Origin of the sequence: Lutibacter litoralis, assembly GCF_014646675.1 — a bacterium.
GTDB lineage: Bacteria > Bacteroidota > Bacteroidia > Flavobacteriales > Flavobacteriaceae > Lutibacter > Lutibacter litoralis.
Genome location: NZ_BMNS01000001.1, coordinates 87437 through 145107, shown reverse-complemented (window position 1 = coordinate 145107; position 57671 = coordinate 87437). Strand labels below are relative to the sequence as shown.

At 29.9% G+C, this 57671-nt stretch carries 53 protein-coding genes (2 of these 53 running past the window's edge); 31 read left to right on the top strand and 22 right to left on the bottom strand.

The window, feature by feature from the left end:
- Positions 1-434: the 5' end (the start) of a 2Fe-2S iron-sulfur cluster-binding protein gene (locus IEW75_RS00660; RefSeq protein ID WP_134248115.1), read on the bottom strand. 622 nt of this gene lie to the left of the window's left edge; the window shows 434 of its 1056 coding nt (coding positions 1-434); it begins with the start codon at positions 432-434; the stop codon falls past the left edge of the window.
- Between the two features lie 124 nt (positions 435-558).
- On the opposite strand from IEW75_RS00660, the gene IEW75_RS00655 reads away from it, so the two are divergent.
- From IEW75_RS00655 to IEW75_RS00570, 18 genes are all read left to right on the top strand, one after another.
- The gene (locus tag IEW75_RS00655; protein ID WP_134248114.1) at positions 559-897 is read left to right on the top strand and encodes a PadR family transcriptional regulator; all 339 of its coding nucleotides are present in this window, start codon (positions 559-561) and stop codon (positions 895-897) included.
- A gap of 11 nt (positions 898-908) precedes the next feature.
- A complete protein-coding gene (locus IEW75_RS00650; protein WP_134248113.1) occupies positions 909-1616 on the top strand; it encodes a hypothetical protein in 708 nt (235 codons plus the stop codon).
- A gap of 94 nt (positions 1617-1710) precedes the next feature.
- Entirely contained in the window at positions 1711-3189 is a 1479-nt protein-coding gene (locus tag IEW75_RS00645) for a DUF5687 family protein (protein WP_134248112.1), read from the top strand.
- Positions 3190-3242: 53 nt separating this feature from the next.
- Positions 3243-3938, top strand: coding sequence for an ABC transporter ATP-binding protein (locus tag IEW75_RS00640; protein ID WP_134248111.1), 696 nt, complete (start codon positions 3243-3245; stop codon positions 3936-3938).
- Positions 3939-4030: 92 nt separating this feature from the next.
- Positions 4031-6283 (top strand): type IX secretion system periplasmic lipoprotein PorW/SprE, encoded by a 2253-nt coding sequence (gene porW, locus IEW75_RS00635; protein WP_134248110.1) that lies wholly within the window; start codon positions 4031-4033, stop codon positions 6281-6283.
- 22 nt (positions 6284-6305) lie between these two features.
- On the top strand, positions 6306-6704 hold the full coding sequence (locus tag IEW75_RS00630; RefSeq protein ID WP_134248109.1) for a bactofilin family protein: 399 nt from the start codon (positions 6306-6308) through the stop codon (positions 6702-6704).
- On the top strand, positions 6673-6903 hold the full coding sequence (locus IEW75_RS00625; RefSeq protein WP_134248108.1) for an AtpZ/AtpI family protein: 231 nt from the start codon (positions 6673-6675) through the stop codon (positions 6901-6903). The genes IEW75_RS00630 and IEW75_RS00625 overlap by 32 nt, the downstream gene beginning before the upstream one ends.
- Positions 6887-7282: a DUF6168 family protein gene (locus IEW75_RS00620; protein WP_134248107.1), complete on the top strand. Its 396-nt coding sequence runs from the start codon at positions 6887-6889 to the stop codon at positions 7280-7282. Before IEW75_RS00625 ends, IEW75_RS00620 begins: the two co-directional genes overlap by 17 nt.
- 117 nt (positions 7283-7399) lie before the next feature.
- Positions 7400-8497: a F0F1 ATP synthase subunit A gene (atpB, locus tag IEW75_RS00615; RefSeq protein WP_134248106.1), complete on the top strand. Its 1098-nt coding sequence runs from the start codon at positions 7400-7402 to the stop codon at positions 8495-8497.
- Between the two features lie 32 nt (positions 8498-8529).
- Positions 8530-8721 carry an ATP synthase F0 subunit C gene (gene atpE / locus IEW75_RS00610; RefSeq protein WP_090223467.1) on the top strand — a complete coding sequence of 64 codons (192 nt, stop codon included), beginning with the start codon at positions 8530-8532 and terminating at the stop codon, positions 8719-8721.
- A gap of 77 nt (positions 8722-8798) precedes the next feature.
- Complete coding sequence (locus IEW75_RS00605; protein ID WP_134248105.1) at positions 8799-9299, top strand: F0F1 ATP synthase subunit B; 501 nt, start codon at positions 8799-8801, stop codon at positions 9297-9299.
- A 9-nt stretch (positions 9300-9308) separates the two neighbouring features.
- The gene (gene atpH / locus IEW75_RS00600) at positions 9309-9845 is read left to right on the top strand and encodes an ATP synthase F1 subunit delta (RefSeq protein WP_134248104.1); all 537 of its coding nucleotides are present in this window, start codon (positions 9309-9311) and stop codon (positions 9843-9845) included.
- Between the two features lie 49 nt (positions 9846-9894).
- Entirely contained in the window at positions 9895-11472 is a 1578-nt protein-coding gene (atpA, locus tag IEW75_RS00595) for a F0F1 ATP synthase subunit alpha (RefSeq protein ID WP_134248103.1), read from the top strand.
- Between the two features lie 145 nt (positions 11473-11617).
- The gene (gene atpG, locus IEW75_RS00590; RefSeq protein WP_134248102.1) at positions 11618-12478 is read left to right on the top strand and encodes an ATP synthase F1 subunit gamma; all 861 of its coding nucleotides are present in this window, start codon (positions 11618-11620) and stop codon (positions 12476-12478) included.
- 336 nt (positions 12479-12814) lie between these two features.
- The gene (locus IEW75_RS00585; protein ID WP_134248101.1) at positions 12815-13300 is read left to right on the top strand and encodes a hypothetical protein; all 486 of its coding nucleotides are present in this window, start codon (positions 12815-12817) and stop codon (positions 13298-13300) included.
- Positions 13301-13414: 114 nt separating this feature from the next.
- Positions 13415-14341 carry a hypothetical protein gene (locus tag IEW75_RS00580; protein WP_134248100.1) on the top strand — a complete coding sequence of 309 codons (927 nt, stop codon included), beginning with the start codon at positions 13415-13417 and terminating at the stop codon, positions 14339-14341.
- 110 nt (positions 14342-14451) lie between these two features.
- Positions 14452-15207: an SDR family NAD(P)-dependent oxidoreductase gene (locus IEW75_RS00575; protein ID WP_134248099.1), complete on the top strand. Its 756-nt coding sequence runs from the start codon at positions 14452-14454 to the stop codon at positions 15205-15207.
- 10 nt (positions 15208-15217) lie between these two features.
- The gene (locus tag IEW75_RS00570; RefSeq protein ID WP_134248098.1) at positions 15218-16363 is read left to right on the top strand and encodes an ATP-binding protein; all 1146 of its coding nucleotides are present in this window, start codon (positions 15218-15220) and stop codon (positions 16361-16363) included.
- Between the two features lie 45 nt (positions 16364-16408).
- Here IEW75_RS00570 and phoU read toward each other — a convergent pair whose 3' ends face one another.
- From phoU to IEW75_RS00540, 6 genes are all read right to left on the bottom strand, one after another.
- Positions 16409-17074 carry a phosphate signaling complex protein PhoU gene (gene phoU, locus IEW75_RS00565; RefSeq protein ID WP_134248097.1) on the bottom strand — a complete coding sequence of 222 codons (666 nt, stop codon included), beginning with the start codon at positions 17072-17074 and terminating at the stop codon, positions 16409-16411.
- Positions 17075-17086: 12 nt separating this feature from the next.
- Positions 17087-17791, bottom strand: a complete 705-nt coding sequence (pstB, locus tag IEW75_RS00560) for a phosphate ABC transporter ATP-binding protein PstB (RefSeq protein ID WP_229714378.1) — start codon at positions 17789-17791, stop codon at positions 17087-17089.
- 113 nt (positions 17792-17904) lie between these two features.
- Positions 17905-18759: a phosphate ABC transporter permease PstA gene (gene pstA / locus IEW75_RS00555; RefSeq protein ID WP_134248096.1), complete on the bottom strand. Its 855-nt coding sequence runs from the start codon at positions 18757-18759 to the stop codon at positions 17905-17907.
- Positions 18752-19627, bottom strand: a complete 876-nt coding sequence (gene pstC, locus IEW75_RS00550; RefSeq protein ID WP_134248095.1) for a phosphate ABC transporter permease subunit PstC — start codon at positions 19625-19627, stop codon at positions 18752-18754. Before pstC ends, pstA begins: the two co-directional genes overlap by 8 nt.
- A 141-nt stretch (positions 19628-19768) precedes the next feature.
- Positions 19769-20695 carry a PstS family phosphate ABC transporter substrate-binding protein gene (locus tag IEW75_RS00545; RefSeq protein WP_134248094.1) on the bottom strand — a complete coding sequence of 309 codons (927 nt, stop codon included), beginning with the start codon at positions 20693-20695 and terminating at the stop codon, positions 19769-19771.
- Between the two features lie 82 nt (positions 20696-20777).
- On the bottom strand, positions 20778-21785 hold the full coding sequence (locus IEW75_RS00540) for a hypothetical protein (RefSeq protein WP_134248093.1): 1008 nt from the start codon (positions 21783-21785) through the stop codon (positions 20778-20780).
- A gap of 485 nt (positions 21786-22270) precedes the next feature.
- Between IEW75_RS00540 and IEW75_RS00535 the strand changes: the two genes are divergently transcribed.
- The gene (locus IEW75_RS00535) at positions 22271-22618 is read left to right on the top strand and encodes a toxin-antitoxin system YwqK family antitoxin (RefSeq protein WP_134248092.1); all 348 of its coding nucleotides are present in this window, start codon (positions 22271-22273) and stop codon (positions 22616-22618) included.
- A gap of 74 nt (positions 22619-22692) precedes the next feature.
- Here the strand turns inward: IEW75_RS00535 and IEW75_RS00530 are convergent, their stop codons facing one another.
- From IEW75_RS00530 to IEW75_RS00520, 3 genes are all read right to left on the bottom strand, one after another.
- Entirely contained in the window at positions 22693-24648 is a 1956-nt protein-coding gene (locus IEW75_RS00530) for a beta-helix domain-containing protein (protein WP_134248091.1), read from the bottom strand.
- A 209-nt stretch (positions 24649-24857) separates the two neighbouring features.
- Positions 24858-27593 (bottom strand): TonB-dependent receptor, encoded by a 2736-nt coding sequence (locus tag IEW75_RS00525; RefSeq protein ID WP_134248090.1) that lies wholly within the window; start codon positions 27591-27593, stop codon positions 24858-24860.
- Between the two features lie 100 nt (positions 27594-27693).
- Positions 27694-28023, bottom strand: coding sequence for a carboxypeptidase-like regulatory domain-containing protein (locus IEW75_RS00520; RefSeq protein ID WP_158283785.1), 330 nt, complete (start codon positions 28021-28023; stop codon positions 27694-27696).
- Between the two features lie 226 nt (positions 28024-28249).
- Here IEW75_RS00520 and IEW75_RS00515 point away from each other — a divergent pair, with 226 nt between their 5' ends.
- Both IEW75_RS00515 and IEW75_RS15975 read left to right on the top strand, forming a co-directional pair.
- A complete protein-coding gene (locus IEW75_RS00515) occupies positions 28250-29581 on the top strand; it encodes a deoxyguanosinetriphosphate triphosphohydrolase (protein ID WP_134248088.1) in 1332 nt (443 codons plus the stop codon).
- Between the two features lie 161 nt (positions 29582-29742).
- Positions 29743-29856, top strand: a complete 114-nt coding sequence (locus IEW75_RS15975) for a T9SS type A sorting domain-containing protein (protein ID WP_158283784.1) — start codon at positions 29743-29745, stop codon at positions 29854-29856.
- A 27-nt stretch (positions 29857-29883) separates the two neighbouring features.
- Here IEW75_RS15975 and IEW75_RS00505 read toward each other — a convergent pair whose 3' ends face one another.
- The 6 genes from IEW75_RS00505 to IEW75_RS00480 all read right to left on the bottom strand — a co-directional run bounded on the left by IEW75_RS00505 (position 29884) and on the right by IEW75_RS00480 (position 39782).
- Entirely contained in the window at positions 29884-31659 is a 1776-nt protein-coding gene (locus IEW75_RS00505) for a Na/Pi cotransporter family protein (RefSeq protein ID WP_134248087.1), read from the bottom strand.
- A gap of 127 nt (positions 31660-31786) precedes the next feature.
- Complete coding sequence (locus IEW75_RS00500; protein ID WP_134248086.1) at positions 31787-34051, bottom strand: inorganic phosphate transporter; 2265 nt, start codon at positions 34049-34051, stop codon at positions 31787-31789.
- A 255-nt stretch (positions 34052-34306) separates the two neighbouring features.
- Positions 34307-34954, bottom strand: a complete 648-nt coding sequence (locus IEW75_RS00495) for a hypothetical protein (RefSeq protein ID WP_134248085.1) — start codon at positions 34952-34954, stop codon at positions 34307-34309.
- Between the two features lie 378 nt (positions 34955-35332).
- Positions 35333-37714, bottom strand: a complete 2382-nt coding sequence (locus IEW75_RS00490) for a ribonucleoside-diphosphate reductase subunit alpha (RefSeq protein ID WP_134248084.1) — start codon at positions 37712-37714, stop codon at positions 35333-35335.
- A 239-nt stretch (positions 37715-37953) separates the two neighbouring features.
- The gene (locus IEW75_RS00485; RefSeq protein WP_134248083.1) at positions 37954-38925 is read right to left on the bottom strand and encodes a ribonucleotide-diphosphate reductase subunit beta; all 972 of its coding nucleotides are present in this window, start codon (positions 38923-38925) and stop codon (positions 37954-37956) included.
- Between the two features lie 290 nt (positions 38926-39215).
- Complete coding sequence (locus IEW75_RS00480; protein WP_134248082.1) at positions 39216-39782, bottom strand: DUF3109 family protein; 567 nt, start codon at positions 39780-39782, stop codon at positions 39216-39218.
- Between the two features lie 88 nt (positions 39783-39870).
- Between IEW75_RS00480 and IEW75_RS00475 the strand changes: the two genes are divergently transcribed.
- On the top strand, positions 39871-40452 hold the full coding sequence (locus IEW75_RS00475; RefSeq protein WP_134248081.1) for a MarC family protein: 582 nt from the start codon (positions 39871-39873) through the stop codon (positions 40450-40452).
- 10 nt (positions 40453-40462) lie between these two features.
- Positions 40463-41074, top strand: a complete 612-nt coding sequence (locus IEW75_RS00470; protein ID WP_134248080.1) for an FAD-dependent oxidoreductase — start codon at positions 40463-40465, stop codon at positions 41072-41074.
- A gap of 97 nt (positions 41075-41171) precedes the next feature.
- Here the strand turns inward: IEW75_RS00470 and sufD are convergent, their stop codons facing one another.
- The 5 genes from sufD to IEW75_RS00445 all read right to left on the bottom strand — a co-directional run bounded on the left by sufD (position 41172) and on the right by IEW75_RS00445 (position 45740).
- Entirely contained in the window at positions 41172-42494 is a 1323-nt protein-coding gene (gene sufD, locus IEW75_RS00465; protein WP_134248079.1) for a Fe-S cluster assembly protein SufD, read from the bottom strand.
- Between the two features lie 83 nt (positions 42495-42577).
- Positions 42578-43315: a Fe-S cluster assembly ATPase SufC gene (sufC, locus tag IEW75_RS00460; protein WP_134248078.1), complete on the bottom strand. Its 738-nt coding sequence runs from the start codon at positions 43313-43315 to the stop codon at positions 42578-42580.
- 1 nt (position 43316) lies between these two features.
- Positions 43317-43805: a flavodoxin family protein gene (locus IEW75_RS00455; protein WP_134248077.1), complete on the bottom strand. Its 489-nt coding sequence runs from the start codon at positions 43803-43805 to the stop codon at positions 43317-43319.
- A 1-nt stretch (position 43806) separates the two neighbouring features.
- Positions 43807-45255, bottom strand: a complete 1449-nt coding sequence (gene sufB, locus IEW75_RS00450) for a Fe-S cluster assembly protein SufB (protein ID WP_134248076.1) — start codon at positions 45253-45255, stop codon at positions 43807-43809.
- 155 nt (positions 45256-45410) lie between these two features.
- Positions 45411-45740, bottom strand: a complete 330-nt coding sequence (locus IEW75_RS00445; RefSeq protein WP_134248075.1) for a HesB/IscA family protein — start codon at positions 45738-45740, stop codon at positions 45411-45413.
- 127 nt (positions 45741-45867) lie between these two features.
- On the opposite strand from IEW75_RS00445, the gene thiL reads away from it, so the two are divergent.
- Entirely contained in the window at positions 45868-46911 is a 1044-nt protein-coding gene (thiL, locus tag IEW75_RS00440; RefSeq protein ID WP_134248074.1) for a thiamine-phosphate kinase, read from the top strand.
- Between the two features lie 117 nt (positions 46912-47028).
- On the opposite strand, the gene IEW75_RS00435 is transcribed toward thiL, so the two are convergent.
- On the bottom strand, positions 47029-50259 hold the full coding sequence (locus IEW75_RS00435) for a WD40/YVTN/BNR-like repeat-containing protein (protein ID WP_134248073.1): 3231 nt from the start codon (positions 50257-50259) through the stop codon (positions 47029-47031).
- Positions 50260-50422: 163 nt separating this feature from the next.
- Between IEW75_RS00435 and IEW75_RS00430 the strand changes: the two genes are divergently transcribed.
- The 7 genes from IEW75_RS00430 to IEW75_RS00400 all read left to right on the top strand — a co-directional run.
- A complete protein-coding gene (locus IEW75_RS00430; protein WP_134248072.1) occupies positions 50423-51292 on the top strand; it encodes an AraC family transcriptional regulator in 870 nt (289 codons plus the stop codon).
- A 209-nt stretch (positions 51293-51501) separates the two neighbouring features.
- Positions 51502-52803 carry an L-fuconate dehydratase gene (locus IEW75_RS00425; protein ID WP_134248071.1) on the top strand — a complete coding sequence of 434 codons (1302 nt, stop codon included), beginning with the start codon at positions 51502-51504 and terminating at the stop codon, positions 52801-52803.
- Positions 52804-52833: 30 nt separating this feature from the next.
- A complete protein-coding gene (locus IEW75_RS00420) occupies positions 52834-54165 on the top strand; it encodes an alpha-L-fucosidase (protein WP_134248070.1) in 1332 nt (443 codons plus the stop codon).
- 6 nt (positions 54166-54171) lie between these two features.
- On the top strand, positions 54172-54954 hold the full coding sequence (locus tag IEW75_RS00415) for an SDR family NAD(P)-dependent oxidoreductase (RefSeq protein WP_134248069.1): 783 nt from the start codon (positions 54172-54174) through the stop codon (positions 54952-54954).
- 2 nt (positions 54955-54956) lie between these two features.
- Positions 54957-56756, top strand: a complete 1800-nt coding sequence (locus IEW75_RS00410) for an alpha-L-fucosidase (protein WP_134248068.1) — start codon at positions 54957-54959, stop codon at positions 56754-56756.
- 13 nt (positions 56757-56769) lie between these two features.
- Entirely contained in the window at positions 56770-57627 is an 858-nt protein-coding gene (locus IEW75_RS00405) for a fumarylacetoacetate hydrolase family protein (RefSeq protein WP_134248067.1), read from the top strand.
- A 17-nt stretch (positions 57628-57644) separates the two neighbouring features.
- On the top strand, positions 57645-57671 hold the start of the coding sequence (locus tag IEW75_RS00400) for a glycoside hydrolase family 16 protein (protein WP_134248066.1). 759 nt of this gene lie beyond the right edge of the window; the window shows 27 of its 786 coding nt (coding positions 1-27); its start codon is at positions 57645-57647; its stop codon lies off the right edge, out of view.

Genomic DNA, 57671 nt, shown 5'->3' with positions numbered 1-57671 from the left:
AGTGTAAAAGTACTGTTTGGCTCTTCGTTTAAAGTTGCTTTTAGCATTGCCATGATTGGCGTAATTCCACTTCCAGCAGCAATTGCTAAATAGTTTTTAGTATTATTTCCGGCTGTTTCTAATACAAATTTTCCTTCGGGTTTTTGAACTTCCAAAGTATCGCCAACTTTTAAAATAGTGTTTGCAAAAACTGAAAATGTACCGTTGTCAACTGCTTTTACAGCAACTCTTAATTGGTTACTATTTGGTGCAGAACAAATGGAATATGCTCTTCTTAATTCTTTTCCTGCTATAGTTTTTTTAATATTTATATATTGTCCGGCTTTAAATTGAAATTCGTTTTGTAATCCTGTAGGAATATCAAATAAAATTGAAACTGCATTTTGTGTTTCTCTTTTGATTTCTTTTATAGTGAGTATGTGAAATTTTGACATAGTTAAGTTTTTTTAAGAATACAAAAGTAGGTAAACTAAATATAAACGTTTTGTTAAAAAACATACCTAAGAAAGTTATACATAAGAAAATTATGTATATATTTGAATAGTTATTTATAAAATTATGGGAAATCAAAAATTATATAAAGGTTCTTTACAAACTATTATTTTGAAGTTGTTGGCAGCAACAGATAAAATGTACGGTTACGAAATTACACAGAAAGTAAAGGAATTAACCAAAGGAGAATTAACAATTACCGAAGGTGCTTTGTACCCAGCGTTGCATAAATTAGAAGCTGAAGGTTTGTTAGATGTTGAGGTAGCCAAAGTAGACAATCGTTTGCGAAAATATTATAAGTTAACAGAAAATGGCACTAAAGAAACCGTAAGTAGGTTAGCTGAAATGGAAGATTTTTTAAGGACTATGCAAACTATTGTGAATCCTAATTTTAGTTTAGAATAAGATTGTATTTTATGAAAAAAGATATAAAACTAACTCCAGAACAAATACAAGAACTTTACAAATTTACACGCCAACATTTCGTAGAGCATTATGATATGCAAACCGAGTTGGTAGATCATTTAGCCAACGACATTGAGCAAATTTGGCAAGAAAAACCAACCCTTTCTTTTGAAGATGCCAAAAAGATAAGTTTTAAAAAATTTGGAGTTTTTGGTTTTATGGATGTTTATGGAGCGAGACAAGGTGCATTGCAAAAAAAATATATGAAAATATTATGGCAACACGCAAAAGCTTGGTTTAGATTACCAAAAATTATAGCAACTTTTGCATTTTATTATTTTTTCTTCAGGGGTTTGATTGAATATGGAGATACGTTTGCGCTATCAATTATTGGAGTTGTAGTTGTATTTGGTTTGGTAAAACATATTCTATTGCTTAGAAAAGTTAAAAAGAGACAAAAATTAAGTGGTAAAAAATGGTTATTAGAAGATATTATTTTTAAGGGCTTATTTTTAGGAGGAGGAATGATAGGAATAAACCTGTTTAATATTATAAACATATCAAGTCCTGATGTCTATAATATATTTTGGGCAGTTTTTTATGCTGCTATTTTTACAATAATGGTTGTTTATGTTTATATAAGTGTTGAAGTTTTACCCAAAAAAGCCGAAGAATTATTAATAGAATACTACCCAGAATACAGTTTAATAAGCACTTAATCTCAGAGCTTTTTTACATAAGAAATAGTTACAATTTTGTAACATTTCAACTTTAAAACCTACTTATTAATCATACATCATAAAATCAAACTAAATGATTACAAATTTTTTAAATTTTGAATGGAAACAATTTTTCCGTTCATCATATTGGCAAAAAAATATTGCGCTAAATATTTTATTGGCTTTTTTGGCTATTTATTTTATACTTATGTTTTTAGCATTAGGTGTAAGTATTTATCCTTTATTAAAAAAGCAGTTTCCAGAATCGGACCCATTATTATTGGTTAATGGTGCCTTGTTTTATTGGTTCTTAGGAGATTTAATAATGCGTTTCTTTTTGCAAAAATTACCAGTAATGAATATAAAACCATTGCTTGTTTTACCAATAAAACGAAGTAAGATATTAAATTATGTGTTAGGAAAATCAGCGACTTCATTCTTTAATTTTTTGCCACTTTTTGCAATCATTCCGTTTGGAGTTATATTAATTATTGAGGGTTATCCTGAAACAACTGCAATAGTTTGGATATTGTTAATGTATATATTCACATTAACAATTAACTTTTTAAACTTTATAATTGAAGCAAAATCGGCTGAAACAGAATTGTCTTTCTTACCGCTTATTGTTTTAGCATCTGTATTATTTGGTTTAAATTATTTTGAACTAATTGAATTTACAAGTTTACTTGCCAAAGGAATAAATGCCATTACCGAAAATGCAATTTTATTGTTAATTCCTATAGCTGTTTTAACAGTTTTATATTATATAAATTATATGCTGTTAAAAACAAAACTATATGTTGACGGATCTTTAAAGGCTAAAGCCGATGTTGCTGTAACAACGGATATGGCTTGGACACGTAGATTTGGAGATATTGCACCTTTTTTACAATTAGATTTAAAATTATTATGGAGAAACAAGCGCCCTCGTTCTTCTATTTTTATTTTGGTAATTGGTTTGTTATATGGCTTGTTTTTTTACCCAAATCCAATTTATAAAGAATGGGTTCCAATGTTTGTGTTTGTTGGAGTATTTGTAACAGGAATTTTTATGATCAACTTCGGACAGTTTATTCCAGCTTGGGACAGTGGCTATTATAAACTGTTAATGAGCCAAAACATAAAATATAAACAGTATTTAAATTCTAAATTTTCGTTAATGTTAATTAGTGCCATAATTATGTTTGTACTAAGTATTCCGTACGTGTATTTTGGATGGAAAATATTAGTTATTCATTTTGCAGCAATGGTTTATAATATTGGCATTAATTCACATATATTGCTGTTGGGAGGTTCCTTTAATCGAAAAAAAATAGATTTAACACAACGTGCAGCATTTAATTATCAAGGTACCGGAGCAGTACAATGGTTAATAGGTTTTCCTTTGTTGTTAATACCAATTCTATTATTTTATGTTCCTTATAAATTTGTAAATTTTGAAGCAGGCATCGCAACGCTAATTATTTTAGGAATTATAGGAATTGTATTTCATCAAAAAATAATGGATTTTATTACAAAAAAATACATCAATTCAAAATATAAAATGATAAGTGCTTTTGATCAAGATAATTAAATCACTTAAAAATTACTCAAATAAACAATTCAACAGTTAAACATAAAGTTACAATGATAAAAGCAACTCAACTTTCAAAAAAATATAGCGGAAATATAGTATTAGATATTGAAGAACTTGAAATTTTAAAAGGACAAACCTTTGGTTTGGTAGGAAATAATGGAGCTGGAAAAACAACTTTTTTTAATTTATTATTAGATTTAATAAAGCCAACAACAGGGCACGTTTTAAATAATGAAATACAGGTAAATGTTAGTGAAGATTGGAAACCCTATACAGCAGCTTTTATAGATGAAAGTTTTTTAATTGGGTATTTAACTCCTGAAGAATATTTTTATTTTATTGGAGAGCTTCGAGGTTTAAACAAAGCCGATGTTGACACCTTTTTAGCTCAGTTTAATGAAATTTTTAATGAAGAAATTTTAGGTGGAAAAAAGTATTTAAGAGATTTATCTAAAGGAAATCAGAAAAAAGCAGGAATTGTAGCTGCTTTAATTGGAAATCCAGAAGTAATAATTTTAGACGAACCTTTTGCAAATTTAGACCCAACCACACAAATTAGACTTAAAAAATTATTAAAAGATTTAACAGTAAATAGCAATGCAACCGTGTTAATTTCGAGTCACGATTTAGGCCATGTTACAGAAGTTTGTGAGCGTATTGTTGTGCTGAATAAAGGTATTGTTGTAAAAGACATTAAAACTTCAGCAGCAACTTTAAAAGAGTTAGAAGCTTATTTTTCGGTGTAATTAAATAAAATACATTGTTTTTTGTATTTTTACACTCCTTTAACAATAATAAACAAGGTATTAAGTTAAAGGAAATGTAAAACAGAACTCTTTTGAATAACACTCATAAAATATTTGTTAGCATAATTGTAATGCTTATTATTGTTGGTTGCTCAACAAAAAAAGATGCGTTTCTAAATAGAAATTTTCATGCTGTTAACACAAAATATAACATTCTGTTTAATGGGCATGAAGCGCTAAGAATTGGTTTAGAGCAATTAAATGCCAACTACGAAGATAATTTTTGGGAACGTTTACCAATTGAGCCTCTTAAGGTTGATAAATTGGCAATGCCAGGATTAGCATCAGACATTGATAGTTCACCAAAAGAATTTGAAAGAGCTGAAGAAAAAGCGGTAAAAGCTATTCAAAAACACTCTATGCTTATTGCCCGTCAAGAACGAAATAAACAAATAGATGATGCATATCTATTATTGGGTAAATCGAGGTATTATTCTAAAAGATTTGTGCCAGCTTTAGAGGCGTTTACCTATGTAATTAATAATTATCCAAGAGCTAATTTAATAAACGAAACAAAAATTTGGCACGCAAAAACCCAAATTAGATTAAGAAACGAAGAACAAGCAATTATAAACTTAAAAAGGCTGCTAAAGGACGACTCTTTAAAACAGAAAATTTTTGAAGATGCACATACGGCTCTGGCAATGGCTTATATGAGTTTAGATAGTTTAGATAATGCGTTATACCATTTAAATAAAGGGGTGTTAATAACCAACAAAAATAAAGTTATTGCAAAAGCAATGATTACTAAAAATAAAAAAAATGTAATCAAGCCGGTCTTATCAACTAAAAATGAAGAACAAATAGCTAGAAACTTATATATTATTGGTCAAATTTATAAAGAAAAAGGTTTGATAGATTCCTCAAACATTGCTTTTACCAATATTATAAAATTTAATAAAGCACCTAGAAAATATAGTGTTAGAGCACAAATTGAAAAAGCAAAAAACTTCATTTCAAAAGAAGATGCATCTTCTGCAATAGCCGCACTTCAAAAAATTACAAAAAATAGTTATAATAAACCTTATTTAGATGAGATTTATTATCAATTGGGAGTTATTGAAAATGCGAACAATTCTGAAGAGGCAATTTGGTATTTTAAAAAATCTTTAGAGGCTAGTGCAATGCCAAATTTCCAAAAAGAATTGTCTTATGAAGCAGCTGGAAATTATTATTTTGATAAAGCCAAGTTCGCAGTTGCAGGAGCTTATTATGATAGTATTTTAGGTATAACTTTATCGGAAAGTTCTAAAAGAATTAGAAGCTTAGCAAGAAAACGTAGTAACTTAAACGATGTTATTTTATATGAAAACATCGCAAAAGTTAACGACAGTATTTTAACTATTTCTGCTATGACTTTAGATGAACAAACTGCTTTTTTTACTTCATATATTGAAAAATTAAAAGCTGAAGATGAAAAACAACAAAAGGTATCTTCTACCGGAAGCGGATTTTTTAATAGTTTGGGTTTGGGCAATAAAGAAGACGAGAGCACTGGGAAATGGTATTTTTACAATACGCAAACGTTAAGTTTTGGAGAGCAAGAATTTAGACGAATTTGGGGAAACCGTCCACTCGAAGAAAACTGGAGATTGAGTGATAAAACTCAACTAAATTTTCAAGGAAATAATTCAAATCAGTTACACGATATTACAAAAATTGATGCTTCCAAAAAGTACGAACTTAATTATTATTTAGAAAGAATTCCTTCAGAAGTATCTAAAATAGACAGTTTAAAGCAAGAGAGAAATAATGCCTATTATAAATTAGGTGTTATATACAAAGAACAATTTAACGAATTTGATTTGGCAATTGATAAACTAGAAAGTGTATTGTTGTTTAATCCAGATCAAAAGATTGAAATTCCAGCAAAATATCATCTATATAAAATGTATGAAGTTCAAAATAATTCTAGAGCAACTATTTTAAAAGAAGATATCACTTCTAATTATCCAGAAACGATTTATGCTAAAATTATTTTAGATCCGAATTCTGTGTTGCAAGACAAAGGTAGTTCGCCAGAAAGTGAATATGCATTGGTTTTTTACGACTATAAAGACAATAAGTTCGATGCAGTTTTAGAACAAGCAAACTTAGCAATAACAAAATACGAAGGCCATGAAATTGTCCCAAAATTTGAATTGTTAAAGGCTTATACAATCGGTAAAACAGCAGGAATTAAGGCTTTCGAAATTGCTTTAAACGTTGTAGCTACAAATTACCCAAATACAGAAGAAGGAAAAAAAGCATTAGAAGTCTTAAAAACTATAAAATCAAAAATATAATAAACCCCAAAATTCATTCATCATGTTTTCAGAAAAAAAAGAAAAGCAACCACAAGTTTTAGAACGTAATATAATTGGAAAAAATACTGTAATAGTTGGAGATGTAATTTCAGAAGGAGACTTTAGAATAGATGGTAAAGTTGAAGGAACTATTAAAACCCAAGGAAGAGTTGTTATTGGAGTTTCTGGAACTGTAAGCGGTAAGGTAGAGTGCAGTAACGCTGATATTGAAGGTAAATTTGCAGGAGAATTAATAGTGCATAGTGTTTTATCTTTAAAAGCAACAGCAAAAATTTCTGGAGATGTAATTATTGGAAAATTATCTGTAGAACCTGGAGCAGAATTTAATGCAACTTGCGCTATGAAAGGTGCTGTTAAGGAACTAAAAAATGGACAATCAAAAAAAGAAAAAACAGCTTAATAAATATCTGCAATTAACGGGTGTAGCAATTCAAATGGGAATTACCATTTATTTAGGTGTCTATTTTGGAAAGTGGCTAGATTCTTATTTTGAAACCAATAGTAAAATTTATACTATTATATTAACATTACTTTCTTTAGTTGCAGCAATTTGGAGCGTTTTGGCACAGTTAAAAAACATAAATGACAAATACGACTAACCCAATACTTATTTTTTTCTTAAAATTACTTGTTTTATTAACTGTTGTTTTTGGAATTCATATAGTTGTTTTAAACTATTTAAATACACCTCTTTTTAATAATTTAATTATAGCTTCTTACAGTATAAACTTTATACTTGCAATTATTATTTTTGTTGCTTTGTATAAGCTCAGAAAAAAATATTTAGACTTACTCGGTTTTATTTTTATGGGAGGAAGTATGTTAAAGTTTGCTGTTTTTTTTCTTTTTTTCTTTCCAGCTTTTAAGCAAAATGGAAGCATAAATGGGTTCGAATCGGCATCGTTCTTAGTGCCTTATGTAACGTGTCTATTACTAGAAACAATTTATGTATCCAAACTATTGAATAACAAACTGTAAATAGGTTTAAATAGTCCTATTTATATATAGAAAAACATCCAAAAAATATTTTTTGGTTTCTAATATAAAACCGTACATTTGCAAAATATTTTTAGAGAACACTATTAATAAAGTGATATGCACAGAATTAACTTGATAAAAATACTTACGTTACTACTCTTGGCGGTAACAATTTCAGCAAATGCACAACATGATGCTTCTAAAGAAGCTCATGGGGAATCATCTCATAAGGAGAAAGATATTAAAACTGAGATTAAAGAATATATAGCACATCACTTGTTAGATTCTTACGATTTTTCATTGTTTTCTTATACTACAGATGCTGGAAAAAAGAAGTATTTTGGAGCCCCATTACCAGTAATTTTATGGGATAATGGTTTAAAAGTTTTTTCTTCTTCAAAATTTAATCACGGAAAAACATTAGCCGAAGTTGATGGTAACTATTATAAGTTGTATCACAACAAAATATATAAAACAGATACTGAAGGAACTATAAATTACGATGAGGAACACCACGCAACAAACGTGAAACCGTTAGACTTCTCTATCACTAAAAATGTAGTTTTTATTCTTTTTGTAGCAATTTTAATGTTCTTTGTGTTTACCAGAATGGCAAAATCTTATAAAGGTAACTTAATGCCAAAAGGTGTAGGGCGTTTATTAGAACCAGTTGTATTGTACATTAGAGATGATATTGCAATTCCAAATATTGGTAAAAAACATTACAGAAAATATATGAGTTACTTGTTAACTGTATTTTTCTTTGTATGGATTATTAACTTACTAGGCTTAACCCCTCTGGGAGTTAACGTAACAAATAATATTGCGGTTACTTTTGCTTTGGCATTAATAACGTATTTACTAACAACATTTACAGGTAACAAAAATTACTGGAAGCATATTTTTTGGATGCCAGGTGTGCCTTGGCCAATGAAAATAATTTTAGCTCCAATTGAGTTGTTAGGAACTTTTATTAAACCATTTTCATTAATGATTCGTTTGTATGCAAACATTACAGCTGGTCATATTGTATTAATGAGTATTATTGGTTTAATGTTTATTTTTAAAAGCTGGATTGGTAGTCCGTTATCATTTGGATTGGCATTTATTTTAGCTTTATTAGAATTATTAGTAGCAACGCTACAAGCATATATTTTCACTATGTTATCTGCATTGTACTTTGGTATGGCAGTAGAAGAGCATGATGATCATTAAAATTGAATGTTTAATTAATTAATATATATAATATGGAAGGTCTAAATTACATTGGAGCTGGTTTAATTGTTATCGGTGCTGGAATTGGTATTGGTAGAATTGGAGGACAAGCAATGGAAGCTATTGCACGTCAACCAGAAGCTTCAGGAAAAATTCAAACTGCTATGCTAATTGCAGCAGCTTTGATTGAAGGTATTGGATTTGCTGCTTTATTTGCAGCTTAAAAAAACAAACAAATAGCTACAACGGTTGGTTGTAGCTATTGTTTAACTATTAATTAAAAAATAACAACCTATATAATATGGACAAACTTATAGAACAGTTTTCACTGGGATTATTTTTCTGGATGTTAATTTTGTTTGTTATCCTAGTATTTTTCTTAAATAAATTTGCTTGGAAACCTATTTTAAATTCAGTTAATGAAAGAGAAGATGGCATAAAAAATGCTCTAGAAGAAGCTGAAAATGCACGTAAAGAAATGCAAAACCTAAATGCAGATAATGAGCGAATTTTAAAAGAAGCACGTGCACAACGTGACACACTTTTAAAAGAAGCACGTGAAATGAAAGAAGGTATTATTTCTGAAGCTAAAAATGAAGCGCAAGCACAAGCTAGTAAAATAGTGGAACAAGCTCAAGAAACTATTCAAGCGGAAAAGCAGGCAGCAATTACAGATTTAAAAAATCAAGTTGCGGAATTATCAGTGGGTATTGCAGAAAAAGTTGTTAGAGGTGAGTTGGCAGACAAAAACAAGCAAATTAAACTTGTTGAAGAGCTATTAAAAGAAGTAACTATTAGCTAAATTATTAAAATGAGCGGATCTAGAGCAGCAGTGCGGTATGCAAAAGCAATATTAAGTTTTGCACTTGAACAATCTAAGGAGGTTGAAGTGAACAACGATATGTTGGTGGTTGTTACTACAATTGAAGAAAGTAAAGAATTACAGTTAGTTTTAAATAGTCCAGTTTTAAAATCTGATTTAAAAAAGGCAGCTTTAAAAGAAGTCTTTTCTTCAAAAGTATCTGGTTTAACTATAGGATTAATCGATCTCTTAGTTGAAAATAAAAGATTAGCAATTTTAACGGATGTAGCAAAAAAATACACAATTATTTTTGATGAGTTAAAAGGAATTGAAGTTGCAAAAGTAACTACAGCTGTTCCATTAACTGATGCATTAAATACACAAGTGCTTGCCAAAGTAAAAGAAATTACGGGCAAAGAAGCAACTATAGAAAATATTGTAAATCCTGATATTATTGGTGGATTTATACTGCGTATTGGCGATGTTCAATACGATGCAAGTATTTCAAATAAATTACAAGTATTAAAAAGACAATTTGAAAACTAGTTTTTTCAAATTTATAAATAAAAGATTTTAGTTTTAAAAAATATATAAAATGGCATCAATAAAACCAGCTGAAGTATCAGCGATTTTAAAACAACAATTAGCAGGATTTGAAGCATCGGCTTCATTAGACGAAGTAGGAACAGTATTACAAGTAGGTGATGGTATTGCACGTGTGTACGGTTTAGCAAATGTTCAATATGGTGAGCTAGTTGAGTTTCAAGATGGATTAGAAGGAATTGTACTAAACTTGGAAGAAGACAATGTAGGTGTTGTTTTATTAGGTCATTCTAAAGCAGTTAAGGAAGGTTCTACCGTAAAACGTACTGAAAGAATTGCTTCGTTAAAAGTAGGTGAAGGAATTGTTGGACGTGTTGTGAATACATTAGGTTTTCCAATTGATGGTAAAGGTGCTATTCAAGGTGAAACTTTTGAAATGCCACTAGAGCGTAAAGCTCCAGGTGTTATTTTTCGTGAGCCAGTAACCGAACCATTGCAAACAGGTATTAAAGCAGTTGATGCTATGATTCCAATTGGTAGAGGTCAACGTGAACTTATTATTGGTGACCGTCAGACTGGTAAATCTACAGTTGCTATTGATACTATTATCAATCAAAAAGAATTTTACGATGCTGGTGTACCAGTATATTGTATATATGTTGCAATTGGTCAAAAGGCATCTACAGTTGCTAATATTGCAAATTTATTAGAAGAAAAAGGCGCAATGGCATATACAACAATAGTTGCTGCTAACGCATCGGATCCTGCTGCAATGCAAGTATATGCTCCAATGGGAGGTGCTGCAATTGGAGAATATTTTAGAGATACAGGTCGTCCAGCTTTAATTGTTTATGATGATTTATCTAAACAAGCAGTTGCATACCGTGAGATTTCTTTGTTATTGCGTCGTCCACCAGGACGTGAGGCGTATCCAGGTGACGTTTTCTACTTACACTCAAGATTATTAGAACGTGCTGCAAAAGTTATTAACGATGATACTATTGCTGCACAAATGAATGATGTTCCAGATGCTTTACAAGGAAAAGTGAAGGGTGGAGGTTCACTTACAGCTTTACCAATTATTGAAACACAAGCAGGTGACGTTTCGGCATATATTCCAACAAATGTAATTTCAATTACTGATGGACAAATTTTCTTAGATGGAGATTTATTTAATTCAGGTGTTCGTCCAGCAATTAACGTAGGTATTTCTGTATCTCGTGTTGGTGGTAATGCACAAATTAAATCTATGAAAAAAGTTGCGGGTACTTTAAAATTAGATCAAGCACAATTCCGTGAATTAGAAGCGTTCGCTAAGTTTGGTTCAGATTTAGATGCAGCTACAATGAATGTAATTTCAAAAGGACAACGTAACGTTGAGATTTTAAAACAAAATCAAGCAGATCCTTTTAAAGTTGAAGATCAAATTGCAATTATTTATGCAGGATCTAAAAACTTGTTAAGAGCCGTTCCTATTGATAAAATTAAAGAATTTGAAAGCGATTATATTCAATATTTAAACGCTAAGCATAGAGATGCGTTAGATACTTTAAAAGCTGGTAAATTAACTGATGAGGTTATCGATACTTTAACAAGTGCGGCAAAAGAAGTTTCAGCAAAATACGCATAAAACATAAATTGTCATTCCCGTGAAATCGAAGATTCACGAATTCATTAATTTAAAATGTGATTAAATGAGTAAAGCGGGAATCTCATAATTTGAAGTTCATTTAAAAAGATTTCGCATTAAGTGCGGAATGACAAATAAAATTAGAATGGCAAACTTAAAAGAAATACGTAACAGAATTACATCCATTGGTTCAACAATGCAAATTACCAGTGCCATGAAAATGGTATCGGCTGCAAAGTTGAAAAAAGCACAAGATGCAATTACGCAAATGCGTCCTTATGCCGAAAAACTTACGGAACTTTTACAAAACTTAAGCGCAACGTTAGAAGGTGAAGTTGGTGGTGTTTATTCTGAACAAAGAGAAATTTCAAAAGTATTATTAGTTGTAGTGACTTCCAATAGAGGTTTATGTGGTGGTTTTAATTCGTCTGTAATTAAAGGGGTTACTAAACATATTGAAAATTCTTATGCAGGGAAACATGTAGATTTGTTAACCATTGGTAAAAAAGGAAATGATCTTTTAGTAAAAAATTATACAGTTGTTCAAAACAATAATGAAATTTTTGATGAGTTAACCTTTGATAATGTTGCTGTTATTGCGGATACGATAATGCATTTGTTTGCTGAAGGAAATTATGACAAAGTTGAATTGGTTTATAACCGATTTAAAAACGCTGCTACTCAAATTACTACTATAGAGCAATTTTTACCAATAGCACCAGCAGAAGATACGGTAACCTCAAATGCAGATTACATATTTGAGCCATCAAAAGCTGAAATTGTGTTAGAATTGATTCCGAAATCATTAAAAACACAATTATACAAAGCAATTAGAGATTCTTTTGCATCGGAACATGGTGCTCGTATGACAGCGATGCATAAAGCAACAGATAACGCAACAGAATTACGTGACGATTTATTATTAACATATAATAAAGCACGTCAAGCAGCTATCACCAACGAAATCTTAGAAATTGTTGGAGGAGCTGAAGCTTTGAATAATTAGGCGAAATGTTAATGTAGCCAAATTTTATAAAATTGCTGAAGCTTTGAATAATTAGGCGAAATGTTAATGTAGCCAAATTTTATAAAATTGCTGAAGCTTTGAATAATGAGGCGAAATGTTAATGTAGCCAAATTTTATAAAATTGCTGAAGCTTTGAATAATTAGGCGAAATGTTAATGTAGCCAAATTCTCAAAATTGTTGAAGCTTTGAATAATTAAGAAACCTTAGTTTAGTAATATATTTATAAGGCTGTTTAAAAAGTAAAACTTTTTAAACAGCCTTATTTTTTTGTAATTTGGTATGTGTTTTGTTATATAATTCTAAATACTAGTAAAATGAACAAAATAATATACCTATTTATTTCCGGAATACTTGTTTTAGCATTTTCTTGCTGTAGTGCTTCAAAATCTAGTATTAAACTAGAACAAAATCCTCCATTTAAAATTACTAATGCGTTCTATAATACTTGGGTTGGCGGGCAGCCAGGAGTAAAAGGATATTCAGTTCAATTTGAAATTGATAATTCCAATATTGTGTTAGATTCTATATATTTTAGAAATATGTCTGCAAAATTACAGAAAGATATTTCAACCCTTAAAAATGTTTATATAGGTACTTTTATTTTACCAAATAGAATGAAAGATTATATTTTACACAGTGATCCTAAAAAAGAATTTAGAAATGAACTTCCAGATATTTCAAAAAAAATACCTTTTCAATTAAACCTTAACGAGGCAGTAATCTCATATATTGTTGAAAATTCAACAGCATATTATAAAGTTACGAATGTTGTGGAACTAAAAACAACAGGAAAACTCTAATTTTTTATTCAAGTTAATGGTCAGTTTATAAGACGTTTATAAAATTAAAAATGCACAGATAATTTTTTGGCATAGAATTTGAAATTCTTTAGTATAACCTAAAAACAAAAGATTATGAAAACTTTAAAATTACTTTTTGCAACCCTTATTTTAGGAGTATCATTTTCTTCTTGTAGTGTTATAATAGATGATGACGATTATTACGAAACGTTAGAAGGTGTTATTACAAATTACGATTTGTGGTATATAGATTATAATAAAACAACAGGAACTGGAGATGTGGCTTTTTTATCTAAAGCATTTACTATTTCATTTAGAAATGGAAGAATATTTGCTAATAATAATCTGGTAGGTATAGGCACAACTGGAAATGGATATGGAATTCAAATTGGAAATTACGATACTTATAATGGTTTTTTAGAAGTTGATCATCAATTAGATGGATATTATGATTTTGATGTTATTCAAATATCAAGTGATAGAATTAAATTAAAAGACAATTATAACAACGTAACTTATTATTTAGAAGGATATCAAAAAGATAGTTTTGATTACGACCAAATATTTTATGATAACATAGAATATTTTTTACAAGAGTACAATGCTTGGGCAAAAACCTATACAAGTGAAAGTGGAGCTTTAAATGAATTTGATTATGAAAACTTTTTAGCTTTTACACCTGAAAATTTAACAACATTTTATTCTTCACAGGACGAAGTTGGCACAAATATTGCTAATATATTTTGGGATTATGTAGGAGGCTATGTAGTATATGACGTTCAAGGATACGACAATTTAAAAATTTTAACATTAAATTATGATTCGTACGGTACTGAAGAGTTTGAGCTAAGCGTTATTAATGATGGAAAGATTAGTTTGTATCACATAGATTCTGGAACAACATATGAGTTTAACGGAAGAGGTTACATTCAATATTTAAAAAATAGTTCTGCAAAAAACACGAAAGAAAGTGTAAGTAATGACGGTAGAAAACGAACTAAAATACAAAGAGAGACAAAAATTAGAAGAAATTTAAAATAAAGTTTGGTTAGTTGATTTTTGGTTGGTTATCTTAAAGTAACCAACTAACTAAACCGCTCCTTCTTGGAGCGGTTTTTTTGTATCTTTATATTTCTAAAACTTTTTTTAAAATGAAATCTAAAACAGCATTTATAACAGGAGCAACTTCTGGAATTGGAAAAGCAACAGCAGAAATTTTTGCGAAAAATAAAATAAACTTAATTCTATGTGGAAGAAGGAGCGAACGTCTTTTAGAATTAAAAAATATACTTGGTAAACTAACCAATGTTACCACTCTGCAATTTGATGTTAGTAATAAGGAAGCCGTAGTTAAGGCAATAGATTCTTTACCTTCTGCATTTAAAAAAATTGATATTTTAATTAATAATGCTGGAAATGCGCATGGATTAAGTAGTATTCAAGATGGAAGTATAGAGGATTGGGACGCTATGTTAGATATTAATGTAAAAGGATTACTCTATGTTTCAAAAGCAATTATGCCACAAATGGTAAAGAGAAATAATGGTTTTATTGTAAATATAGGTTCCATTGCAGGGAAAGAAGTGTATCCAAACGGAAATGTGTATTGTGCTTCTAAATACGCCGTAAATGCATTAAATAAGGCAATGCGAATAGATTTAAATAAACATAATATTAGAGTTGCTGCTATTCATCCAGGAGCGGTTGAAACAGAATTTTCTGAAGTTCGTTTTAAAGGTGATACCGAAAAAGCTAAAAATGTATACGCAGGTTACAAAGCGCTGCAAGCAATGGATATTGCAGAGATTATTTATTTTGTTGTAACTAGACCAGCCCATGTAAATATCGAAGATTTAATTGTTTATCCAACTGCACAAGCGAGTGCCACAATTTTAAATAAAGAATAACTAAAGTAGAATGATTAATAAGCGGTTATTAATAAAAAATTTATTGGCTCATAACGATGAAAATAGCTTTTATGATAAAAAGCAAAAAATTTCGTTAGATACTAAAGAAGGAAAAGCCAAGTTTTTAAAGCACGTTTGTGCATTGTCTAATTCAAATCCGGAAAATAATTCGTACATCGTAATTGGTGTTGAAGATCAATTAAATAAAATAGAAGGTGTGGATTTTTTTGATGATAGTAAAATTCAAAATTTAATTAATTCTTATTTAGAAAATCCCCCAAAAATACAATATGAAAACATTCCTTTTCCTAGTCTGCCGCGCTATAAAGTTATTGGCTTAGTTACCATACATCCTATTAATAAAGTAACCTATTTAAAAAAACATATATGGAAATATGTAAGAGGTCGTATTTTTTATAGAAGAGGCAGTAACTCTATGTCTACCTTAGGTAAGTTTGAATTAAAAAGCACAAATAAAGAAGTTGTAGAATCCATAGAAAAAAATGCAAGCAACAATATTGAACTAACATTAGATGGTGTTTTCGATTTTTTTGAACGACATAAAGAAGCATATAATCCAACATATAAAGTTTTTAACGAACAGTCTGTACTCTGTTGGGCTGGAGAAAAAAAAGTTGTTGGCGACAAAGTTTTTTATTCTAGAGTTGATATTGAATTGATAAATGAGCAAGTTCGTTTATTTTATTCTGCTTTAGATGAAGTTAAAATAGAATACAATAAACAATCTTTTATTATTACAGAATATGTTTTTTTAAGAATTAATGATGAGTTTGATTTTTATCCACTAGAAAAGACAGTAATTTATTTTAAAGAAAATGGTAAACATGATATAGTTACAGAATTATTATTTAAACCACCACAATTTAATAAGAAAGAGTTATATCAAATATTTAACAATTGCAATACAGTTTTAAGTAATTTAAAAAAGAAACTTCCTTTAAATGCTCAACAAAAGAATGATTTAATAGAACTACCAACTAATTATATGATTTGTGCGTTAAATGAAATTCCGAAAGCGTACTCAAAATTAAAAGAATCTAAGACTTACTTAAAAAAATTAGAAGATAAAACCAGTTATATAAGATACAAAGAAGCTATAAGAGTATTAAGAAAAGTGAATTTTTCAGCAAATTAAATAATACTCTTTAAAATGTTTTTTACAGTGAAATATTGTTGAAAATTACTTTTTTCTTTTATGTTTTATAACTTCTGCATCAATATAAAAAATAATTTCTTCCGCTATATTTTTTATTAAATCACCTACGCGTTCAAACTTTTTAATTATAGCAAACATTAATAATGTTTGATCAATTATTGCATTATCTTTGTTTATTTCTTTTTCTATTATAGAAAAAGATTCAGCATTTATTTTGTCTAAAATTTTATCCTTTTTAAAGACTTTTCTTGCCGATTTCACATCTTTTTCTTCATAAGCAATTGTAATATTTTCAAACATTGAAATAATGGTGGCATACATTTTCTCAAATTTCAAATTTTTAAAAAGATGTGGTTCTATTGGTTTGTCAAAATCAACAATATATTTAGATATATCATAAGCGTGATCACCTATGCGCTCTAAATCAAAGTTGATTTTTAAGACTGCCATTATAAATCGCAAATCTATAGCAACAGGAGTATAAAGTGCTATAAACTTTTCACAATCATTTTCAATTTTTAAATCTAAGGCATTTATACGTGTTTCAGTATTCATTACATCTTCTGCTAAATCACCGTCATTATTTAATAAAGCTTCTGTAGCTTTTTCGATTTGTGAAATGCACAAATTAAGCATTTCAAGACCTGACTCATTTAATAAGTTTCTATGATGTTCTGCATTTTGTACCATAATAATATAGTTTTATCCGAATCTACCAGTAATATAGTTTTCGGTTTGTTGTTTTTCAGGGTTTGTAAAAATAGTTTTTGTTTTGTCAAATTCAATAAGTTCTCCTATATAGAAAAAAGCAGTATAATCACTAATTCTACTAGCTTGTTGCATATTATGAGTAACAATAACAATAGTATATTTTTCTTTTAACTCAAATATTAAATCTTCAATTTTTGCTGTGGAGATTGGATCTAATGCAGATGTTGGTTCGTCCATTAATAAAATTGAAGGTTCAACGGCTAAAGTTCTTGCAATACATAAACGTTGTTGTTGACCTCCTGATAAAGCTAATGCAGATTTTTTTAAATCATCTTTAACTTCTGTCCAAAGGTCTGCCTGTCGTAAAGCCTTTTCTACACGTTCATTTAATATTTTCTTATCCTTTATCCCTTGTATTTTAAGTCCATAAGCAACATTTTCAAAAATTGATTTCGGAAAGGGATTTGGTTTTTGAAAAACCATTCCAACTTCTTTTCTCAATTCTTCAACATTAATTTTATCCTTATAAATATTAGTTCCATTCAGTTTAATTTTCCCTTCCATTTTAAATCCTTCTACATAATCATTCATTCTATTAAATAAACGAAGAAATGTAGATTTACCACAACCAGATGGGCCAATAAATGCAGTAACCGTATTTGGTTTAATAGTCATGTCAATTCCTTTAATTGCCATAAAATCATCATACCAAACTTTTACATCTTTTATTGCTATTTTAGCTCCATCTTTTGAAGCCCCATCTTCAACTTTTTTTGAATCAATTTTTTTTTCTTTTATTTTTATCATTGTTATTGCAGTTTCTTTTGCCATCTATTTCTAAAATATACGGCTATTCCATTCATTACAAATGTAATTAATAATAATACTATTATTGCTCCAGCTGCAGCAATCGCAAATCCTTGTTGTGGTCTTGTGGTCCAATTAAAAATTTGCATTGGAAGCACTGAAAATGTATCAAAAATTGACTGAGGTACAAAAGGCACATATGCCATAGCACCTACAACAATTAGCGGCGCTGTCTCACCAATTGCTCTGGATAAAGAAAGAATTATTCCTGTCAATATTCCTCCAAAGGATGAAGGCAAAACAACATTTTTTATAGTTTGCCATTTAGAAGCTCCCAAAGCGAAAGATGCCTCCTTTAATGAATGTGGAACCGCTTTTATAGCTTCTCTGGTAGCTACAATAATTATAGGCAATATTAAAAGAGATAATGTTAAACTTCCCGATAATATACTTCCACCAAAATTAAAAAATCGTACAAAAACCCCTAATCCTAACAATCCATAAATTATTGAAGGAACACCTGCTAAATTAGAAATATTAATCTCTAATAAGGATGATAATTTGGATTTTTTAGCATATTCTTCTAAATATATACCAGCCCCAACGCCAACTGGAATTGCAAACAAAACTGTTAACAACATTAAATCTAATGTTCCAATAATGGCTGTATAAATCCCTGCATTTTCTGGTTTTCTTGAAGGTAAACTTGTTAAAAAAGTCCAATTAATTCTTGTATATCCAACTTTTACAATATTATAAATTAAAATGGCTAAAATTAAAATACCCAGAAATGTAAATAACATTCCTAATATTTTAAAACTATGATCAATTAATTTATTTTTTTGAAAATTATTCATATTTTTCTTGGTATTTTTTCTTAATCCAAAAACTAACACTGTTTAACGTAAACGTAAATAAAAATAGTGTTAAACCGGCTGCAAAAATTGTTTTGTACTCTACTGAACCTTGAGGAGCATCTCCAGAGCTAACCTGCACAATGAATGATGTAATGGTTTGAACAGGAACTGTAGGGTTTAGTGTAAGTTGTGGCTGTTGACCTGCAGCAATTGCGACAATCATAGTTTCTCCTATAGCTCTTGAAATAGCAAGTATAACAGATACAATTATTCCAGAGGAAGCAGCAGGAACCATAACTTTAAAAGCTGTTTGAAAACGAGTAGAACCCATTCCAAATGCGGCTAGTTTTAATGATTTTGGAACTGCATATAAAGCATCTTCACTTAATGATGATATAAAAGGAATAATCATAATACCCATTACTATACCAGCTGACAATGAATTAAATGTTTCTAAATCAGGATATATTGTTTGTAAAAATGGAGTTACAATTGTTAAAGCAAAAAAACCGTATACTACCGTAGGAATTGCAGCTAAAATTTCAAGAAATGGTTTTAATGTTTTTCTAAAACTTTTAGGAGCATACATATTTAAATAAATAGCAATTGTTAATCCTATAGGTAAAGCAACAGCAATCGCAATTGCAGCTGTTAAGAATGTACCAGATACAAGTGCAAGAATACCAAAATGTTTTTCACTAAATAAAGGCGTCCATTGTGTGTCAGTCAGAAACTCAAAGATTGAAACATCTCTAAAAAATGAAATACTTTCAAAAAGCAGTACTGCAATAATACCAATTGTTGTAAAAATGGTAATTGAAGCACAAAACTTAAAAAAATTTTCAATTAGTTTTTCTTTATATTTCATGTGTGTATATTATTGTTTTTAGCGGTCACATGCTGTTTGCTATAAGCATTTCATTGAGTATTAAACTTTTTAAAATGCTCGCTTCAGATAATACATTAGCCGGCAAGAATACTTACCGGCAAATAAAATTTGTTATAGTAATTATTTTTTAACCAATACTTTACTAAAAGCTGCTTTTTGTGCATCGTAACCACTTTGAAGCATTGGTACGTAACCAACTTCTTTTGATAATTGAGGAGCATTGTCTAAATAGAAGTTAATAAAAGTCTCCACTTCAGGTCTTTGTGCAGATTTTTTGTTTACAAAAATAAATAATGATCTTGATAAAGGAGCATATTCATTACTTGCAACAGTTTCAATACTTGGTATAACTGCACCTGCACCATTGTCAATTCCAACAACACTTAATTTATCTTTATTTTCTTCATAATACGATAAACCAAAATAACCTAGTGCATTCACATCTTTTTCAATACCTTGAACTACAATGTTATAATCCGCAACGGCATTGTAATCTGTTCTACTTGCTCCTGATTCACCCATAATTACTTCTGTAAAGAAATCGTAAGTACCATGTGAAGTGTTTGGTCCATATAAATTAATATCTTCATTTGGCCACTCAGCTCTAATATCACTCCATTTTGCTACAGAGCTATTTGGTTCCCAAAGTTTTTTAAGTTCTTCAGTTGTCATTGTTTTTGCCCAAGTATTGTTTTTATTTACAACAACAGTAATACCATCTAAAGCAACTGTTAATTGGAGATATTCAATACCATTTTTTTCGCATAATTCAATCTCTTTACCTTTAATATCTCTTGAAGCAGCACTTATATCTGTAACTCCGGTTCCAAATTTTTTGAAACCACCACCTGTTCCAGACTCTCCAACAGTTACTCGAACTTTAGGCTCCACTTTTAAGAATTCTTCAGCAACAGCTTCTGAAACTGGAAAAACTGTTCCAGAACCATCAATAGAAATTGCCCCTGTTAATTCTGATTTTTGATCTTTCTTTTCTCCACAAGAAATTGCTACAATTGCTAGTGAAATTATAAATACTAATTTTTTCATTTTTATCGTGTTTATTTATTTTGCAAAGAACTAATTCAGTTGTTAAGTTTATGTTAACTGAAAATTAATTGTTTAAGATTAATTATAATTTAAACTCAGCGTTTAAAAACACTAAAGATTTATTACCTAATAAGTCATTATCAAAACTAAACCCTTGATAATTTAAAGAAAAGCTTAATCCTTTAACTGGAAGATATTGAATACCTCCAATAATTTGATTTCCATCTTTAGATATATTCCAAGCTTTAGATGCTCCAGATAGTGTATTTGAACTCAATTGATCAAATCGTCCAAATATTTCTACTTTATCATTAATTATGTAGGTAGAATAAAATGATAAACCATCTAAATTATGATCTTCTGCTGGGCTTGAATATTTTTTACCATTATTTAATTTATTATATTCTGCACCAAATCTCCAATTGCTAGATTTGTAACCTGCAAATAAAGATATAGTTGTAATTGCATCAGAATCTATTGATGGTTGTGAATCTGCATAAATTTTTGTTGTTAAACCTTTAACAGGAGTAAATATTAAGCTACCACCTACTTTTTGTTTTCCATCTTCATCTTGTAATTTTTTATAGCCTTCACCATTCGCAATTAAGAAATTTGCTTTTAAATTTTTGCTCAATTTAAATTCAGCACTTACACCTAAATCTGCACTGCTTCCATATCCATTTTGATCTTGAAAAGATTTAAAAACATAACGGTATCCCCAAAATTTCTCTTGATCATTAAATTGTTTCATTCCTATTAAACCCATACTTAGTTTAATACTTGACGCTACTTTCCAGTCTAATTGTGCTGTTTTTAAGTATGCCGTATATGCACTTCCTCCAGAGTTGTCACCAACATCTAATGTTACTTTAGCGGAAATTGCTTCACTAAAATTATACTTATAACCTAAATAAGCTCTTTTTAATTCAAAGGCACTAGTTTGTGTTGCGCCTTCCGATAAGTCTGTATGGTAGTTCCAGAATACTTTAAATTGAACATCTCCACTTGGATTAAATTCTTTATTTAAATTTTGGGAAAATGAAGCAATAGAAACTAGTAAAACTCCTAGAAATAATAATTGATTTTTCATAATTTGTATTAATTTTTGTCACTGCAAAGAACTAACACGGTTGTTAATTTAAAGTTAACAGGATGTTATTTAATTACTAATATTTACATAAAACAAAGACCGCCAAGGGTTTGGCGGTCTTTCATTTCAAAACATTGTTGACAAAAACTAATAATTTATATGAAATGGTGCATTAATTATAACAACTAATTCACAAGGCTAATGTCTAATTTCTATTGAAGTTTTATGTAATTTAAATATTATTTAATCATTAAATATTTGGTTCATTTCTTCAAATAAACTTAATAGGTTTAGATCTTTTAATTTTATTTTCCAAATTTTAGAAGTCAAAACGACAAATATATAAACAAGTGTAAATCAGTAATCTAAATATATTTTTCAAAAACTTAATGTAAACTTAACGTTAACAAATAGTAAATTCATTGTTAATACTTTAAATTTGATATAGATTAAAACAACAAATAATAACTAAAAAATATAGATATATGAAAACAATTTTAAAAGTAGTTATTTTATTGTTTTGTGTAACAGCATTTTCACAAGAACAAAAAGTAGAATACAAAAAGATAAATGAGAATTTAGTGAAAGCTACCTATTATTTTGCTGATAATACTGAAGCTGTTGAACGTGAGGGCTTTTTTGATGCAGATGGAAAGTTAAATGGCATCTGGATAAGTTATGATACTATGGGAAATAAAACTTCAATTGCTAATTATGTAAGTGGTAAAAAAGATGGTGTTTGGACCTACTTTAAAAAAGATAAAATTAATGTTGTTACATACAATGAAAATAAAATTATAAAAGTTGAAGAAAAAGATTTAGTAGTTAATTAATATAAAACTATTATTTTTAATATAAAAAAAGGGCGCTAATTTTAGCACCCTTTTTTATTTATAATAAATTTTACTTATAACTCACTTCCGATCCAAGACCAGCTTGAGATATCAACTTTAGTTCCTGTGTTGTAGGCATTAGTTGTAGAGGCATCTGCACCATCTATTTGAACATTTGAAAGAGCTCCATTATCTTTCATGTCAATATTCTTAGCGTATCCTTCTAAATATAAATTAGTAATAGTTGCTCCAGACTCTAATTTAAATTGCAATGCTGTACCATCAACAGTTGAAATTGCTGTAACATTTATAAACTTAGGATTGTTATTTACTTTATCTCCTTCAAAAGCTGTAGAAAAACCAGGTACTGTATGTGAGATGTAGGTATTTGTTACTGTACCGTTCCATCCCTCAGTCCAATCAACAGCATCATCGTCATTGTTTTCTAAATAAATATTAGATACAGAAACTGTTCCTCCAAAAAACTCTATTCCATCATCAGCTCCATTAATAACAGCAATATTTTCTATTACAGTTTCTGAACCCACAGCATATAATGAAACTCCATTATACTGAGAATCTAAGCTAATTTGAGCTCCAGTTCCTTTAATTACTAGGTTTTTTATTGAGCCTGAGTTGTCAGTATCATCTGTACCTCCATAAATAAATCCACCAACTTCAGCTTCAGCATCAACACCTGCAGTTGTTGTAGCTTTACCACAAATGGTTAAACCTCCCCAATCACCAGGACTCTCATTAACAGAAGACATAACAACTGGATTATTTTTTGTTCCTTGAATGTCAATTTTTCCTCCTTTAAGAACTGCAATATAAACATCAACTCCTCCTTTATCAGCTGTGATTTTTGTTCCAGCTTCAATAGTTAATGTAACTCCATCTTGAACAATATAGGAACCTGTTAAACTATAATTAGTATTTGCAGTTAATGTTTTGTTCGATGTTAAGTCTCCATTTAATACTTCTAATGCCACATACTGACCATTAATAAAGTTCCAATTTGATATATCTACAAGTGTGCCTGCATTATAACTATCTGTTGTAGTTGCGGCAACACCATCAATAACAACATTAGATAAAGCACCATTGTCTTTCATATCAATATTAGTATCATAACCACTTAAATATAAATTTGAAATAGTTGCTCCAGATTCTAATTTAAATTGTAAAGCTGTTCCTCCTACTGTTGAAAGAGCTGTTAAATTATTAATTTTAGGATTTCCATTAGCTTTATCAGCTTCAACTACAGTTGAAAAACCTTCAATAGTATGCACTACATATGCATTATCTACTGTTCCATTCCAACCTTCTGTCCAGTCAATAGCATCATCTTCATTATTTTCTAAGTATAAGTTTTCTACTGAAACCGTTCCTCCAAAAAACTCAACACCATCATCAGAACCATTAATTACTGCTACATTTTCAACTATGGTTCCAGAACCAACAGCGTAAAAAGAAACACCATTGTATTGAGAATCTAGACTAATTTGAGCTCCTGTACCAATAATTACTAAGTTTTTAATTACACCTGAACTATCTGTATCTTCTGTTCCTCCATAAATAAATCCACCTACTTCAGCTTCGGCATCTACACCAGCTGATGTGGTTGCTTTACCACAAAGTGTTAATCCGCCCCAGTCTCCTGGGCTTCCATCTACAGAAGACATAACAACTGGATTACTATCTGTACCGTTAATATTAATTTTTCCTCCTTTTAATACTGCAATATAAACATCTACACCACCCTTATCAGCAACAATTTGAGTTCCGGCAGGAATGGTAAGCGTTACTCCATCTGCAACAATAAAAGAACCAGTTAAATCGTAATTTGTTGAGGCATTTAATGTAAAGTCTTCTTCTAGAGTACCATTCATTACTCCAATTTTTAAATTTTTAACAACTTCATCAGTTGGATTTACAATTGGGTCGGGATCACTATCATCACAACTAAATAATGTAAATAAAGCTACTAATGCTGTTATTCCAATAAATTTATAGTTCATTTTTTTCATTTTTTAAAATTTGATTTTATTTATATTAATTTATACAAATAACCCTTTATTCTAATACTTAAATCTTAAGAGAAGATTAAGGATATATTATGAAATCAGCTGCTTTTAATGGAAATGTTAATATTTTGTTACTTGTTTTTTATGTAGCAAAAAAAGCAGCTGCCTAAAAGTATTTAGCCAACTGCTTTTTGTATTTATTATCTTTAGTTTTAGAATGTATATTTAAATCCAATACCTAGATCTATACCTTTTTTATAAGAACTAATGATTTCATTTGTTTCTATTTCTGAAGATAAGGGCTTTACTTTTTGAGATTGTTCAATACTTGGATTTAATATGTTTTTTCCAACTAATTTTACAGAAAGTTGTTTACTTAGTTGCTTGCTTAAAACCAAATCAAGTGTTATAAATCCTTTTTCTATAATTTCATCATTATACAATATTGCACTGTTGCTAAAATCCTCTGGTGCACCTAGTGCATAAATTTTATCCGATGAATAATTTCCAGATAGCGTTGCATTAAATTCATTCTCTTTATTATTTGAATAACTTAAAGCGGTGTTTACAATAAAGTCTGAAGCACCTTGTAACTTAGATGTTGTTTTATTATTGTATTGAAATTCTTCTAATAAATCTTGATTAAACCACATTTTTGTAGCGTTAAAATTAATGTTTAAATCACTATTTTCTCTCTCAATAATAGTAAGTCTAGTTTCAAATTCCAATCCAATAACATCTGCTTGTTCACCAGTATTATCGTAAGAAAAATTACCTGAAGAGCCTCTTGTTTGCGATAAATTAATAGGGTCTTCTATTCTTTTATAAAAGCTGGTTGCAGAAACTAACTCTTTTGAAGAAGGATATAATTCCCATTTTAAATCTACATTATAATTGGTAGATTCTTTCAACTCTGGATTTCCTTTAGTTACACGTCCTGTTGGTGAAACATATTCAAACGGCGCCAATTCTTTAAATTCTGGAAGCGTAATAGTTCTGCTACCTGCAAATCTTATAAAGTTAGTTTCGTTTAATTCATATTTCAAATTTAAACTTGGTGCTAAATTGTTATAATTATTATTTAATGAGCCTATTCTTCCAACGTAATTGGTAACATCCCAATCAACATCTAAATTATCTTTTTCGTACCTAACACCAATATTACCAGTTAGTTTATTAAAGCTGAAATCTAAATTAGCAAAACCAGCATAAGTTTCAAGAGTTGCTTTATACATATCTTCTGGCCTTTCTCTTAAGGTTATTGTACCATTATTAAAATACATTTCATCAAATGCTACAGATAAATCATCTATAGACGTTACTTGAAAACCTTTATCTCTAACCCCTACAAATAAGGAATTAAAATTTCGCTCTTTTTGACGGAAATTCCCACCAAAATTTAATTTCAAAGGATTCTCTGAATCGATATTGAAAGTAATTTGATCTTTTATTGTTCCGTTTAACTCTATATCTTTAATTTTTTGATCAGATTTTCTTTGTTGAAAATCTCCTACGTGTGCAAACTGAACAGTATTTTCATCTAAAATACTTACTTCGTTTCTAATTCTATTAGGTTCTTTTGCTATTACATAGTTATAACCAACACCCCAATTTAATGTATTGTTTTCAGTAATATTATGCGTTCCTAAAATTTGATTTACAAACATCTGAGTTTGTTTTAAATTTTGGTCTCTTACAAAAGCACCATATTCTGAAGGGTCTTGGTCAAAAACAAAACCTTCTCTATTTCTACCTTGTTCGAACAAATTATCAATAGTTTTATTTATAAATAAACTAGTAAATTTTATTTTATGATTATTATTTAATCGGTATGATAAGTTTAAAAGCCCTGTTGTATTAATTGTTGTTTTATAAGTTTCAACATCTGTAAATGAATTGTTTAAAACATTTGATCTATATTTTTTAAAAATTCCACTTTCATAATTAGAAGACCCATTGTGTGAAACTGTTGCAAATACGGCTACATCTTTTTTAAGAAATTGAAACCTTTTGCCACCGGTTAATGAAATTCCAAAATTTAAAGGTGTACTTTTAGTTTCAGTATTCCAACTTTGTAAAGTAATAGCATCAATTAAAGCATATTTTTTAGTGTAAAAACCAAAATTTAAATCGTTACTATTTTGAGTTGCTCTAAAATTATTAAAAATATTATTTTTTAAAACAGTTGTATTTGATCCTCCGCTAATTCCAACTGAAAATTTACCTCTACTATACTCTTTGGTTGTAATATCTACATTTCCTGAAGCTTGATCTGCATAATTTTCGGTACTGTAGGTTTTACTAATTCCAACGTTTTGAATAATATCTGAAGAGAATAAATTTAAATCGATATTTTTCTTTTCAACATCATCAGATGGGATTGGCAAACCATTCAGGGTAGATGTTAAATAGCGATCACCTAAACCTCTAATATAAATATCACCTGATCCTTCATTTTTTGTTACTCCTGAAATTTTAGAAGTTGCAACTGCCGCATTAGAAACACCTGTTTTTGCCAGTCTTTCTGCTCCAATACTTTCTTTAATAACAGTAGCCTTTTTTTGCTCAGTTAAAAGTGAACTTTCAGATTCTTTTTTTGTTGAACCTGTAATTTGAATTTCATTTAAAGAAACTCCCTGACTTGCACTTAAAATTTGATCTAATTTTATTGTTTCACCTTCGTTAACAACTACATTTGGAATTTCAACTGTTTGATATCCAATAAAACTGAATACAACTGTGTATGTTCCAGCATCCGCTTTAAAAGTATAAGTTCCTTCAAACTCTGTTGTTGTTCCAATTGATGTTCCTTTAATAAAAACATTTGCAAAAGGCAATGGCGAATTATCCACTTCTTTATCTAAAACAAGACCCGAAATTGTTCCTTTGTTTTGTGCGAATACAACAGCACTAACAAGTATTATAATTACTGTAAAAATTTTCTTCATTTTTGTCTAATATTTCTTGACGCAAAGGAAGAGTAGTAAGGTAAACGAAAAGTTAAAAAGCGGTTATTTAACTGTAATAATACTGTTAAATTAATGTTAGCTATTTTACTTTTGAAATAAGACTGACTTCTGAAATTGATGACTCAATTTTTAAAGCATTTAATATTTGGTTCAGTTTTATTGTACTACTAGAGGAAACCTCTATACTTTTAATTTCAATAGATTTATAACCAATAAAACTAAATAATAAAGAGTATCTTCCAGGTTTTAAACTAAGTTTAAAAGAACCGTCAATTTCAGTTACTACTGTCATATTTGTTTCTTTTACAAATACTTCTGCAAAAATTAAAGGCTCATTTTCATGTTCACCATCAAACACAGCCCCTTCTATTTCTCCGTTTCTATTGCAGTTATCAATTAGAGAACTCATTTTTAATGATTGTCCAAAATTTTGGAGACTTATAAAAAAGAAAAATGTAATAATAAAAAACCTCATAACACTTATAATTATTTATATGCAAATAAACCATCTCAAGGTTAAATAATAGTTAAGCGTGTATTATGGTTTTATAAGGTAATTGTTAATTTTGAATATTGTTTGAATAGAAAAAAATATAAATTATTAGTTATATTGCACCAAACTATAAAAAATGATAATGGACTGGAATAAACTACTATCTTTAAAGAGATATGGGGATACACAAAAAAGATTTAGAAATCTACAAGATGAGACCCGCTTAGGTTTTGAAGTAGATTATGACCGTATTATTTTTTCTGATTCATTTAGAAGTTTACAAGATAAAACTCAGGTTGTTCCATTATCAAAAACAGATTTTGTACATACCCGCTTAACACATAGTTTAGAAGTTAGTGTTGTTGCGCGTTCATTAGGTAGAATTGTTGGTGAAAAAGTACTAGAAAAACATCCTGAATTAACAGATTTAGGATACAAAATGAACGATTTTGGTGCCATTGTTGCTACAGCTGCTTTGGCTCATGATATTGGAAACCCCCCTTTTGGACATAGTGGTGAAAAAGCAATTGGAGAATATTTTATTAATGGAAATGGCAAAAAATTTAAAGAACAACTTACAGATAAACAATGGCAAGATTTAATTGATTTTGAAGGAAATGCCAACGGATTTAGAATTTTAACCGAGACAAAGCAAGGAATTGAAGGTGGTTTGCGTTTGTCTTACGCAACGTTGGGTGCTTTTATAAAATATCCAAAAGAATCTTTACCAAAAAAACCAACAGCATATATTGGAGATAAAAAATATGGAATATTTCAAGCTGAGCTAAATGCTTTTGATGATGTTGCTAAAGATTTGGGATTAATAGCAACGGGTAGCAATGGAAATATTGCTTTTAAAAGACATCCTTTAGCTTATTTGGTTGAAGCCGCCGATGATATTTGCTATACAATTATCGATTTTGAAGATGGGATTAATTTAGGTTTAATTGAGGAAGAATTTGCTTTAGAAAATTTAATAAAATTAGTAAAAGACACTATCAATTCCGAAAAATATTATCAGTTAAAACATAAAAAAGACCGATTAAGTTATTTACGTGCTTTAGCAATAGGAACCTTAATAACTGAAGCAACAAAAGTATTTATAGAGAATGAGGCAGCTATCTTAAATGGAGATTACCCATATTCACTTTTAGAAAAATGCAAGTACGAAGCTCAAATAAACGACATTATTAAGTTAAGTGTAGAAAAAATTTATAGAAGCCGAGAAGTTATAGAAAAGGAGTTGGTAGGATATTCTATAATTTCAAAATTGTTAGATGTTTTTTTAACAGCTACTAATAATAAATTTGAGAATACACTTTCTAATTACGATAAATTAATTATTAATTTATTACCTGAAAGTATACAAATCCCAAAAGAGACTCTGTATATGAGGGTTTTGACTATCTGTGGCTTTGTTGCAAGTTTAACTGATGGTTTTGCATTACAATTGCATAAAAAAATAAATGGTTAATTTTGTTTAGAAAAAAATAGTTGGATGTTAATGATGATGTTTTAACTTTAAGAGAAAAGCATACCTTTTTTAAATAATAGTCCTTTTGACGAAACCTTAAACCTCCCCAAAAAAGAACACAAAGCAAAAGGTTTACCTCCTAATAAATATTACGAGGGGATGTGGAAATAAAAACTATTATAACTAACGGACTGGCTTCGGGTGTTTATATTTTAAAGCTAAGTACTGAATCTGCTCAAGGAACAAAAATAATTATTAAAAAAATTTCATTATAATATAATTTTAAAATGTAACTTTATAAGTTAGATATTATTTTTATCTTCACTATTTTCAAATAAAGAATCTTTATTTCCATAAAGTAATTCAGCAACTTCAATCAGCTTTTTGTTAATGTCATTTACATTTGAATAGTCATTAAATAAAGAAGAAGCCATTTCTGCTGTTATTAAATTTTTACGAATTAATTTATCTATAGATTTATTACTTTGTCTAATATTTTCTTTCGCTTTTGTTTTTAATTCTTCTAATTTTTCGGCATATTTTTCGGTTTCTTCTTCAGTTCTAAACAAATAAATTACACGTAAAACTTGAGTTATTTTTTTTCTAAAATCGTTGTACTCACTAAGTAAATATTTATTGTCTAAAGTTAAAGACATAGTTAAATTTTTATTTAGCTCTCTAACATCTTTTATAATTTCAACCATTTTTCGGTTGGAAATTTTAATATCGGTAATAGATTTATTGTGTTTTTTAGTTAATTTTAGGTCGTTTTGCGCTGTTGTCGCAAATCTTAAAATTTCACCATAGATATTTTTGAATTTTTTATAGTACAACTTATCAATATCAATATTAAAATTTCTTGTTGATTTTTTAATAATTTTGTTAATTTTTATATCTGAGATAATGTCTTCTCTATGAATATTTAATGCGTGTGATACAATTTCAAAAACAGCATTTTTATATAAATATTTGGTTTCTTTTACCAGTGCAGAAATTGTGGCATCTGGAAATTTTAATACAGCTTCATTTAAATATTTAGGTTCATCGATATCTTTAACTATTTTTTCTTTAAAGAATTTTATTAAGAAGCTTTCTAATTTTTTAATAAAAGGTATCATTATTACTACTCCAATAATGTTAAAAGTTGTGTGAAATAATGCCAATTTTAAGGTATAATCTGTTTGCGAAATATTTACTAAAGCAGAAAAATAATCTACAAATTTAGAAAGTGGATAAATAAATGCTAAAGCAACAAAACCAGTTATTATATTAAATATTAGATGTGCACCGGCCAGTCTTTTTCCAGCAATATTAGATTTTAAAGAACCTAAAACTGCGGTTATGGTTGTGCCAACATTTGCTCCAATTGCTATAGCTAAAGCGTTTTCATATTCTATCTGTCCAGCTGCTAAAGCTGTTAATACCAGCACTAAAGATGCGGCACTAGATTGTAATACAATTGTTATAATTATACCTATAACCGTATAAATTAACACGCCTAAATAACCTGAAACTGCGTATTGGGTTAAATCTATTTGTGTACTAAAAACATCAAACCCTTCTTTCATAAAAAAGATCCCTAGAAAGAAAAACCCTAAACCAGCAAGCACATTGCCAATTCCTTTTAAAGCACTGGATTTTTGAAAAGAAAAAATTAGTCCAAAAATTATCATGGGCATTGCCATAGACGAGATTTTAATTTTTAATCCAAAACCAGCAACCAACCAAGCGGTTGTAGTACTTCCAATATTTGCTCCAAAAATTAATCCAATACCTCCGCTAAGGCTAATTAAGCCCGCACTAATAAAAGAGATTGTAATTACAGAAACCAAAGAGCTAGATTGCATAAGTGTTGTAACAAATGCTCCAGCTGTAATACTTTTATATAATTTATCCGTTGCCTTTTTTAAGAAATTTTGAAGTGGACCTCTGGTAAACACCTTAAAACCTTCTTCTAATAAAATCATTCCAAACAGCAATATGGCTATACCTGCAGCTATTGTTTCAAAATTTGGGTTGAAATATAAAATTATTACAAGTGCAATTAATATAAGTAAAAACAAAAGTCTTTTTATCATAAATAAAACTTAATGGTAATTTTAAAAAAATAGTTTAAAACTGTTCAATTGTAAACTTACTGTAAATAATTTATAAAAAAAAGCCTTCAGAAATTGAAGGCTTTATCATATTATAAATTAATAATAATTATTTTGCTGCTTTTTCCTGAATATGAAAATCGTGAAATAGTTGTAATAAACTCATTAATGCAGAAATTAAATCTTTAGTTTCAAGCAATATTCCAAAATATAATGATGAGTTTTTTGGACTGCTTTCTTCTGTTCTAATTCTAGCAATTTGCTTATCAATAGATTCGGAAACATAGTCGAATATTTCTTGTTTTGCATCAATAATATTAGATAAATCATCAAAATCTTTTTCAGTAAAATCTAATTCAATTTTATTAAATAGCACTTTTAACTTACTATTAATTGCGGTTAAATCTTCTATAGATGAAGGTTTTAATTGCTTATGATTGTTATTTACGTGCTTGTAACTTGTGGTAGAAATATATTCAATAGATTGCGTTATATCTTGTAAATAACCTAAAATTAAAATATAAAATCTACTGGCTTTAACAGAGGTGTCATCTAATGATTTAATAAAATAGAAGACTTCTTCTCTTAGTTCGTTTACCTCTTTATTTAACTTTCGTACATGTTTTTCAGTTTTAGAAAGCTTGTTTAAATCATGAGAAGACAAATCAATTACAACATTAGTATATAATTTATTTACACGTTTTACAACTTCAGAAATATGGTCTGAACTTTCGTTAACAACTTCATTAATTGTAATTAATTCAGCGCGTTCCATATACCTTTTTTCTTTTTTTTCTTTTGCTCTTTTAGTGTGTCTTACAGAACTTCTTCCAAGTAAAAACAGCACAACAATAAGTAAAACAGCAACTGAAACAATTTCTCCTAAATAAATAATATATAAAAATATTGCAGCAACCATAAAAGCAGAAAGTGCTGTTAAAAACCATCCACCAATTACGTTAAAAACCCCAGCCACTCTATAAACAGCGCTTTCTCTTCCCCAAGCTCTATCTGCTAAAGAAGTACCCATTGCCACCATAAAAGTTACATAAGTTGTAGATAATGGAAGTTTTAATGAGGTTCCTATGGAAATTAAAATACCGGCAACAAATAAATTTACAGATGCTCTTACCATGTCAAATGCTGGTAATTCGTAGGATTTATCTTTTGGCAATTCAATAACTGGTTTTTGAAATTTAGAATCAACCCATTGCAATGTTTTAGGAGGAATAACTTTTCCTAAACCTTTACTAAACAAAATTGCACCACGAACTACAGTTCTTGAAACCGCATTTGGCTGAAATTTTTCGTGCCCTTCACCTTGTCTAGATAAATTAATTCCTGTTTCAATTACAGTTTTTGCTTTTTTAGAAAACCAAAGTGTAACTACCATAATTCCACCTGCAATTAATAACAGCCAAGGGTTTGAAGGTACTTTTTTAGCTAAAATCCCCATTGAAAACTCATTTGCTGCTAAAAAATTAGCTGGATCTTGGCTGCTCCATTCTTGCCAAGAATTTAAGGCTGCAATTGGTACACCAATAAAATTTACTAAATCGTTTCCAGCAAATGCCATTGCCAAAGAGAACGTTCCAATTATAACTATAAATTTTAAAATATTTACTTTAAAAAGCATTATTAATAATTGCGACAATATAGTCCAAAACACAAAGCCATATAGAATGATTTCAAGTGTGCGACCTTCAACCAAATGCTTTACATCATCATAAAAGGGTGTTCCTTTCATTCCTTTTACAAATATAAAATAGGTAATTGCAGTAATTGCAAATCCTCCAAAAATGGCATTTACATAGCTTCTTTTTTTATCAAATTGAAAAGAGTATAATAAGCGCGATAAAAATTGGACAATTGCTCCTACAGTAAATGCTATAAAAACTGACAACAATATTCCTGAAATAATTAACAGTGCAGTAGCAGAATTTATATATTTTCCAACTTCGGAAAGGTCTTCTCCGTTATTCGATATTTTAATTAATGCCATTGCAACAGCCGCACCTAACAATTCAAAAACAATTGAAACTGTAGTTGAAGTTGGCATTCCTAATGAATTAAAGACATCTAATAGTAAAATATCAGTAATCATAACTGCCATAAAAATGAACATAATTTCATTAAAATAGAATTGAGAAGGATTAAAAATTCCTTTTCTTGCAACTTCCATCATTCCACTCGAGGTAATTGCCCCCAAAGCAACACCAATACTAGCAATAATTAAAATAGTCTTTACATTAACAGCTTTTGAACCAATTGCTGAGTTCAAAAAATTAACGGCATCATTACTTACACCTACAACTAAATCTATTATAGCTAATATTGTAAGTGCTACTAGCATTAAAATATAAATATCTCCCATGTGTTTTTTTTTAACGTTGCAAAAATACTTTCTATTAATACAGCAAATATTAAATTAATGTTACCAATGTTAATTTAATGTTAACTTAATGTTAAGAACAATTTTAAGTTATTCTGTAAGAATTTTAAAATCTATTTTACACTTTAAATTTACTAACTTTTTTTGATTAGATTAGTTTAAAAGAGAAGTTTTTAGTATTCTAATTTTGATAGTACAGTTGATACTTAGAATATTGTATTTGATTATCTCATTATTTTATTCCGAAATGTTAAGTTCCATCTCATAAAATAAATTTAGTGCAATTATTAATCTAACTGTTTTGTCATCATAGTCTGCCTCAGTCAAAGACTCAAATAAACCTTGTGCTAAAATTTGTGGACTTATTTCACCAATATCTTTTATGGCTAGTAAATATTCCTCAATAAAAATATTTTTCTGATTTTTTAATAAACACCCTATGTATGCTCCTTTTGGATTGGTAATATAAAAATCTTTTGGGATTTCTTCTGTATCGTTTTCGGTGTTTTTAAAGTTGGTTATTACCTGAATTTCGTATGAATCATCTTCATAATAAGTGGCTGAATATTTAATCCAAATTTTATCAAACACACTAGAGTTTTTTAATTTGTCCAAAAGAGTATTTGATGAATTTTTTATGAAGCCGGTTGGTTCGTTTAATTCACTTATATCTTTTAAATAAAGTTTGTATTTAATTGCAATAGGTTCTTTTGGATAATTTTCAGTTAATTTAGCCTCAAATAGGCTACAAACCTCATTTAAAATGGCTATTTCGTTCTCTGAAAAGCAATTATTTAAAATGTTTCCGTAATCAATTTTTTTGCTATTGTCGTTACAACTTACACTTGAAATTGTAATTAAAATTACGATCGCAATTTTTTTCATAATATTAATATTGAATTAGGTACCAAAATCTCAAACTATAAACAAGATTGCTTTAGATGTATCATTAAATTAATTTTTAAAGTTTTGGTATTGTACAATATAAGAAATATTATAAGTTGATAGTATGACAATTGTCAAGAAATATTTTTACACTCAAAATTTAAAATGGCAGTACTATAACAAACAAAAAAAGAGCCTCATTTTAAAAAAAATGAGGCTCAATTATTGGGTTGACTATTTAATCGTTTTATTAACCATTGTAAATAGCTTATTTAAGAACAAAATATTAATTGGTCAAATATCATAAAAATTACTCGTGAATATTATTTTACCGAAGATTCTTATTCACAAGATATTAACAATTAGTTTGTATTTGTTTTATGATCCACACATTTCACAATCATCTGGATTGTTTTGTGAGGCAATTAACATGGCTTTTAATTCTTCTGGGCTTAATGGCGTTTCATCGGCTTTCTTTTCTTTAGACACCGTAAATTGTGTGGCGTTTACGGCACTTTTTGTGCGTAAATAATACATTCCAGTTTTTAAACCGCTCTTCCAAGCATAAAAGTGCATAGATGTTAATTTAGAGTAATTTGCGTCTTGCATAAATAAGTTTAGCGACTGTGATTGATCGATAAAATAACCTCTTTGGCGAGACATATCTATAATATCTTTCATACTCATTTCCCAAACAGTTTTATACAAATCTTTTAACTCTTGAGAAATAACATCTATATGTTGAATAGATCCATTGGCACGCATAATATTTTCTTTCATTTCATTATTCCACAAACCTAATTCTACCAAATCTTCTAGTAAATGTTTGTTTACTACAATATACTCACCACTTAAAACTCTTCGTGTATAAATATTAGAAGTATATGGTTCAAAAGCTTCATTATTTCCTAATATTTGCGAAGTGGATGCTGTTGGCATTGGCGCTACTAAAAGTGAATTTCTAACACCGTTTTCCAATACTTGTTTTCTAAGTGTTTTCCAATCCCAGCGTCCGCTTAAATCGTCTTCTGAGACTCCCCACATATTAAATTGAAATTCTCCTTGTGACATTGGTGAACCTTCATATGTAGAATATGGTTCTTTTGCTTTTGCAATTTCCATTGAGGAAGTTACTGCAGCAAAGTAAATTGTCTCAAAAATTTCTTCGTTTAATTTTTTAGCTTCATCACTGGTAAAAGGCATACGTAACATGATAAAAGCATCTGCCAATCCTTGAATTCCTAATCCAATTGGTCTGTGACGGAAGTTAGAATTTTCAGCTTCTTTTACAGGATAATAGTTACGATCTATAACTGTATCTAAATTACGCGTAATTTTTTTTGTTACTTTATATAGTTTTTGATGGTTGAAAAATTTCTCACCTTCTTTATTTTCTTCAACAAACATTGGAATTGCAATAGATGCTAAGTTACAAACAGCAACTTCGTCTTTTGCGGTATATTCCATTATTTCAGTACATAAATTTGAAGATCGAATGGTTCCTAAATTCTTTTGATTCGATTTTCTGTTTGCTGCATCTTTATACAACATATACGGATTTCCTGTTTCAATTTGAGCTTCTAAAATCTTTTCCCAAAGTTCACGGGCTTTAATTGTTTTGCGTCCTTTTCCTACTTTTTCGTAACTTGTATATAGTTTTTCAAATTCATCTCCATATGTATCGAATAAATGTGGACATTCATTTGGGCACATCAACGTCCAGTCACCGTTTTCTTCAACACGTTTCATAAATAGATCTGGAATCCACATAGCGTAAAATAAATCTCGGGCTCTATTTTCTTCAGCTCCAGTATTTTTACGTAAGTCTAAAAAGTTGAAAACATCTGCATGCCAAGGTTCCATATATATAGCAAAAGAGCCTTTTCTTTTTCCACCACCTTGATCTACATAACGAGCCGTATCATTATACACTTTTAGCATTGGCACAATTCCATTAGAAGTTCCGTTAGTTCCTCTAATATAAGAGCCTGTTGCGCGTACATTGTGAATAGACAAGCCAATTCCACCAGCAGATTGTGAAATTTTAGCAGTTTGTTTTAATGTATCATAAATTCCATCTATACTATCATCTTGAATTTGTAGTAAAAAACAAGAGGACATTTGAGGTTTTGGTGTTCCAGAGTTGAAAAGGGTAGGAGTAGCGTGTGTAAATATTTTTTTAGACATTAACTCGTAGGTTTCGATGGCTTCATCGATATCATTTTGATGAATTCCAATAGCAACACGCATTAACATATGTTGCGGACGCTCAGCAATTACTCCGTTTAATTTTAATAAATACGAGCGCTCTAGTGTTTTAAAACCAAAATAATCATATCCAAAATCTCTGTTATAAATTATAGTTGAATCTAATTTTGCAGCATTATTTTGAATAACTTTATAAGTTTCCTCGGATAATAATGGTGCTTTTTTACCAGTTCTTGGATTTACATAATTGTATAAATCCGTCATAACATCAGAAAATGTTTTCTTCGTATTTTTATGTAAGTTAGACACTGCAATTCGTGCTGCTAAACGAGCATAATCTGGATGTTGTACGGTCATTGTAGCAGCAGTTTCTGCGGCTAAATTATCGAGTTCGGAAGTAGTAACACCATCATATAAGCCTTCAATAACTCGCATTGCAACCTTTACAGGATCTACCAAGTTATTTAAGCCATAACACATTTTTCTTACTCTAGATGTAATTTTGTCAAACATCACAGGTTCTTTTCTTCCGTCTCTTTTTAGTACAAACATATTTTATTTAATTATGAATTTGTAATTACGAATTAAGAATTGCTTCGTAGTGTAAATTCTTGTTATTTTATATTTATCAATTTTCTCATTTCTGCGTAGGCAGGAACCTATTTTATAACGTATATAGATTCCTGTTTTGCACTTCGACTCCGCTCAGTGATTACACAAGAATGACAGTGGTATTTATTTATTATTTTCGGGGTTCGAATACACGTTGTGTAAACGTAGTTCGTAATTATTTAAAAGTCAGCATCGAAACTAATACTTCCAGTTCCTCCAGACTTTACACCAGCTTTTTGGTATTCTGAAACGCGTTTTTCAAAGAAGTTAGTTTTACCTTCTAATGAAATCATTTCCATAAAATCAAACGGATTTGAAGCATTGTACACTTTATCGCAACCAAACTCCATAAGCAATCTATCGGTTACAAATTCTAAATATTGTGTCATTAGTTTTGCGTTCATTCCAATTAAACTAACCGGAAGTGATTCTGTAATAAATTTACGTTCAATATCAAGTGCATCAACTAAAATTGCTGTAATACGTTCTTTTGGAACTTTTTGCACAATATGGTTATTGTGTAAGTGTACGGCAAAATCACAATGCAAGCCTTCGTCTCTAGAAATTAACTCGTTAGAAAATGTTAAACCTGGTAATAATCCACGTTTTTTTAGCCAGAAGATTGAACAAAAACTACCTGAAAAGAAAATTCCTTCAACAGCTGCAAAAGCGATTAGGCGTTCTGCAAAACTTGGACTTTCAATCCATTTTAAAGCCCAGTCAGCTTTTAATTTTATAGCTGGAAATACTTCAATAGCTTTAAATAACTCGTTTTTTTCAACTTCATTTTTAACATAGGTATCAATTAATAATGAATACACTTCAGAATGAATGTTCTCCATCATTATTTGAAATCCATAAAAGAATTTTGCTTCAGAATATTGTACTTCACTAACAAAATTTTCTGCTAAATTTTCATTTACAATTCCATCGGAAGCTGCAAAAAAAGCTAAAACGTGTTTTATAAAATAACGTTCATCATCGTTTAATTTATTTTCCCAATCTAATACGTCTTGGTGTAAATCAATTTCTTCTGCAGTCCAAATACTAGCTTCTTGTTTTTTGTACCATTCCCAAATATCTTGGTGTTGAATAGGAAAAATTACAAAGCGATCTTTATTTTCTTGCAAAATTGGTTCAATAAATGACATTTTAGTTCTTGTTTTTTTAGTTTTTATAGTTGTAGTTTTCTACGTAACGAGAAAAACAAAGATTGTAAAAAATTAATGAAAATGAAAGGAGTACTTATCCACATTTCCCAATAAGTTTTTAACATTCTCGGTATTTTGCAATAAACGATTAATTAGTCTTTAAAGCTGAAAATCAAATGTATACATGTCGCATTTATTGATGAATACACGGTTCTATTGAGGTTGTACAGTAAAGCCTAACAATATTCTTTTTGAAACTCTATTTACAAAAATGAAGTTAGATATGTAGCTTAGAATTTATGGTTTTCTGCAACTTTTTCTAATTCGGCATACCAATCTTTACCGAATTTTCGAATTAAGGCTTCTTTCACAAATTTATAGACAGGCACTTGTAGTTCTTTTCCTAAAACACAAGCATCATCGCAAATTGGCCATTTATGATAGTTTACAGCAGAAAACTCGCTGTAATCCATAATTCTTACAGGATATAAATGACAAGATATTGGTTTTTTCCATTTAATTAAACCTTGATTATATGCTTCTTCAATTCCGCATTTTGCTGTATTACTTTTATCGAAAGTTACAAAAGCACAATCTTTATCATTTATCAAAGTTGTTTCATATTCACCTTCATTGGTAATAAACAACCCTTGATCTTCAATAGCCTTTATGCCTTCTTCTCTTAAAAATGGTTTTACTTTTGGATAAATATCCAATAAAATTTGAAGTTCGCTCTCTTCTAATGGTGCTCCAGCTTCGCCATCAATACAACACTTGCCTTTGCAGGCATTTAAATTACAGACAAAATCTTTTTCGATAATATCTTCTGAAACTATGGTTTTTCCTAATTGAAACATTCGGCAAAAATAAACTTTTTAAACTAAATTTGTTATTAATATTAAAGGATTATCTACTTTTGCCAACCTTAATTTAAATAGAACTAGAATGTTAATTAATTTTAAAGAAATACTAACTGCAACAATGATATTATTTGCAGTTATTGATGTAATTGGAAATATTCCAATTATTATTGATTTACGTGCAAAATTTGGAAATATTCAATCTGAAAAGGCTTCAATTATTGCTGGAATAATAATGATTGCTTTTTTGTTTTTAGGAAAAAGTATTTTAAACTTAATTGGAATTGATGTAAATTCTTTTGCAGTAGCAGGTGCTTTTATTTTATTTTTTATTGCCTTGGAAATGATATTAGGCGTATCATTATATAAAGAAGAAGAAACAAATGCTCGTACAATTTCTGTTTTTCCTTTAGCATTTCCTTTAATTGCTGGGCCAGGAAGTTTAACAACCTTACTTTCTTTACGTGCAGAGTTTGAAACTATTAATATTTTAATAGCAATTATTATTAATTTGATTTTTATGTTTATAGTGCTTAAAACTTCAAATAAATTAGGAAAGTTTATTGGAGATAATGGTATTTTAATTATTAGAAAAGTATTTGGAGTAATTCTTTTAGCTATTGCTGTAAAATTATTTGCTTCTAATATTCAGGGTTTAATTTCTTAAATTTTTTAGTATGAAAACTTTTGATGTTTTAATTATTGGTGGAAGTGCTGCTGGATTATCGAGTGCTTTAATTTTAGGTTCTGCAATTGGAAAACCTTTTGCTGAAGGAAAAAAAATTGGAATTATTACCCATCAAAAAGCTTCAGCCTTAAATAATGCCGAATTAAACAATGTTTTAGGTTTTAAAAAAGGAACAAAAGGAACTGATGTTCTTAATATCGGTCTACATCAATTAGCAGAAGACTTTCCTCATGTTACCCAAATAGCGAAAGAAAAAGTTGTTTCTATAAAAGGGGAATCACCAAATTTTACTGTAAAAACCAATAAAAATGAATATACAGCCTCAATAATTGTAGTTGCAATTGGGCCTTCAAATATGTTTAATATTGAAGGATTAATGCAATATGTTATTCCGCATAAAAGTATTCCTCCACAAAAGGAAAAAATTATGTTAATAAACAACAATCATTTAGTAACTGAGGGAATTTTTGTTGCAGGTGTTTTAGCTGGATGGAGAAGTCAATATGCAATTGCGGCAGGAAGTGGTGCTCAAGTAGCCACAGATATTTTAACTATTTGGAATAACGGAAATCATACTATGATTCACGACGTTATTGAATAGAAGTAAACTAAAAACCCTATTATTTTATTAAAATAATAGGGTTTTTAATTAAAGAGATCGATTCGCTTCACCCGCGATGACATTTTAATAAATGTTTCTAAAATTCAAATCCTAAATTAACACCTAAGTTTTTGGCAATTAACTTTGTAATTCTTGTTTTTAGTTGTGGTATTTTAATTTTTTCAACAACATCATTTCCAAAAGCAAATAACAACAGTGCTTTTGCTTCTTTTTTAGGAATTCCTCTAGACTGCATATAAAACAATGCGCTTTCATCTAATTGTCCAATAGTACATCCGTGAGAACATTTTACGTCATCTGCAAAAATTTCTAATTGTGGTTTTGAGTTAATACTGGCGCCATCATCAATTAAAATATTATTATTTTGTTGAAAAGCATTTGTTTTTTGTGCTGCTTGTTGTACAATTACTTTACCGTTAAAAACTCCAGTAGATTTATCTGCATAAATTCCTTTGTACAATTCGTGGCTTTCACAATTTGGATATTTATGATTTACTAATGTATGATTATCTACGTGCTGTTTTTTATTTAAAATTGAAATACCATTTAAATGCGAGTTAATGTGTTCGCCTTCTTGGTAAAATTCTAAATTATTTCTAGTTAATTTTCCGCCAAAAGAATAGGTATGAACAGAAGCAACACTTTGTTGTTTTTGTGAAACAAAAGTACTGTCAATCAACGAAGAATTTTCAGTATCGTTCTGAATTTTGTAATAATCTACAATGGCTCTTTTATGTACAAAAATTTCTGTTACTGCATTTGTAAGTACAGCATTTTTTGATAAGTTTTGATGACGTTCAATAATTTGAACGTGTGAATTTTCACCAACAACTACTAAGTTCCTAGGTTGAAGCATCACTTCTTTTTCACTTCCAGTAGAAAAATTTAGTATTTGAATTGGTTTTGGTACAATTGTGTTTTTTGGAATATTAATAAAAGCTCCTTCAACCGAAAAGGCTGTATTTAATTCTGTTAAACTATTATTATTCTTAGCAATGGTGTTGAAATAATTATCAACTACCATTTTATATTTTGGACGTGTTAATGCAGAAGATAATACACAAACATCGCAATCATCATGTGTTGTATCCGATAAAAAAGAACTAAAAACCCCATCAATAAAAACCAAGGTATAAGATTCAATTTCATTAATTGAATATTCTTTTACATTTTTGAATTCAACTGCTTTTTTTGTTTTAGGAAATAAGCTATAGTCGTTTTTTAATAAAGAATTAAGGCTTGTATATTTCCACTCTTCGTCCTTTTTGGTTGGAAAGCCTTCTTTTTCAAAGTTAAGAATAGCTTTAGACCTTATAGAATGTACATTCGAATCTAGATCTAATCCACCTTTATTTTCAAATGCTAAGAATGAAGAAACTAATTTTTCTTTTAAATCCATTTTTTATGAGTTTTCAGTTTTTTGTTTTAGTAGACAGTTAAAACTGACAACTGAAACTAAAAACTGTTTACTTTTTAATATTTTTATTTTAACCAGTCGTACCCTTTTGCTTCTAATTCTAGAGCTAGTTCTTTTCCTCCAGATTTTACAATTTTACCATTGTGTAATACATGCACAAAATCAGGAACAATATAATCTAACAAACGCTGGTAGTGCGTAATAACTAACACAGCATTGTCTTTGCTTTTAAGTTTGTTTACACCATTTGCAACAACTTTTAAAGCATCAATATCCAAACCAGAATCTGTTTCATCTAAGATTGCAAGTTTTGGTTCTAGCATTGCCATTTGAAAAATTTCATTACGTTTTTTTTCTCCTCCTGAAAAACCTTCATTTAAAGAACGTGATAAAAATTTACGATCAATTTCAAGTAAATCTGCTTTTTCACGGATTAACTTTAACATATCTTTTGCTGGCAAATCTTCTAAACCTTTCGCTTTTCGAGTTTCGTTAATAGCGGTTTTAATAAAATTTGTAACCGTTACACCAGGAATTTCAACAGGATATTGAAACGATAAGAAAATACCTTTGTGAGCTCTTTCTTCAGGAGCCATATCTTCTAAATCTTCATTATTTAAAACTACAGAACCTTCTGTAACTTCAAACTCTTCTTTTCCAGCAATAACTGCTGAAAGTGTACTTTTTCCAGAACCGTTTGGTCCCATTATAGCATGTACTTCACCTGCCTTCATTTCAAGATTTATTCCTTTTAAAATCTCTTTATCGTTGATACTTGCGTGTAAATTTTTTATACTAAGCATTTTATAGTTGTGTTAATTCTATATTATTTAATTCTTTAACTTTATCAGCATTAAAATGGATTTCACCGGTATAATTCATTCCTAAATAATCGGCTGATTTTTGGAAAGGGATGTAAAAACTTGTATCAATTTTATCATCATGCGAGTTTGAAATTACAAACATATTTTTACCTCTTAACCTTCTTCCTTCTTCTTTTTCTACTCTAATTAAATCAGAAAATCTATCAAAAAAAACTTTCATAATTCCACTCATATTATACCAATAAACCGGTGTAGCAAAAATTAGAGTATCATATTTTTTAATTATTGATTTTATAAGTGGTAAAAAATCATCGTTTAAATTTTTACTTTCATAGTCGTAGTATGAAATTGTGAACTTATTTAAATCAACTATATCTATATTATTATTTTTTGAAATATTTGAAATTACTTTTGAGGTATTTCCTGCGCTTCGGGATGATCCTAAAATAATTACTTTTCTATTTTCCATATTATCCAACGCTTCCTTCTAAACTAATTTCCAATAATTTTTGAGCTTCAACTGCAAACTCCATTGGTAATTTATTTAAAACTTCTTTACTAAATCCATTAACAATTAATGCAATTGCTTTTTCAGTATCTATACCACGCTGATTGCAATAAAAAAGCTGATCTTCTCCAATTTTACTAGTTGTTGCTTCGTGTTCAACTTGGGCAGTTTTATTTTTTACTTCAATGTATGGAAATGTATGTGCTCCACATAAATCTCCCATTAAAAGTGAATCACATTGCGAAAAGTTACGTGCATTTTTTGCTCTAGCTCCAATTTGCACTAAACCTCTATATGAATTTTGTGAATGCCCTGCTGAAATTCCTTTAGAAATAATGGTACTTTTAGTATTGTTTCCTAAATGAATCATTTTTGTACCAGTATCTGCTTGCTGAAAATTATTGGTAACAGCTATTGAGTAAAATTCCCCAACCGAATTATCACCTTTTAAAACACAACTCGGATATTTCCAAGTAACTGCACTACCTGTTTCAACCTGAGTCCAAGAAATTTTTGCGTTTTTCTCGCACAAACCTCTTTTAGTTACGAAATTGTAAACTCCACCTCTTCCTTCTTTATCTCCTGGAAACCAGTTTTGTACAGTTGAATATTTTATTTCTGCATCGTCTAAAGCAATTAATTCAACAACAGCAGCGTGTAATTGATTTTCATCACGTGCAGGAGCTGTACATCCTTCTAAATAACTTACAAAACTTCCTTCATCTGCAACAACCAATGTGCGTTCAAATTGTCCAGTTCCACCTTCATTAATTCTAAAATATGTTGAAAGTTCCATTGGACAAGTAACACCTTTTGGGATATAACAGAAAGATCCATCTGAAAAAACAGCGGAATTTAAAGCGGCATAAAAATTATCACTAGTAGGAACAATGGTTCCTAAATATTTTCGCACCAATTCCGGATGTTCTTGAATGGCTTCTGAAATAGGCATAAAAATAATTCCTTTTTCATTCAGAGTTTTTTTGAAAGTAGTTGCAACTGAGACAGAATCAATTACTATATCTACAGCAACATTAGATAAACGTTTTTGCTCATCAATTGAAATTCCAAGTTTATCAAACGTTTTTAATAATTCAGGATCTACTTGGTCTAAACTGTCTAATTTTGGTTTTTGAACAGGCGCTGAATAGTAACTAATGTCTTGAAATTTTGGTTTTTCATATTTAACATTTGCCCAATCTGGTTCTTTCATTTCTTTCCAAACTTTGAAAGCTTCTAAACGCCATAAAGTCATCCATTCTGGTTCCTTTTTCTTTTTAGAAATTGCTATTACAACTTCTTCATTTAAACCAATAGGAAACTTATCAGCTTCTATTTCTGTGTAAAAACCGTATTCGTACTCTTTTGTTTCGAGTTCTTTTTTTAAATCGTCTTCAGTAAACTTGTTCATTTCTCTTTTTATCTGAATTTATGTTTAAGTCTTGTGATTCTTGTGAAAATAGAAATCTAAACTATACATTCTTAATACAAAAATTTATCTTTTCTATGGAAACCTACCTATTTAGGTATGACAATCCTAAGAATTCGACACTTTTAACTTTTAAACTAGAGTGAAAATGACTCACCACATCCACAAGTGCGTTGTGCATTTGGATTATTAAATACAAAACCAGTACCATTTAAACCACCAGAATATTCTAATGTTGTACCAACTAAATAAAGAAAACTTTTTTTGTCAACAATAATTTTTACACCATTATCTTCAAAAACCTTATCCTCATTTTGGTTTTCTTTATCAAATTTTAAATCATAAGAAAGTCCTGAGCATCCACCGCTTTTAACTCCAACTCTCACAAAATCAACCTGTGGGTTAAAACCATCCTCAGTCATAAGCTCTACAACTTTCTTTTTTGCTATATCTGAAACTTTTATCATATTGCTTATATAGATTAATTCTAAATTAGTGCAAATATAGGTACAAAAAATGATTTATAGTATTTTTTTAATATGAATATAATTGATAGTGTAATTGCTATTTCCTATAAAGATTTATCTTTGCAAAATGATAGAAGATAAAAACCAAGCACGTACAAGTTTAGCTGAATTAGGTGAATTTGGTCTGATAAAACACTTGACTCAAAATTTTAAAATAGCACATTCTACAACAATTAAAGGAGTAGGAGATGATGCCGCTGTTTTAGACTTTAAAAATAAACAAGTGATAGTTACAACTGATTTATTGATTGAAGGTGTGCATTTTGATTTAAGTTATATGCCTTTAAAACACTTGGGCTATAAAGCAGTAATGGCAAATTTATCAGATGTTTACGCAATGAATGGAATGGCTTCGCAAATAACTGTTTCAATTGCAGTTTCTAACCGTTTTCCATTAGAAGCAATTGAAGAATTGTATGAAGGAATTCACTTGGCTTGTAAGAATTACGCAATAGATTTGGTAGGAGGAGACACTACTTCTTCAGTTACTGGCTTACTAATTAGTATCACTGCAATTGGTGAAGCTAAGGCAGAAGATGTAGTATATAGAAATACCGCAAAAACAAACGATTTATTGGTTGTAACAGGTGATTTAGGTGCTGCATATTTAGGGTTGCAAGTGTTGGAACGTGAAAAACAAGTTTTTGAAGTAAATCCAAATTCTCAACCAGATTTAACAAATTATTCATATTTAGTTGAAAGACAATTAAAGCCAGAAGCAAGAAAAGATATTATAAAATTATTGAAAGATTTAGATGTAAAACCAACTGCTATGATTGATATTTCAGATGGACTTTCTTCTGAAATTTTACATATTTGTGAGCAATCTAATGTTGGTTGTAATTTATATGAAGAAAAAATTCCGTTAGACCCTCAAGTTATTGCTACTTGTGAAGAGTTTGATTTAAATAGTACAACTATTGCACTTAGCGGGGGTGAAGATTACGAATTGTTATTTACAATATCACAAGAAGATTTTCCAAAAATTAAAGCAAATCCACATTTAACAGTAATTGGGCACATTACAGATAAAAGTCATGGCGCAAATTTAGTAACAAGAGCTGGTCAGCAAATAGAACTAACTGCACAAGGTTGGAATTCAATTAAATAGTTATAAAGGCGAGCATATTTAATTGATTTATAAGTTTAACCTTAATCAATTAAATATTCTCGAGACTTCATATGCAATTAGCAATTGAGTTTGTTTTACAAGTTCTGTGTTACTATATTATTTATATTCAAGTTTTTTAACTTCCTCAAAAGGAGAAAGTTTTAAGTTTTCAACACTGTTTTTGTAATTTATCCAAGCTGTTTTATAAAATTCGTTAATTTTAGAAATTACAGCACTTACTTTATTATCAGCATTTTTTACCAAAGTGGTTTCTGTTTTTCCAGGGTTTTGCATTAAATCATTAACATATCTGCTGGCATTATATAAATAAGAAATTGTACTTGGAAACTCAGTTGCAGTAATACCTTGACGTTTGTCCACTTTGCCAAGCATATTATCTAATAAATCATCTATTTTTTTCAATATTTCTGTGTGTGATTTTAATAAATTTTCATATTTTTTTTGCTTTTTTTGAGACTTAATACGTTTTTGATAATCTTCAACAATTTCTTTCGATTCCAATAAACGTTGGGTTGCTTTTCCGGCAACATCCATTTTGTTTTCTAATTGTTTTAAAAGGTCATATTTATTTTTTAAAACTTCAAAAGGCATCTCAACCCTTGGATCGTAAGCAATAGCTATTTTTTCGGTAGCAGTTTCATTTCCAAAATGAAGTTTTATCTTATAATTTCCTGGCAATACCGTAACACCTCCTGGTTCTGAAGTATTTTTACGTAATTTTCTTCGAGAAGGTCTTTGTTTCCCTTTTTCATTCATATACCAATACAATCTATGTACTCCGTTTTCTTTTGGTGCTTTTTGTTTTATAGTGCGTATTAAGTAATTTTGATCATTAAAAACTTCAAAAATAATAGAGTCGTATTTTATTGGTGGTTTTTCTCCTTTTGAATTAGTTGTTTCAGTGTTTTTCTTCTTTTTATTAGTTTTTACAGGTTCTTTTTGAGATACAGGATTATTTATGCTATATGTTATCATAGCCCCTTTTGCTCTATTTTCTCCGTTAAATATTGCATTTGCTCCAAACCGTGTTCCTGTAGGTTGTTGATTTTGAGTAATAAAAGCAGCAGGAGGTTCAAATAAATGCAAGGTTTTATTTAATAGTTGTGCGCCTTCTTTTGCCAAAGCTCTTAATGGTCTAATATCGTCTAAAACATAGGCAGCTCTTCCAAACGTGCCAATAATTAAATCGTGTTCACGTGGCTGAATTGCTAAATCTATGGTTGAAACGTTTGGATAGTTATTTGTCCATTTAGTCCAGTTTTTACCTTCATCAATACTAAAATATAAGCCATATTCTGTTCCTAAAAATAATAAATTTGGTTGTTCTAAATCTTGAATTATAGAAAGCGTATAACCAAAAGTTTCATCTTTTCCTTCTAATATATTTTCCCAAGTTTTACCAAAATCACGGGTTCTATATAAATAAGGTTTAAAATCGAATTGTCTGTAATTATTTACAACTATATAAGCTTCACCTTTATTGAATTTTGAAGCTCTAATTTGTGGAATCCAAGCTTCAGAAGGCATTTTTTTAATATTTTTAGAAACATTTATCCAAGTTTTACCGCCATCTAAAGTTAATTGAATGTTTCCATCGTCGGTTCCAACCCAAAGCAAATTTTCATCTAAAGTACTTGGTTCAATTGCAATAATTGTACAATGGTTTTCAGCTCCTGTAGCATCCATCGTAATTCCACCACTTTCATGTTGTTTTTGTTTATCAAGATTGTTTGTTGTTAAATCTGGCGAAATAATATCCCAAGTATGCCCTTTATCTTTTGATTGATGAACAAACTGACTGCCAAAATAAATGGTTTGCTTATCAATAGGATTCATTGCAATAGCAGCATTCCAGTTAAATCTCAATTTTATAGCAGCATTCGGATGCGTTGGGCGAATATATTTAGCATTTCCAGTTGCTCTATCATACCTTCCAACAGAACCTTCTTGAGACATTGCATACCCATAACGTGTATTTTTAGGATCAGGAACCACATCAAAGCCATCGCCAAACATTAATTCTTGCCAATAAGAATTTCGTATTCCTTGAGCTTTTAAAACATAAGCTGGGCCAACCCAAGATCCGTTATCTTGCATGCCACCATAAACATTGTAAGGAAATTCATTATCAACACTAATATGGTAAAATTGTGCAACAGGAATATTTTCTGCAAAACGCCAAGTTTTTCCCTTGTCTCGTGTAATATTTAAACCACCATCGTTTCCATCAATCATAAAGTTTGGATCTTCTGGGTGAATCCACCAAGCGTGGTGATCTGGGTGCACTCCAACTGAAGTTCCATAGGCAGGCATTAATTGCTTGAAAGATTTTCCTCCATCAATACTCATATGTACAAAAGTATTAACCGAATAAATCCTATTTTCATTTTTTGAATCTACATGAATATCTGAATAATAGAATGGTCTGCCATCAACTCCAGATTTGTTATTGATCATTTTCCAAGAAAAACCGCCGTCTTCAGACTTATACAAAGCATTCTTTTTTGCTTCAACCAAAGCATATACAAATTTTGGGTTACTTGGTGCAATTGCTAGGCCCATTCTACCTAAATTTCCTTTTGGTAAACCATCTTCATCAGTTAATTTTTTCCAATTATCACCACCATCATAGGTTATATACATACCAGACCCTTTACCACCTGAATTAAAAGTCCAAGGTTTGCGTCTATGTTCCCACATTGCAGCAATTAGTTTGTTTGGATTGGTAGGGTCAATAACTAAATCTGCACAACCAGTTTTGTTATTTACAAATAAAGATTTCGACCAGGTTTTTCCTCCATCAGTCGTTTTAAACACTCCACGTTCTGGATGTTCACCCCAAGGAGACCCAATTGCACCAATATATACTGTATTTGGATTGTCTTTGTCAATTATTATTCTGTGGATGTTTCTAGTTTTCTCTAATCCGACTAATTTCCAGGTCTTGCCAGCATCTAAACTTTTATACAAACCATAACCACCAGTTAAGCTATTTCGTGGATTTCCTTCTCCAGTTCCTGCCCAAATAACATCAGGATTGCTTTGTTGAATTGCAATCGCACCAATAGACATCGCTGTTTGTTTGTCAAAAATTGGAGTCCATTCTATACCACCACTTTCAGATTTCCATAAACCACCAGACGCAGTTCCGGCATAAATAATTTCAGGGTTATTGGTTACAACATCAATTGCTGTTATTCTTCCGCTCATTCCTGCAGGACCAATAGCACGTGTTTTTAGTTCTTTTAATTTGTTGAGGTCAATTTGTTGAGAATTTCCCTGATTTATTAAAAATAACGATAGCAATACAAATAAAAATTTTTTCATGTTTGATAAGTTGGTGGTTTTAATGATAGGAAAGATACTAATTTTAGTTGTTTTTTAAAATTAACAGATAAAGCGATTCATAAACTAAAAATAATTGTGATACTTTTTTTGCATATAAATCTATATTTTAGTTAATATTGTTAGATAAATATTAAGTAATTTTATGAGACTTCATTTATTAGACAGAAGTAGTTTAAAAAATAATTCATTTAATGTTACCCGCAACAGTTATCCTTATTTTTTAAAGATCTGGCATTATCATGCAGAATTAGAATTAGTTTTAATAGAAAAAAGTACTGGAACACGTTTTATAGGCGATGCTATTGAAAAATTTGAAGTTGGAGAAATAGTGCTTATTGGTGAAAATTTACCGCATATGTGGTTGAATGATGAAGCTTATTTTGAAGAATCTTCTAAATTAATTTCAGAAGCTGTTGCAATTCATTTCAAAAAAGATTTTTTAGGATCTACTTTCTTCGAAACCCCAGAAATGTCACATATTTCTGAACTTATTTTAAGGGCAAAGAGAGGTGTAAAATTTATAGATTTAAAAAAATCAACAATTCAAGAAATTAGAAAATTAGCTAAACTTTCGGGCTTTCAAAAAGTAATGAGTTTTGTAACTATTTTAAATGCTTTGGCAAAACATAACAATTATAAATTATTGTCTAGTGAAGGATTTATAAATTCATTTAACAAAACTGAAAGTAGAAATTTAGATAAAATTTATGAATATATTTTTAAAAATTTTAATACTTCAATTAGCTTAAATAATGTTGCTGCTATTGCTTGTATGAATCCATCTTCTTTTAGCCGTTATTTTAAAAGAATTCACCGAAAAACATTTATAGATTATGTAAATGAATTAAGAATTGGATTTGCTTGTAAAATGCTAATTGAAGGAAAATATTCAATTACAGCTATTTGTTACGAATGTGGTTTTAACAATGTGTCAAATTTTAATCGTCAGTTTAAAAAAATCACAAATTTTTCTCCTAAAGAATATTTGAAAAAGCACAAATCAGGTGTGTAATTAAACTTATATTTTTGCTTTTTTAGTTGTTTTTATTTTTTTAGAGCAAAAAAAGTATTGCTAAATGTAAAAAAGTAGGTAGTCTCAAATACTTTAGATGGTTATATTTGGTTGATTTAATTTTCTTTAAAAATGATAAGATTATTTTCGCGAAAGTATCAATAAGAACATTCCATTAAAGCTTTAATAAGAACACTAAAAATTTACAGATGAAATCAATTATTATTACAGCTGTTGAAGTAAAAGATGTGCGTTTTCCTACAAGTCAATCTCTTGATGGTTCAGATGCTATGAATCCTGATCCAGATTATTCTGCAGCTTATGTTATTTTAAAAACAAATTTCCCAAATAAGTTTGAAGGTCATGGACTAACCTTTACAATTGGCAGAGGAAATGAGTTGTGTGTTGCAGCTATTAAGTCTTTAGCGTACTTACTTATTGGTAAAAGTTTAGAGTCTTTTACTCAAGATATGGGTGCTTTTTGGAAAATGATAACAGGCGATAGTCAGTTAAGATGGTTAGGGCCAGAAAAAGGCGTAATTCATTTAGCAACAGGAGCAATTGTAAATGCTGTTTGGGATTTATATGCAAAAGTTGAAGAAAAACCATTATGGAAATTATTGGCTGATATGAGTCCTGAAGAGTTTGTAAAATGTATAGATTTTACCTATATAACAGACGCAATAACTCCTAATGAAGCAGTAACTTTATTAGAAAATAAAGAAGCTACAAAACAGCAAAGAATAGAAGATTTGTTGAAAAATGGCTATCCTGCATACACAACTTCTGCAGGTTGGTTAGGCTATTCAGATACTAAAATGAGACGTTTATGTGGTGAGGCGAAGGCAGCAGGCTTTAAACATATGAAAATAAAAGTGGGTTCCGATTTACAAGATGATATGCGAAGAGCTGCAATTATTAGAGAAGAAATTGGAGATGATTTGCAACTAATGATGGATGCCAATCAAAAATGGGATGTGGATGAAGCTATTGAAAATATGGCTGAATTAGCTAAATTTAATCCTTATTGGATTGAGGAACCAACTAGCCCAGATGATATTTTAGGTCATGCAAAAATTGCAAAAGCGGTTGCTCCAATAAAAGTTGCTACTGGAGAACATTGTCAAAACAGAGTAGTGTTTAAACAATTAATGCAAGCTGGCGCTATTGAAATTTGTCAGATAGATAGTTGCAGGGTTGGTGGAGTGAACGAAATTTTAGCCATTTTATTAATGGCAGCAAAGTTTAATATTCCAGTTTGTCCGCACGCTGGGGGGGTTGGGTTGTGTGAATATGTACAACATTTATCTATGATTGATTATATTGCAGTAAGTGCTTCGTTAGATGAACGTATTATTGAATATGTAGATCATTTACACGAACACTTCTTAGATCCTGTACTAATTAAAAATGGCGCATATATGCCTCCTTTATTGCCAGGTTATAGCATTGAAATAAAAAGTCAATCTTTAATAGACTATGAGTTTCCAGTAGGGAAAATTTGGAAATAAGTTTGTTAATTTTAATAAATTAAAACTAAAATGAAACGGTTACTATTTTTGTTTTTAATAACGTTTGGCTTCCAGTCAATTTTTGCACAATCGGTTTATAAACCTTCAAAAGAAAATTTAAAAGCTCGCGAGGCTTTTCAAGATGATAAATTTGGAATGTTTATCCACTGGGGAGTTTATAGCATTTTAGGTGATGCCGAATGGGTTATGACCAATCAAAATATTAAAGTAGAAAGATACCAATTATTGCCAAAATTTTTCAATCCTACTAAATTTGATGCTAAAGAATTGGTAAAACTAGCTAAAGATGCTGGCATGAAATACATAACTATCACTACCAAACATCATGATGGTTTTGCAATGTACAATTCTAAAGTTTCAGATTATAATATTGTAAAAGCAACACCTTATGGTAAAGATATTTTTAGAGCTCTAGAACAAGAATGTAAAAAACAAGGCATAAAATTGTATGCCTATTATTCTCAGTTGGACTGGAATCACCCAGATTACTATCCTAGAGGTTATACTGGGCAAGATGTTGGGAGACCAGAATCTGGAAATTGGAAAAATTACCTTGCTTATCAAAATGAACAGATTAAAGAATTAGCAGAAAATTATGATATTTCTGGCTTTTGGTTTGATGGGTTTTGGGATATTTTAAAAGAAAAAGGACGTACCCCAGAAACAAGAAAAGAAGGTTTAGAGCGTTGGAACCTTGAAGAAACATATAGTATGATTCATAATGTTAAACCGGCATTATTAATAGGAAATAATCATCATTTAAAATCCTTTGAAGGTGAGGATTTTCAAATGTTTGAAAAAGACTTGCCTGGAAAAAACACTACTGGTTTTGGAGGCGCAATTATTGGTCAACTGCCTTTAGAAACTTGTGAAACTATTAATCAATCTTGGGGGTTTAACCTTCAAGACGGCAACCACAAATCTGTTAAACAGCTTATTAAATATGTTGTAAATGCAGCTGGAAGAAACGGAAATTTTTTATTAAACGTTGGTCCAATGCCAAACGGAGAGATTCAAAAAGAGCATAAAGAACGTTTAAAAGCTGTCGGAAATTGGTTAGCTGAAAACGGAAAAACAATTTATGGCACTAGAGGTGGTATTATTTCTGCAACCAAAGATTATGTGTCAACACAAAAAGATAAAATACTATACCTACATATTTTAAATTCAGAATTAAATCAAGTACAAATTGATAATTTTGAAGGTAAAATTAAACGAGTAACTTTTTTTAATGATAGGAGTAAGCACAATTATAAATTGAAAAAAGGACAATTAATTATTGAAATTCCAGATAATAGAAAGCACGAAATAGATACTATCTTAGAAATTATATTAAAATAAAAACAAATGTCATTATTAAGTTTAAAAAATAAAATTACAATTGTTACTGGGGGAGCTAGTGGAATTGGAAAAGCAATTTCATTAAAATTTGCGGCTCAAGGAGCGCGAATTCATGTGTTGGAACTACATATTGAAAATTCAGAAAACTTAATTTCTGAAGCAGCAAATTATAGTGGAAGTATTAAAATTCATCAGTGTAATGTTTCCAATTCAAAAGAAGTTAAAGCTGTTGTTGATGCAATTATTTCAGAAGAAAAAACAATTGATATTCTAGTAAATAATGCTGGGATTGCGCATGTTGGAAATATTGAAAACACTTCCGAAGAAGATTTAGATAGGTTATATCAAGTAAATATAAAAGGTGTTTATAATTGTATATCGGCGTGTATCCCAACAATGAAATCAAATAATACAGGTGTTATTTTAAATATGGCATCTATCGCATCTTCGGTTGGAATTTCAGATCGTTTTGCGTATTCAATGACCAAAGGCGCAGTGTTAACTATGACGTACTCAGTTGCAAAAGATTATGTTGCAAACGGAATTAGATGCAATTGTATTTCGCCTGCCAGAGTTCATACACCATTTGTAGATGGTTTTATCAAAAAAAATTACCCAGATAAGGAACAAGAAATGTTTGAAGCTTTGTCTAAAACGCAACCTATTGGACGCATGGGAATGCCAGAGGAAATTGCTAATTTAGCATTGTTTTTATGTTCAGATGAGGCAGGATTTATTACAGGGACAGATTACCCAATAGATGGTGGGTTTATAAAATTAAACGGATAATTATGAAAAAAATAGTATTATTTATATGTGCAGTTACTTTATTAAATTTTTCGATAAAAGCACAAGAAAAAACGGAAGAAGAACTTATAGAAGCAATTAATAAGCGAGAATCTCCAGAATGGTTTAACAATGCTAAATTAGGGATTTTTGTACACTGGGGATTGTATTCTGTCCCTGCATATGGAGGGAAAGAATCGTATGCTGAATGGTTTTTAAGAGGTATTCAATTAAAAGATTCTTTGCGATCTAATTTCATGAAAAAATTATATGGCGAAGATTTTAAATACAACGATTTAACAAATCATTTTAAAGCAGAATTATTTAATCCTGCAGAATGGGCAGAACTTTTCGAGAATGCAGGAGCAAAATATGTGGTTTTAGTTACAAAACACCACGATGGTTATACTTTGTGGCCAAGTAAATATAATAGAAATTGGAACAGTGTAGATACAGGGCCAAAAAGAGATATTGTTGGAGAATTGACTAATGCAGTTCGTAAAACTGACTTAAAAATGGGATTGTATTATTCGCTTGCAGAATGGAACCATCCGTTACACCGTTGGTATACAGATCCGCACGATAATATTGGACAGTATGTTGAAGAATATATGATTCCGCAATTTAAAGAATTGGTAAGTGAGTACAAACCATCGTTAATTTTTACTGATGGAGAATGGTACAATACCGCAAAACAATGGCATTCGGCAGAGTTAATAAATTGGTATTATAATTTAGTTGGAAAAGAAGCAATTGTAAATAATAGATGGGGACATGGTATAGATGTTGGGTTCTTAACACCAGAATATAGTGCCGGAATTAAAGTGACAGACAGACCTTGGGCTGAAGTTAGAGGTATTGGACGCTCGTTTGGATTAAATAGAAATGAGGATTTAGCTGCGTATGGAACTTCAAAAGATTTAATTACACGTTTTGTGCAAACTGTTGCAAATGGTGGAGGTATGATTTTAAATGTTGGTCCAAGAGCCGATGGGCAAATTCCAATGATTCAGCAAGAAAGATTAACGCAATTAGGAGATTGGTTAAAAATAAATGGCTCTGCAATTTATGGCTCTAAACCATTTGAAATTATGGAAGAAGAAAAACTAATTTATAAAGAAAGAATTGATGAAAATATTAATTTTAGATGGGTTAGAAACGCACCTTTAAAAGGAATAAAAGAAGATAATTTTACAGCAGAATGGAAAGGTTTTATTGTTGCACCAGAAAATGGTAAATATACTTTTGAGGTAAAAGCAGATGATGAAGCAGCTGTTTTTATTGACAATAAGTTAGTTGTGAATCAGAATAATACAATAACGGCAAACGAAGCTGAGGTTATGGGTGCAAATACTGGAGCTTCTAAAGATGGTGTTATTTCACTAAAAAAAGGAGTTGCTTACCCAATTCATATAAAATATAAAGAATACAAGCAAAACGCAGAAATCTCATTGTTTTGGAGTGCTAAAAACTTAACAAAAGAAATTGTGCCGGCAACTAACTTTTTTCAGGATAAAGAAAAAAATACTCCTGGAATATTAGGAACTTATAGCTCTATGGAAACGTATTTATGCTATACTCAAAATAATAATAATATTTATGCAATTAGTTTTGAATGGCCAGATAACGAGCTGGTTTTAACAATTCCAAATCCTGGAAATAACGCCAAAGTTAAATTGTTAGGAGTTGATAGAAATCTAGAATGGAAGTACAAAAATGGTAAAATGTATATTAATACTTCAACCATTAAATTTAGTGAATTACCATCTTTTGATGCTTGGACTTTTGAAATTAATAAGAATTAATAAAAACACGAAAATGAAATTAATACGATTTGGAACAGCAGGAAACGAGAAGCCAGGAGTTCAATTAGAAGATGGTGCCAGAATTGATGTTTCTGATTTTGGTCAAGATTATAACGAAACTTTTTTTGGTGGTGATGGATTAGAGCGATTAGAAAAATGGTTAAAAATAAATCAGTCAAGTTGTCCAAAAATAAGCGAAGATGCTCGTTTAGGAGTTCCTTTAACAAGACCATCAAAAATAGTTTGTGTTGGATTAAATTATGCACAACACGCAGCCGAAGCAGGTATGAAAGTGCCAACTGAGCCTGTATTGTTTTTTAAATCAACTACTGCATTATGTGGGCCAATGGATGTGGTAATTATTCCTAAAAATTCTAAAAAAACAGATTGGGAAGTAGAGTTAGCAATTGTTATTGGTAAAAAAGCATCTTATGTAGAAGAAGCCAATGCTTTTGACCATATTGCTGGATATGTATTACACAATGATGTTTCGGAAAGAGCCTTTCAAATTGAAAAAGAAGGACAATGGTGTAAAGGAAAAGGGTGTGATACCTTTGCTCCTGTGGGACCTTTTATTGCTACAAAAGACGAAATTAAAAACCCGAACGATTTACATTTATGGTTGAAATTAAATGGTGAAACTGTTCAAGATAGTTCTACAAATGATTTTATTTTTAACGTGCAAGAAGTGGTGAGCTATATCAGTCAGTATATGACGTTATTGCCAGGTGATATTATTTCAACGGGAACACCATTTGGAGTTGGATTAGGATTTAATCCACCAAAATATTTAAAACCAGGTGATGTTATGGAGCTAGGAATTGAAGGTTTAGGAGCTTCAAAACAAACTGCCGTAGCATATTCAAAATAATTAAAGAAAGTAGCAAGATGTCAAAATATATAGTAATAATTGTT

Bases quoted from the DNA above. Each gene is read 5' to 3' on its own strand.
- IEW75_RS00500 (WP_134248086.1), bottom strand. From the start codon at position 34,051: ATGGGAGATATTTATATTTTAATGCTAGTAGCACTTACAATATTAGCT.
- IEW75_RS00525 (WP_134248090.1), bottom strand. From the start codon at position 27,593: ATGAAGAAAATTTTTACAGTAATTATAATACTTGTTAGTGCTGTTGTA.
- IEW75_RS00410 (WP_134248068.1), top strand. From the start codon at position 54,957: ATGAAAAAAATAGTATTATTTATATGTGCAGTTACTTTATTAAATTTT.
- IEW75_RS00605 (WP_134248105.1), top strand. From the start codon at position 8,799: ATGGACAAACTTATAGAACAGTTTTCACTGGGATTATTTTTCTGGATG.
- IEW75_RS00520 (WP_158283785.1), bottom strand. From the start codon at position 28,023: ATGAGTTCTCTAATTGATAACTGCAATAGAAACGGAGAAATAGAAGGG.
- IEW75_RS00425 (WP_134248071.1), top strand. From the start codon at position 51,502: ATGAAATCAATTATTATTACAGCTGTTGAAGTAAAAGATGTGCGTTTT.
- IEW75_RS00630 (WP_134248109.1), top strand. From the start codon at position 6,306: ATGTTTTCAGAAAAAAAAGAAAAGCAACCACAAGTTTTAGAACGTAAT.
- atpA (WP_134248103.1), top strand. From the start codon at position 9,895: ATGGCATCAATAAAACCAGCTGAAGTATCAGCGATTTTAAAACAACAA.
- IEW75_RS00430 (WP_134248072.1), top strand. From the start codon at position 50,423: ATGAGACTTCATTTATTAGACAGAAGTAGTTTAAAAAATAATTCATTT.
- atpE (WP_090223467.1), top strand. From the start codon at position 8,530: ATGGAAGGTCTAAATTACATTGGAGCTGGTTTAATTGTTATCGGTGCT.
- IEW75_RS00535 (WP_134248092.1), top strand. From the start codon at position 22,271: ATGAAAACAATTTTAAAAGTAGTTATTTTATTGTTTTGTGTAACAGCA.
- IEW75_RS00625 (WP_134248108.1), top strand. From the start codon at position 6,673: ATGGACAATCAAAAAAAGAAAAAACAGCTTAATAAATATCTGCAATTA.
- IEW75_RS00640 (WP_134248111.1), top strand. From the start codon at position 3,243: ATGATAAAAGCAACTCAACTTTCAAAAAAATATAGCGGAAATATAGTA.
- IEW75_RS00415 (WP_134248069.1), top strand. From the start codon at position 54,172: ATGTCATTATTAAGTTTAAAAAATAAAATTACAATTGTTACTGGGGGA.
- IEW75_RS00470 (WP_134248080.1), top strand. From the start codon at position 40,463: ATGAAAACTTTTGATGTTTTAATTATTGGTGGAAGTGCTGCTGGATTA.
- IEW75_RS00530 (WP_134248091.1), bottom strand. From the start codon at position 24,648: ATGAAAAAAATGAACTATAAATTTATTGGAATAACAGCATTAGTAGCT.
- phoU (WP_134248097.1), bottom strand. From the start codon at position 17,074: ATGGTACAAAATGCAGAACATCATAGAAACTTATTAAATGAGTCAGGT.
- IEW75_RS00490 (WP_134248084.1), bottom strand. From the start codon at position 37,714: ATGTTTGTACTAAAAAGAGACGGAAGAAAAGAACCTGTGATGTTTGAC.
- IEW75_RS00485 (WP_134248083.1), bottom strand. From the start codon at position 38,925: ATGTCATTTATTGAACCAATTTTGCAAGAAAATAAAGATCGCTTTGTA.
- IEW75_RS00445 (WP_134248075.1), bottom strand. From the start codon at position 45,740: ATGATAAAAGTTTCAGATATAGCAAAAAAGAAAGTTGTAGAGCTTATG.
- pstB (WP_229714378.1), bottom strand. From the start codon at position 17,791: ATGGCAATTAAAGGAATTGACATGACTATTAAACCAAATACGGTTACT.
- IEW75_RS00455 (WP_134248077.1), bottom strand. From the start codon at position 43,805: ATGGAAAATAGAAAAGTAATTATTTTAGGATCATCCCGAAGCGCAGGA.
- IEW75_RS00620 (WP_134248107.1), top strand. From the start codon at position 6,887: ATGACAAATACGACTAACCCAATACTTATTTTTTTCTTAAAATTACTT.
- atpH (WP_134248104.1), top strand. From the start codon at position 9,309: ATGAGCGGATCTAGAGCAGCAGTGCGGTATGCAAAAGCAATATTAAGT.
- sufD (WP_134248079.1), bottom strand. From the start codon at position 42,494: ATGGATTTAAAAGAAAAATTAGTTTCTTCATTCTTAGCATTTGAAAAT.
- IEW75_RS00540 (WP_134248093.1), bottom strand. From the start codon at position 21,785: ATGAAAAATCAATTATTATTTCTAGGAGTTTTACTAGTTTCTATTGCT.
- IEW75_RS00420 (WP_134248070.1), top strand. From the start codon at position 52,834: ATGAAACGGTTACTATTTTTGTTTTTAATAACGTTTGGCTTCCAGTCA.
- thiL (WP_134248074.1), top strand. From the start codon at position 45,868: ATGATAGAAGATAAAAACCAAGCACGTACAAGTTTAGCTGAATTAGGT.
- pstC (WP_134248095.1), bottom strand. From the start codon at position 19,627: ATGAAATATAAAGAAAAACTAATTGAAAATTTTTTTAAGTTTTGTGCT.
- IEW75_RS00650 (WP_134248113.1), top strand. From the start codon at position 909: ATGAAAAAAGATATAAAACTAACTCCAGAACAAATACAAGAACTTTAC.
- IEW75_RS00655 (WP_134248114.1), top strand. From the start codon at position 559: ATGGGAAATCAAAAATTATATAAAGGTTCTTTACAAACTATTATTTTG.
- IEW75_RS00515 (WP_134248088.1), top strand. From the start codon at position 28,250: ATGGACTGGAATAAACTACTATCTTTAAAGAGATATGGGGATACACAA.
- sufB (WP_134248076.1), bottom strand. From the start codon at position 45,255: ATGAACAAGTTTACTGAAGACGATTTAAAAAAAGAACTCGAAACAAAA.
- IEW75_RS00570 (WP_134248098.1), top strand. From the start codon at position 15,218: ATGATTAATAAGCGGTTATTAATAAAAAATTTATTGGCTCATAACGAT.
- IEW75_RS00575 (WP_134248099.1), top strand. From the start codon at position 14,452: ATGAAATCTAAAACAGCATTTATAACAGGAGCAACTTCTGGAATTGGA.
- IEW75_RS00585 (WP_134248101.1), top strand. From the start codon at position 12,815: ATGAACAAAATAATATACCTATTTATTTCCGGAATACTTGTTTTAGCA.
- pstA (WP_134248096.1), bottom strand. From the start codon at position 18,759: ATGAATAATTTTCAAAAAAATAAATTAATTGATCATAGTTTTAAAATA.
- atpG (WP_134248102.1), top strand. From the start codon at position 11,618: ATGGCAAACTTAAAAGAAATACGTAACAGAATTACATCCATTGGTTCA.
- IEW75_RS00475 (WP_134248081.1), top strand. From the start codon at position 39,871: ATGTTAATTAATTTTAAAGAAATACTAACTGCAACAATGATATTATTT.
- IEW75_RS00405 (WP_134248067.1), top strand. From the start codon at position 56,770: ATGAAATTAATACGATTTGGAACAGCAGGAAACGAGAAGCCAGGAGTT.
- IEW75_RS00645 (WP_134248112.1), top strand. From the start codon at position 1,711: ATGATTACAAATTTTTTAAATTTTGAATGGAAACAATTTTTCCGTTCA.
- IEW75_RS00580 (WP_134248100.1), top strand. From the start codon at position 13,415: ATGAAAACTTTAAAATTACTTTTTGCAACCCTTATTTTAGGAGTATCA.
- IEW75_RS00480 (WP_134248082.1), bottom strand. From the start codon at position 39,782: ATGTTTCAATTAGGAAAAACCATAGTTTCAGAAGATATTATCGAAAAA.
- IEW75_RS00495 (WP_134248085.1), bottom strand. From the start codon at position 34,954: ATGAAAAAAATTGCGATCGTAATTTTAATTACAATTTCAAGTGTAAGT.
- sufC (WP_134248078.1), bottom strand. From the start codon at position 43,315: ATGCTTAGTATAAAAAATTTACACGCAAGTATCAACGATAAAGAGATT.
- IEW75_RS00505 (WP_134248087.1), bottom strand. From the start codon at position 31,659: ATGATAAAAAGACTTTTGTTTTTACTTATATTAATTGCACTTGTAATA.
- IEW75_RS00545 (WP_134248094.1), bottom strand. From the start codon at position 20,695: ATGAAAAAATTAGTATTTATAATTTCACTAGCAATTGTAGCAATTTCT.
- atpB (WP_134248106.1), top strand. From the start codon at position 7,400: ATGCACAGAATTAACTTGATAAAAATACTTACGTTACTACTCTTGGCG.
- IEW75_RS00435 (WP_134248073.1), bottom strand. From the start codon at position 50,259: ATGAAAAAATTTTTATTTGTATTGCTATCGTTATTTTTAATAAATCAG.